This window comes from Streptomyces sp. SX-6 (assembly GCF_059089585.1).
The window spans coordinates 1-42,190 of record NZ_JBTHHU010000050.1; the positions used below are offsets into that span (position 1 = coordinate 1).

Consider the following 42,190-nt stretch of genomic DNA (forward strand, 5'->3'; position numbering starts at 1 on the left):
CACAGCCTGCCGCGCAGCCTCCGCGTCGTCTGCGGCCTGACGCTTGCTCGCGGCCTCCGCCTCGGCCGCTTCCCGCACACGCTCCGCCTCGGTGACCACCTGCGCCGCACACTCCCGCGCGGCCTCCGCCTCCGCCTCGGCCGCTTCCCGCACACGCTCCGCCTCGGTGACCACCTGCGCCGCACACTCCCGCGCGGCCTCCAACTCGGCTTCTGCTTCCTCCCGCACAAGGCGTGCAGCCTCCTGCGCGGCCTCCGCCTCCGTCTCGGCCGCTTCCCGCACAAGGCGCGCGACCTCCCGCACCTCTGCGGCCTCCGCCCGCATCTCCTCCGGCGTCCCGGATTCCTGCCACGGCGACGTCAGAGCCTTCTCGCGCAGCTCGGCGGGAGACTGGAGGAGCGCCAGGCGACGACGGAACTCCTCGCGCCGGGCCGGGTTGGTGGCGCAGCCGGCCTTGTCCAGCTCCTTGGCCTGCTTCGCGTCCAGCTTGGGGCCCTTCTTCTGCCGGTGCTTCTCCGGAAGTTGCTCGTACTTAATGGCGAGATCGAGGGCATGGGACAGCGCGCGGTCTTGGGCGATTTCCAGAGCCGACCGGCTCGGGGTAGTCAGTCCCCATCGAGCCATCAGCCGCTCGCGTACCTCCCGGATCACCTGGGCCATCGCCGATTGCGATTCGGAGCCGTCGCGGTGCCGGAGCTCGAGCCCGAGGGCGGAGTGTGCGGAGATCGCGCTGCCGAACGAGCCGATGATGATCCGGACTATCGTTCCGGGCGTGAGTCCGCCGCCCTCGTGCCACGCGGGGACAGCGGAGAGGGCTGCCAGGATCCACACGGCGGATCCGTACCAACCGGTTGAGCGCTCTTTCCCGGCGAGACGTTCGCGAGCGCCTAGGACGCACATCGCAATCAAAGTTTCAAAAGCCGCACACGCCAACGCACGCTCGGTCGCCCCGGTCATGTTGAGACCGTCCAGGGTAAATCGGTAGCTCGTGTTCAAGCTGACAGAGGTGCAGACAATGAAGGCGGCGACGGCAGAAAGGGTGCCGGCGCTGAACTTGCGCCGTTCCTTGGTCGGGGCTGACACGGTCGTAGCCGCGGTTCTGCGGCCGATGATGTACGGCAGGACCACGGCCGCGACGACCAGCAGGCACGAGACGGCAACAAGGTGCCACATGGGCACCGGGCTGGTGAGATCCGGGGTGAGGTTCACTGGCCACCGCCCGACGCCATCAAGACATCGCGCAACCGGAGTGCACACGTCCGCTCCACGGCGGCCTTACTGTTGTCGTGCATAGGGGGAGTTCGCTCCTCGAATGGTGGTGGCCCCGGGTCTCTGTGGAAGGCGGTCCGGGGCCGCTTTTTCAAGAGATCAAGACTCTTGAACTTCCACTGTTTCGCTCTCTTGGATTCCGAGCGTCTTGAGGTAGTGGGCGCGGATCTGGTCCTCGTCATCACCGGTGAGGGTGTCCCGGCTGGCCAGCAGAGCATCGATGGCCACACGGATAAGACTGTTGGCCGTGATCCGTCGCCCCTTGACAGCGCGCCCGTCCATGAGGTCACGCGCTAGCTCGTCCAAGTCGGTCCACTGATCCGCCCGGATCTGGGCGTACTTCGGCCGTACCTTCTCGGGCTTCCTTGCCTGCCCCTTGGCTGCGGCAAGCTTTGCTGCACTCTCGTTGAAAAGGTCGCTGAAGTTGGCGGGTGGCTTGGTCATTCGGCGGCCCTTATCTGCGGCACGGTGAACGGCTCGCCGAGCACTGACAGGATCTCGTTGCCGAACAGGTACGCGTCTTCGGCTGCCTTCTCGGCCTGCTCGTCGTCTGCGGCGTTGAGGAAGACTGGCAACCCGTTCAGGTTCTCGTGGGCGTTGTAGACGCGCATCCATCCGCCGAAGACAGGGATGCCGAGGTCTCCCATAGCGTTCTTCATCGCTCGGGCACGCGACTTGTCGGTGTGCTTGACCATCGTCACGTGGATGCGGAAGTTGGTCCCCGCAAGGTATTGCCTGGTGCTCGCCATGACGGCCTTGGAGTCCAGTCGCCTCGGCGGTGCCGGCACGATGGTCAGATCAGCCTTTGCAGCCTCCTTCAGCTTCTTCTCGTCGCGGTGAGGGGCGTTGTCGGTGACGACGTATCGGTACTGCCTGAGCTGCCGGATGCTCGCGAGCTCCGCCACGCTGTCAGTCTCGACAAGCTCGTACGGCGCTGGCACCTTGAGGGACTGCGTCAGCTCCGTGACCCCGCCGTCATCCTGCTTCATGTCGGCGTTGATCAGCAGCGTGGGGCCAATCTGACCGAGCATGTACGCAGCCAGGAACGCGTCCGTTGACTTCCCGATGCCGCCCTTGCCTCCCCAGACCGAGACGGCTAGGGGCCCTTCGTCTCGTGGTGGCGCAAGCCAATCCCGCACCTCCGCTTGTTGTCCCATCCCGCCCAACCTTCCTGTTGCTGCTCAAGAGTCTTGACATACAAGCCTCCCGGACTCCGGGACTCCGGGACTCCGGGACTCCACAAGTCTCGTGTACCAAGACATCAGTTGTTCCAGAGTCTGACAGACCGAAACTTCATGACACACCAACAACACTACTTTGTGACTCTTGAAGTTCAAGAATCTTGAAGTTAGATTCGGCGCAACGAAAGGGGGCCGGACACCCGACCCCCTCATAGTTCGGCCCCACGGCGGCGTTGCAGCGCCATGCCTTCGGGGCCTCGATCCTGGTTGGAGGATCTGGGCATGAGCGTACGACAGCAGACGTTGGGTGACGTGATCGCGGCTGCCGCGGCGGTCTCGCGTGAGCGCCTGGCGGCGGGGGAGGAACTGGCACGGCGGCGGGTGTTCGAGATGCCCCCGGCTGATGTGGTGCGGGCGGTCGGTGCAGGGGCACCCGATCCGTTGGTGGCGTTGGCGTCCTCACTGAATGTGCCGGGGGATGTGGTGTTCGTTGACCGGGCGGCGGCGGTGCGGTCGCTGAGGGCTGATCAGGTCGCCTGAGCGGGCGCATAGCGAAGGGGGCGGGGCGAGAGGAAGTCTTCTCGCCCCGCCCCCCTTTCGTCACGGTGCTGGTCAGTCGGCGACGGGGGAGAGTTCGGGGGACTCCTGGAGCACCAGCCATCGGCCGTCGCTCTGGCGCTGACACACCACGTAGGTGGTGACCTCGGGGGCGGGTCTGCTGCTGGTGTCGGGTTTGCCGTCGCGGGCGATCTCGGGGGTGTAGGTGACCTTGTAGACGATGCGGTCGGACTTGCGTCCGGTCGCCTCTGTCTTGATCTTGGCAGGCTGGCGGGTGGTGCCGGCGGGGGGCGGGTCCCATACGTGCTGGCCGTGGCCGCGTTCGGGGTTGTCGGGGGCCATGTACGCCTCGGCGCGACGGGGCGGGGCGGTGGCGTCGACGGCGGTGACGGTCTGACTGGCCGTCACGTAGGCGACGGCGACGGCTGCGGGGTCGGTGATCCGGGCGGTGGCCGTGGGGGCCGGGCCGGGCGTGTGGGCCGAGGGGTCGGCCTGGTGGACAGGCGGGGCATGGGACTCGGCCGCCGGCTTCGGGTCGTGGTGCTTGCTGCCGCACCCGGCGAGCAAGACGGCCACCGCCGCGGCGGTCACAGCGGCCAGGGCGCGACCGCGAGCGCGGGGGGAAGGGGTTCGCACGGGAGCGCTCCTATTCCAGGAAGCTGACGTGGACATGATCATAGTGGCCGCCGGTGATCGTTGACGGGTCGTTCAGGCCGTTCGCGTACGCTTTGCCCCACCCGCCGTCGACGTCTTCGGGGTGGCGGACGGACCAGATGCGACCCTGCCAGATCACGTACCACACGTGGAGCTCCTGGGCGTGGGCGCGCAACCAGCCGGCGAGTGCCCATCCCTGGCTGAGCTGGGGCGGGTTGGGGCGTACGCCGAGCTCGCCGGGGCCGATGTCGCACGCGCGCCCGAGGGGGTGTTCGCCGCCTTCGTCGCGGTCGGCCTGGCATCCCAGGTAGGCCCAGTGGGGCCACTTTTTCATGATCTCTTCGTAGCCGTGGGCGGTAGGTGCGGTGAGGCAGCGGCCTCCGGTGGGGTCGCTCGAGGAGCAACCGCTGGGACCTCCGCTGTAGGGGATCGGCGGGCCGGGGATGTTGACGGCTACGGGGATCGGCCCGGCCTTGCCTGCGGTGGCGGTGTCACCTCCGCCGAACTCGGCGACGTATTTATGGATGTTGTCCACGTAAGCGTGGATCGTTCTCACGCAGGTTCCACCGCATCCGGCCTCGCCCGGGGTGGGGAATCCAGAGGTGGAGTCGGTGACGCGCGAGCATCCGGCGACGTGGCAGACGGCCATGGCATCCAGGGGGCCGATTTTCTTCTCCGGGTGGCCAGCGAGATAGCGGCTGATCTCCCGGAGGTTGGCGCAGACGAAGGTGATGCCGGCCTCGAGGTTGATCTCGGGCTTCCACAGGGGGTGATCCGCGGGGGGTTTGACGCCTGGCTGCCATCCGCTGGCGCTGCCTTCTGCACTGATCCAGGCGTCCCTGCCCATCTGGTACAAGCCGCCGGCGCCGCCGTTGTCGTCGTAGGTCCAGACCGTCGGGTTCCATGAGCTCTCGGCCATGACCTCGGCGTACACCCACACCGCCGGGAGCTCCGGGCATATCTTCGACTGGAGGCGGTCCACGGTGGGGGCCATCTGGCGGGCGAGGCTGGGAAGGGCTGCGAGGTCGACCGCGCCGCCGGGGCCGGCGCCGTACGTGCAGCGCGACCCGGGATTTCCGTAAACCTCCGTTTTGTCCTTGTTTTTACGGCCGTTGACCGCAGAGGCGTTGGACAGGTAGGGCTCGGGGTCCACGGGCAGATGGTGACCCTTGATCATGGGTCTGACTTCGAAGTGGAGGTGGGCGCCGGTGACGTTGCCGGTGTCGCCGACCTTGGCAACCAGGTCGCCGGCCTTGACCCGCTGGCCCTCTTCGATGCTCCCGAACGCGGACAAGTGCGCGTACAGGGTCACCGTGTTGTCGGCGTGCAGCAGCAGGAGGAAGTTGCCGTAGGCTCCGCCGTTGCCGTACCCCCACTTGACCATCTTCAGAACCACGCCGTCGGCAGCGGCGAACACGTCGGTCCCGTAGGCCTTGGGGAAGTCGATGCCGCTGTGGCCCTTGACCCAGTGGCTGCCGGTCTCGCCGAACCGGGTGCCGATGTTGAACGGCGGAGGCACCGGATAGACCCACGGAGAAGCGGTGAGCACTCCCGGGTCGAACTGGGACTTCTCGTCGGCTTCCTGGATCGGCAGGTCGATGAACTTGCTGTGCTTGCCGTTGGAGTCGGGCCCTTTGTTCACCTGGTCTGAGGTGTTGCGGAAGGCGCTGTTGCAGCCGTATGCGATGTCCTGCCCGTTGGAGCCTCCGCCGGCCGCGATGAACAGCAGGGGCATCAGGATCACCAGTGAGACCGTGATGCCGCCCCATATATGTACTTTTTTTGATCCACCCACGTGACCACTGCTCCCTCCCTCGTCCCGCGCTGCCGACGGCGGCGCGGGAATATCAGGTCAGTGATCTTTGCGGCGTCATCGTGAGGCGGTCCGGGCCCGGCCCTTCTCCCATGCGGCCTCGAACTCGGCGACACTGACCCCGTAGGCCGCCGCCCATGCGGTGACATCACGGGGGTGGGTCACCCCGCGCTCGGTCGCCGAGACGGTGGCCTGGTGCACGCCGAGCGTGCGCGCGAGCTCGGTTCCGAGCAGTCCGGACCGTTCCCGCAGCTGACGCAGCGTCGGCCGCGGGGGCAGAGGGGCGAGATAGCCCGGCTCCACCTCCAGCGCGGCCGCAAGCTTCTTCAGCAGCGGCGGCGGGGGCAGCTGTGTTCCCTGCTCAAGGCGCGATAGCGAGTTGGGGTTGGTGTCCGCCGCGGTCGCCAGCCGCGCGAGCGACCACCGGCGGCGCTTGCGCAGCGCGCGCAAACGGTCGGCGTGGAATCCCTCCACCCCTCCTCGGCTCACGTGCCACTCCTGATAACACCGTGACAAAGATCGATAGCCGACAGTACAGTAAGACACGAATAAGCGACACGAATAAGCGACACAACAGGGCTCCCAGGGTCCGTCGTCTCTGCCAAGATCAACAATCCAACCAGGTTGGGAAGAGGGGGCGTTCGTGGACATCTTCAAGCGCCGGTCCACCGGCGGCGAACTCGCGCCGCTGCTGGTCCCCCACGTGGCCGTCGTGGGCTGCCACGGCGGCTCCGGGGCCACCACTACCGCTCGCCTCCTCGCCCCCGCGGCGCAGGAACTACGACTTGACCAGCTCCACGTGGGCGCGGTCCCGCTGGTGCTGGTGTGCCGCGGAACCGCCTACGGGACACGACAGGCCACCGAAGCCGTACGCGGCGCCACTTACAACCGCCGGATCGGGGTCCTCGCGGCCCCTCCGGTGCTCGTGGTCGTCGCGGACTCGCCGCTGCCGGATCCTCCTACGGCCCGGGCCCGGCTCAAGCTGCTCGAAGACCAGGTACGCGGCATCGTCCGGATGCCATTCGCCCCGGCCTGGCGGGACGTCGACGATCCCACATCCATACCGGTGCCGAGCGATGTCCTTCGGGCCGCTTCCGCTCTACGGACCCTGCTTTCGGCCGCAGCTTCAATCACCGTTCAGGGAGTACAACGATGATCAACCTGATCCAGCACGCGCAGGACGTGCACCAGCTCATACCGCTCGCTGATGACCTTCCCAACCCTGGCCCGGTGGCGCCGAAGGGGATGACCGGCACCCGGGACATGCTGCTCGGCATGCTCAAGTGGGTGGGCTACGGGGTCGCGGCCGGCGCGGGCATCCTGATCGGCATCAAGATGCTGCGGGGCAACAGCGGCGGCCGCGGCGCGACCACGGCCGCGGATGCCGCCGGGGACTTCCCGTGGGTGGTGGCCGGTATCTGCATCATCGGCGGGGCCAGTGGCCTACTGGGCCAGTTCCTGGGGGGCTGAGCCATGACGGACTCCGGCTCAACTGTCGCCCCCGACTGGAACCAGGCGCCCAAGCCGCCCCGCCGCCGGGGGCGGACCGCACTCATCGGCCTCGGCGCCCTGGTCGCCATCTGTGTCACGGCGGCGGCCATCGGCTATTCGCAGGGCTGGGGGAAAGACACCAAGGCCTCCCCGGCAACGCCCGGCACCTCCTCCGGCGCCGGCCCGGGCGGACAGGTCGTCACCCCCGGCTCCAAGCCGACGGGGGAGAACTCCGCCGCCGACTGGAAGGGCCTTGCCTTCGAGGACTTCCACGGAACCCGAATGCCCCTCTCCGCGAAGTACGGGCCACGGCAGCACACCGCCACCCGCGCGTCCGGCTTCACCCACGATGAGGGCGGCGCCGTCATGGCCGCCGTGCACCTCGCCACCCGGGTCTCGGTACAGGCAGGTCCCGACGCATACGGGCCGACTGCGCGCGAGCAGATGACCGGAGACACCACCACGTTCATCTCGAAGCTGGATGCCGACTACGCAAAGGCCCGGTCCTCCTCCGGCCTGCCGCAGGGCGAGCCGCTGCGGATTTACTCGCAGGCCCTCGGCTACGCGCCGCTGTCCGGCCCGGCCACCGACCAGGAAGTGACCGTTCACCTGCTCTCGCGCGGGCCCGACAACAACGGCGGCTCCATCACCGTCGATTTCCCGATGACCCTTCAATGGGTGGCCGGTGACTGGAAGCTGAGTGCACCGTCCGGGGGTGACTGGCCGTTCAACCAGGTGACCTCCACCGACGGCTACACCCTCTTTCCCGGGGTGAAGTCCTCATGAGCTGTGGCATAACCGACCCGGGCGGCTGCGTCAAAGAGGGCGCGAAAAGCGCCATCGAGGCGCTCGCGAATGCCTTCAAGGACGCTGTCGCGTGGATCGTCAAACAGTCGTTCACGTGGTGGGTCGATACGGACGTGAAGACCGTCAACGGCGACGTGGCTAAAGCCATTCAGGACGTCATGTTCCCGCTGACGATCGGGGTCGCGCTCGCCGGAATCATGCTCATCGGCATGAAGATGACCATCTCCGGCAAGCCGGACCCTTTGATCAGCCTCGGCGAGGGCCTGTTCAAGCTTTGCTTTTGGACGTCGGCCGGAACAGCGACCGTGAACGCATTCATGGAGCTGTCCAGTCAGTTCTCCGGCTGGGTCCTGGGAAAGGCCGCGGGCCGGGAATTCGGCGACAAACTGGCTAAGGCCATGAGTATGTCGCCTGTCGAAGTGGTCGGCGGCATCATCGTCCTGGGCCTGCTGGGCTTCCTTGCCGGCGTCGTCCAGTGGGTCATCGGTCTGATGCGTGAGGGCAGCATTGTTATTTTGACCGGTTGCCTTCCCTTCGCGGCCGCGGGAAGTCTCGCCCCCTTCGGGCGGCAGTGGCTCCCGAAAGTCATCGGCTGGTGCCTCGCGCTGATTTTCTGGCAACCGACCGCGAGTTTGGTGTACTTCGCTGCTTTCAAGCTCATCGAGAAGGCGCGGGGAGGCCAAGAGGCCCTCCTCGGTCTCGCCATGATGGTTCTCGCGATCCTGGCCCTTCCCGTCCTGATGAAGCTTTTCTCGTGGGCCACGGCGTCCGTTATGGACAGCGGCGGCGGGGGCGGCCTGTCCGGCGCCGCCAACCTCGCGGCGTCGGGGCTGCGGCTGAAGGCGGGTCGGGGCGGCGGGGCCACGCCCATGAGCGCGGCTCAACAGGCCGATCTCCTCAACCGCTCGTTGCCGTCCCCCGGCGGCAAGTCCGGCGCCCCCGGTGGCAAGACACCGCCGCCCGGGGCCACGCCGGAGCCCTCCTCTCAGCCCGGCTCCAACGCTCCTCAGTCGACACCCGCCCCCACACCACAGGGCGCCCCCGGCTCCGGGAACGCTCCCCGGACCACCGCCGCACCGGCCCCCGGCACGCCAACCCCCGCAGCTGCGGGGCAGGTATCCGCGGCAGCCCCGGGCGTCGCCGCACCGGCCGGCGCCGCGGCACCCGCGGCGGCAGGGACATCCGCGGCCGCCGGTGCCGCGGGCGGCCCTGTCGGAATCGCCATCGTCGGCGGCACCCAAGCGGTCAAGGGCGCCGCGCAGAGCGGGGCCACCAAGATGACCAACCCGCCCGGAGGGGACAAGTGACTGACAACCAAGACCAGGTACGGCTGTACGGCGGCTGGCGCCGCTCACGCGGCATCGGCCTGGGCAGCCTGACCCCCGTTCAAACCGCGATCGTCTTGGTGACGCTCGTCGCGGTGATCATCTGCTCAGCGGTTGACTTTCACCTCCTGCTGATCTCCGTCCCGGCCGGGATAGTCGTCACCGGGCTGACGGTCGCCCGCTGGCAGGGTGCTCCGCTGCTGGACGTCCTCACGCAGAACACCAGGTGGAACAGCGGGCAGAAAGCCGGGCACAACCAATTCGTCAGCGGCGTGGTCACCCTGCACGAGCAGGACAACGACCTGCCCGGCGTCCTGGCCCCGGTCGTCCCGCTGTCCGTCGAAGACGGTGAGGGCGGCTATTACGGCCTGTCGTGGAACCGGCAGACCGGCCACCTGACAGCGACCGTGCACGTCGCCCCCATCTCCACGGCACTGGCCAACCGGGCCTCGGTGGACACCTGGGTGAGCCAGTGGGGCGCCTGGCTGGCCCGGCTCGGCCACACCCCCATCGTGTCCTGGGTACAGGTGACCGTCGATACCGCACCCGACCCCGGCAGCACCCTCGAGGACTACGTCGCGGAACGTCTTGCCCCCGGGGCGCCCGCTCCGGCCCGGGAGTTGATGCGGGACCTGGTGGCCATCTCCCCGGCCGCTTCCGCCACGGTGGACACCCGCGTGTCCATTACGTTCGATCCGGCGCGAGCCCCCGAGAAAGCCGAGTCGTTCGCTGAGGCGGTCGCCGAAGTGGGCCGAGTGCTTCGAGGCCTGCAAGCAGCCCTTGGGGCCTGCGGGGTCAGCGTCCTCGGCCGTGCGTCCGCCGCCCGGATCGCGGGTATCACCCGCGCAGCGTTCGACCCTGGCGCACGCGGCGAAGTGGCCCGCGCCCTGGCCATCCACCCCGAGACTCGGCAGGAGTCCAACCCGGGCGCGCTGCTGGCTCCCGGTGCCACGACCCCTATATCGGCGCATGAGTACAAGGACCGCTACGACCACGACAGCGGCGTCTCGGTCTCCTGGATCTGGGACACCCCGCCCCGCCAGTACGTCACCAGCGACGTTCTCGCCCCGCTCATGGGCCCCAGCCGCTACCCCAAGAGAGTCGCGCTCGCCTATGAAGCATTCCCCGCGGAAGCGGCCGCAGCCAAGCTCGAAAGTGAGGTCAACGCGGCCGCCTACCGGGCAGCAGTGCGGGCCCGCACGCAGCGCAGCGAGACCGCGCAGGACGCAGCTGACCGCGAGCGAGCCGAACAAGCTGCCCGCGAGGAGGCCATGGGCGCTGGTCTCGGTCTGAGCTCCATGATCGTGACCGTCACGGTCACGGACGAGAAGGAGCTGCCGCGCGCGATCTCCGATATCGAGCAGCGCGCCGGATCCTCAAAGATCAAGCTCCGCCGCGCGGTCCGCTCTCAGGCCGCGGCCTGGGCAGCGACGCTCCCGCACGGCATCTACCTGCCGGATATCGCCCGCCGCCGCCGACGCTGACCCAACATCCCGGCCTCCGGCGCCCGTCCACCCCTGCGGCCCCCTTCCGCCCGCCCACTGCGGCGGGCCGGGGGCCGCTGGTGACGGGGCCGACCAATAGGAAGGCTCGATCATGCCGAAGCTGAAATCGTCGGCCCCGCCCGCTCGTCGCGTTCCTCCCCGAGACGAGACGATGCCGGACCTGGGCCCCACCCCGCCGTCGTGGGGCTGGCCTGGCAACGGGCGAGGGCGGGTCTCACATGTCGCCAAACCGCCCCTGTACCAGGCGACTTCGGTGCAGACGTGCGGCCTGTATCCGTTCACGGCTGGCTCGGGCGCCCCCGCCGTGGGGGTGCCGATCGGCCGTCACATGATCTGGGGTGAGGTGGTCGCCCTGGACCCGATCGACTGGGTCCGGCGCAACATCATCACCAACCCCGGTGTGTTCATCCTGGGTGAGCCTGGCATCGGCAAGTCCGCCATCTCCAAGCGGATCGCGGCCGGGCTGATCAGCTTCGGCACGGGCGTGCTGTCCCTGGGCGACCTCAAGGGCGAATACGGGCCCTTGGTGAGCGCGATGGACGGGCAGGTCGTCCGCATCGGCCGCGGCCTGTCCACCCTCAACCCCCTCGACAGCGGCCCTTTGGGGCAGGCTGTACCGATGCTCGAGCGCACGGACCCCGCCAAGGCCTCGAGCCTGCGCGAGGAGATTCGCGGCCGCCGCCTCGATCTGCTGCTGGCCCTGTGCACCATCGCCCGCGGCGCCCGGGGCAGCATCATCACCGACTCCGAGGAACTCGCCCTCGGCGCCGCCCTCGACATCCTCGACCTCCGGACCGGCGTCCAGCCCATCATTCCCGAGGTCGTGCACACCATTCAGTCCGGCGGGCCGGAGATGCACGCGGCCGTTCTGGCCCGGAGCCAGCACGAATACGAGGACCTGACCAACAGCATCGTCCGCACCCTGGAACGCATTTGCCGTGGTGTCCTGCGCGGGCTTTTCGACGGGCACACCACCACACCCGTGGATATGGGCGCCCCGGCCGTCAGCATCGATATCTCCGCCCTCGACAAGGCAAGCGACGACGTCGTGGCCGCTTCCTTGCAATGCACCTGGGCGTATGGTTTCGGGCTCATTGATGCCTCCCGGGCGGTGGGGGACTCCCGCCCGTACCTGACGATCCAAGATGAAATGTGGCGGTCGTTGAGGGCGGCCCCCGGCCTGGTTGACCGTACCGACCGCCTCACCCGCCTCAACAGACATCAGGGCGTCGGCTCAATCATCACGACGCACAGCCTCGCCGACCTGGACGCGCTGCCCACCGAGGACGACCGCGCCAAAGCAAGGGGCTTCATCGAGCGGTCCGCGGTCACCATCCTCGGCGCACTGCCCGACATGGAACTCGGCCGCGTGCACCAGGTGCGCGCACTGACCTCTCAAGAACGGGAATTCGTGGCCTCCTGGAGCGCGCCGGAGTCCTGGGCAACCGACCGGCCGCACCCCGGCCGCGGCAAATACCTCATCAAGTGCGGCGGCCGGCTCGGCATCCCCGTCGAGATGCACCTGACCCCTAAGGAACTCGACCTGTACAACACCGATGCAGCGATCCGCGGCATTCGCCAGACCGCGACGGCCGCAGGAATCGGGGCGGCCTGATGAGCACCCCCTCGCCGCGCGGCGGCCCCAATGACCCCTGGCTGCCGTACACCATCATCGCGGTGGTGGCCGGCGCTGTCCTGCTGATCGTCTGCCTCGGCGTCGGCGGCGCCGTCGCCTCGACGGTCACCGGCCACGGCTGGCATGCCCCCATCGGATGGGGGCTGCTGAGCGACATCGCCCACGGCCACCCGGCCGCCGCCTGGCCCGGCGTGCCGGCCTGGCTGGTCGTCCTGTGCGCGCTGCTGATCCTGGTCGCCCTCCTGGCGCCGCTCGTCCTGGCCGTCCGCCGGGTCCGGGCCCGCCGCCCGGACCCCGACGACCCTGCCCAATACCTCGCCACCGCACAGGACGTTGCCCACCTGACGGTGCCCCACCTCGCCGCACAGGCGCAAAGGCTGCGGCCGGGCCTCGCCGACACTCCAGTGGAGGAGATCGCCCCAGCCGACGCGGGGGCCCTGCTCGGCACCCTCCGCCCGGACGGCCCCGAACTACGGTCCTCCGTCGAAGACGTCGAGTTGGCCATCATGGCGCCCCGGTCCTACAAGACATCCGCCCTGGCCATTCAGCGCACGTTGGAGGCGACCGGGTGCGTGATCGTCACCAGCCGCCGGGCAGACGTGTGGCAGGCCACCGCCACCTATCGCGCCAAGCATTTTCGGGGCCCCATCCACGTCTTCGACCCACAGCGCATCGGCCACCACCCACAGGAATTCTGGTGGGATCCGCTGGAAAGCGTCCAGAGCGTGGAGGACGCCGGGCGACTGGGCGCGCACTTCGTGGCCGCCGTCAGCGACGACAACGCCCGGGAAATCTGGGGCCCGGCCGCCCGCGGCCTGATGTCGGAACTGCTCCTCGCCGCTGCCCTCGACGGCCGCAGCCTCGATGACGTCTACGGGTGGCTGGTCGATTCCGGCACCGGCGTACCCGCGCAGATCCTCGACCAGCACAAGTATCGGAACATGGCCCGCAGCTACCGGGCCCGCCAGGGCGGTGCCGCCGACACGCGCGAGGGCATTTACGAGACAGCGCGAGCGGGCGCCGGCTGCCTGCGTGACCCGGAAATCATGGCGTGGGTCACCAAACCCACCCGCCCCACAGCACGCTTGGACCTGCGGCGCTTCGCGCAGTCCACCGGCACGTTCTACATGATGAGCCGTAAGGGCTCAGGGTCCGCGGCGCCGCTGGTAGCCGCTCTGGCTGACGCGCTGTTCACCGAGGCAACCCGGGTAGCCGAAGCGGCTGGCGGCGTCCTGCCCCAAGGCATGAGCGCCATCCTGGATGAGGCGGCCAACGTGTGCCCGATCTCCGATCTCCCCGACCGGTACAGCTTCCTCGGCGGCATGGGCATCAACGTCCTCACTATTCTGCAGAGCTTCCGGCAGGGGGCGAGCGTGTGGGGCGAAACCGGCATGGACACCCTTTGGGGCGCCGCCACGGTCAAGATCATCGGCTCCGGCATCGATGACCCCAAGTTGACGGAGGATCTGGCCCGGCTCGTCGGACAGCACGAGGTGATGGTGCGCAGTACCACCCACACCCGTGACGGCATCTCGGTCTCCCACGCACCGCGCCGTGAGCAGATCATGACGGGCGCACAGATCCGCGCCATGAAAAAGGGCACGGCGCTCATCCTCGCCAACGGCACCCGGGTCGCACAGGTCCAGCTGCTGCCGTACTTCATGCACCACCCGGACCGCGAGCTGATCGCCGCCCTCGAGCGCAGTGCAAAAGCCCAGATTCAGGAGTGGGCACGCGCCACCTACGCCAGGCAGGGCCGATGACCGACGACACTCCCCGGCCAGACGACGGCCCCCGGCTGGAAGACCTCGCAGCCCAGCTACGAGCGGCACAACGACGCATCGTGGAACTGGAGGAATGGGTCGACTGGTCGCAGCCGCTCGTAGAGCAGATCGAGCAGCCGGATACAGCGACCGAAGCCGCCAGGGATGCGCAGTCCAAACAGAAGGACAAGCCGAAGCCGAAGCCCTATTTCTCCAATGTCGTGGAATGGGTGGAAGGTTGGTTCATTCCCACCCTCCCTCGGAAAGCTGGCGGCAGCATGTCCCGGTGGTGTGCCCTGTGGTGGGCCCACGCGGAAGCCGTCGTACGGTTCCAAGCCCTGTGGACGTCATGGGAGGTTCTGCGGCTGAACCCCGGCACGGGAATGGGGGTGTGGTTCCGCGACTACCTCGACGCGCAGCTCGGTCTCCTCATGGGCCCGGACGGCCCCTTTGCACAGTGCAGCCCCGACCATCACGAACCCCTGCCCACGTTGCCCGTCACCCCGGTGCCCTCGGCGGTTCTCGAAGCGCTCAGCGCACCTCCCGCACCCACAACGGAGGAAGGCAGATAGCAGCAACAGGCAAGCGTGTGAATGGGCTGTGGGCGAGACCAACAAGGTCTCGCCCACAGCCCATTCACGATGCGGCACCAAGGTTACGGAATCACCGACCCGGGCGAGGCCCTGAAGAGCGGTTCCCCAGATCCTGCCCCTGGCGCCGGATCGCTTTTCCCGACAACACCGGCCCCTCCAACACCCGCCCCTCCTTCGCTGGCTTCGCCAAAGCCTCGGATACGGGCCGCGGCGCCGCCATACGCGCCATGCGCGCCGCGGTCTCGGCCTCCGCGGCCACTCCCTCGGCACGGGGCACCGGAGGTGCCGGTGACGCAACCACGGCTGGCACGGACGCATCGGCAGTCTCGACGGCCTGGGTCGTCTGCTGCTGTGGCGGAATCGGATGAGCAACGCTGTCAGGGGAAGCGGCCAGTGCTGCGGCCTCGAGCTGCGGCGGGAAATTCTGTGCGGCCGCAGACCAGTCCATCAACACCGCACGTGCACGCGCCCCCTTCCCTGGGCCGACAATCCCGTGCCGCTCCAGCTCGGCCATCATGGCCTCGGCCTTGCCGAATCCTGTCTTCATTTTCCGCTGAAGCATGCTCACGCTGCCGAACTGCGTTTCCGTGACAAGCTGGGCAGCAGTGCGCAGCTCCTCGGGGGAGTAGCTGGGAGCGTCAGCCGGCTCGGCTCCGGCTGCGGGCCCGGCACTCAGCTCGGGCAGGTCGGCACCGGTCGCGGCTCCACTCACAGACGCGCTCCCGGTCTGCTTCGCACTGAGGCCGTGGCGCCGGGCGTAGTCGGCGAATGCGCTTGCCTGTGCCGCTCGTTCCTGGTTCCGCTCGTCAGGGGTCAGTTCCTCGCCGTCCGGCTTCGGCGCCGGGGCGAGCTGCCGGTACAGCGCCTGGGCCTCGGGGTCCATCTGCACCAACTCGCGCTCGTACGCGCGGGCGGCCCGCCGCGCACCCGGCAACCCTTCCTCGGCCGCATGGACTATCCGCCACCGTTCGGTGATGAATGCAACGCGCTCGGACTCCTGACCGGGGAATTTCAGAGATCGGCTGCGGCCCACATCCCGGATGGCCCGGCGTAGTTCGTCCTCCGCCGATGAGGTGGGCGGCGGAGAACCTCCGGTCGTACTCTCCGTCGCCCCTGCTCCGGGCGCCGCCGTCTCTCCTGTGGTGGTCATGGGGGCATTGGCAGGGGGATTTTCCATGTACCGCTGCAAGCGCCATTCCAGCACCGCCGCAAATCCCCGGGCGCTCTCCAGCTCGCGCTCAGCGGCCACAGTCGCCAGCACCGCCGACAGATCAAACCCTGCCTTCTCAGCAACGGCCAGAGCATCGGCCAGCACAGGCCATGCCTCCTCGGCGGTGATCTCCTCGGTCAGATCGGGGAGTGCAACACCGACAGCTGCCCGCAAGTCCTCCCGCTGGTGGACAGGGACGGCGGCCGGGACAGCCTCCAGCTCGTACCGTGCGCGCTGGGTTGCACGCTCGGCCGGGCTCTTCTTCTCCTCAGCGGCCGCGTCCCGGCTGCGGGTGAACCAGGCGGCGGCCTGCTTCATCGCCTCCTCGGGGGAGTAGGGGGCGCCCATGAGTCGCTGGAAAAGGTCCATCGCTTCTGGCTCACGCTGCGTCAGCTCCGTGACCAACCGCTGAGTTGCGTCATGCGCCATCGCGTCCTCGTGGACATACAAGCGCGAAGCGACCCAAGCGATCACCAGCTCGTCGATGGTCGCAGAATCCAACCACTCGTCATCCAGCGCGCCCTCCCATCGGACGCGGTCGGTCTGCCTCCGCATCTCCTCGGCAGCAGCGCGCGCCCGCTCCTCCTGGGCCTCCTCCACAGCACGGCGGGCCCGGCGCATTTCTCTGATGACTTCGGTCAGTACAGCGGCCTCGGCGGCCTGCGCCAACAGGGCCATGGCCCGGGCGCTGGCGTGCCGGGCTGCATCGGTGATCGGATCGGGGTAGCTCTCGGGAGTAGAGGCGGGCCTTTCACTCATCATCCGTTCCTCCATCAGCTGCGCGGCCCTAGGCCGCGGTTCTGTCCAGGTGTCGGTGGCGTACGACGCGGTGCGGCTTGCGTGGGGGCAGGAGTCGCAGCGGACGTGCTCGCGTCCTGCTGCCATTTCTCCAACCGATTGTCGAGCCTCCACACCAGCACTTGCGCGACGCTCTCGGCGGTCGCAACCTCCCGCTCGGCGAACGCACTGTGCAGTGTCCGCCGCGCGTCATGTCCCGCGCGCTCGACCTTCACCAGGGTGGTAGCTAGAGCAGGCCATGCCTCGTCGGCGAGCACATCAGCCGCATGGTCACCCAGCACGCTCTCCGCCGCTGCGATCAGGTCGGCGCGTACTGCGGCCTCGGCCCATACTTCGATGTCGCGGCCGCGAATTCGGGTGGTGGTGTGCGTGCTCGCCTGGAGTTCGGGCGGGAGGGGAATTCCGGGATGCTGGCGCATGAACCGCGCGGCCTTCAACGCTGCCTCGGCCTGGTGCCGGGATTGCTGTGCCTCGCGCAGCAGCGCGACGGCCTCGACCAACAGCACCAGCTGTGCGGCCAACTGACGGCCGGCGTCCTTCTCCGCCAGAGCGAGCAAGCGGGATCCGCTGGCAATGGAGTGGGCAAGCGAGCGCATCGCGTCCGCTTCCGGGGACCGTACCGCCGGGATCCGGTTCGCTTCGCGCGCGGCCGTCCGGAAAGCCTCCGCGGCCTGAGTGAGCGCACCGCCCTTACGACCCTCCAGCGCACGGGCATTGGCCGTCAGCAAATCGGCCGCTGCCGACACCACCGCAGGAGTTCGCTCCGGGGTTTCCCGTGCTGCCAGGGCCACCATGTCCCGGGCCTGTACCGCCACGGCGGCCGCCTGGTTCAGGGTCTCGACTCGGCTCCTAGGCGCCACGGGTACAACCTCCCCCGTCCAGCGCCGCATGATCTGGGGAAGCGATAGATCCGGGGCGAGACGGCCACCGCTGTACCAAATCAGATCCCCCTCCTTCGTCCGCCACTCCGGCCTCCCAACCTTGTACCCGGTCGGCTCGCCGGAACGGCCGGTGCGTTCCTCAACAATCACCCCAGCATCGCGCAGAGCTGCGAAAAAATCCGCCGGATTCGATGACTTCGCCACGGCCTCATAGACCTCCCTGCGCAGGACATCGCGCGGTGCACCGAGCATCCCTTTACGGCTTGCCTTCTCGGTCTCTCCACGTGCTGGACGACGCGCCGCCGTACGGTCCGCAGGGGCTGTTCGTTGCAACCCCCATCGCTCCTCGTACGCCCGGCACACATCACGCATCCGAAACCCGTCGTTGTGGATGCTGGGCTTACTCCCGTCCTGCTGTGCGAGCGTGGCCAGGATGTGGATGTGGTCATCAGCGTGCCGCACGGCAATCCACCGACACTCCGAGACTCCGGCTGCCTTCACGATGTCCCGTGCTACCTCTGCCCATTGCTCGTCAGTCAACCGTGGCCCGTCCTCGATACTGACCGGCACGTGGTAGACGTGCTTCGGCAGAGCCTTGCCCTCCAGGGCATGCACGGGCTGTTCCAAAATCGCGGCGAGCTTCGACAGAGTCATGTTCTGCGAGCGGCCGGGATCGGGCACAAAATCTGACCATGCCGCGACCATGTGCGGGTCCTGGTGCTCGTTGGCGCGGCCTGGTCCGTACAGATAGGCCAGTAGTCCGCGGGTACGGCTACCGCGTTTCGCAGCCTTCGCGATCACCGGCTTCGCCTCGCTTCGGCGAGTGCCAATCCTGCTTCCATCAGCTTCCACGCAGCCTCGGCAACCCGTGCACCCACAGCATTGAAAATCCCCTCTGGCACGTCGACACCGGAATTCCGCTCACGGGCAATCTGGTTCCAGTTCGTGCCGATGCGGTTCAACGACACGTCGGCGTCCTGGAACGCTCGCAGCAACTCGGCTTCACCAGTCGGCATGGGGTAGAGCTCGCCGCGCGCGACGGCAACAGCCATGCGTGCGGCGTAGCTCGCTGGCGTGAGGCCGGCACGGTTCGCGGCTTCTGTGAGGTCGTCAAGCTCTTCTTGATTCAGTCTCAGATTCACGCGGTGGTTGCGTCGCTTGTCGGCGGGCTGTCGCTCACGACGGCGCACGGGCGGCGTCTCAGACGGTGGCTTCGGCATGTCCCAACCCTCCCAAAAATGGGTCCGGTTCGCCCTCGAACCGGACCCAAAAATCTTGGTGTTTGCCGACCGCGCCCGGTCGGCAAACACCAAGATCAAGTCGTTATGGGAACCATAACGTATAACTTGCTCCGTCGGAACGAGGGCCGCGCTCGTGCGCGGAGGGGGTGGGGTGCCGCGGCGAAGGGGCGGCGGCCGGTGGTCCCGCTCGCCTGGTGGCCGCCGCAACGGCCATACGTCACGCGGCGGCTGGGCGGCCGTCCGCCGCTACCATGGCGCGCATGACCACACACGATGAGTCGGAGTTCATCCGCCGGGCCGAAGAACGCAACGCACAGCGCATGGCCGCCGTCGCGCCGCTGGCCGCAATCCTTGCGAAGCGCGCGGCACTCCAGAAGCAGATCGACAGCATCCAGGATCAGATCGACGCGCTGGACCCTGAGTACGGCCGTGTCTACGTCGACGCGGAGAAAGCGGGGTGGGATGCGGCGGAACTCGCGGCGCTCGACGCCCCGGCACCGACGCGCCGGCCACGTGGTCGCCCTGCCAAGAAGTCCGCGGCAAAGGCTGCCCCCGTGACGGCCCCTGACCCGTCGGCACGTGACAAGGTGCCCGCGCAGAATCCGGCAGGTTCTCCCGCCGGTGTGCGCTAAGAGGGACGAGACAACCCCCGGCCGGACGGCCGGGGGTCTCCGCTTACGCTCTAACCAGGTGGTTAAAACGCATGCCCAATGTGACACCGGTCTGGGTCTGGCTAACGAAAGCTGAGTACAGCTGGCTGGCAGACCAAGCCGCCGCCAGTGTCAAGGCCGAAGAGGAATGGGCCGCCCTCCAGCGTGCCCGGTACAGGCTCACCGAGCCTGACCCGCTCCCCGAAGAGGTCCGCCTGGAGCTGCTCGAACTCCGGCCCTCCAACTGGCCGCGGCAAGTACACCTTGTCGACACCGCGCTCCGGCGTCGTATGCGCCTTCCTGATCTCGCCGGCCCTTGGGAGCCCTGGACCGAGGCTGAGCGCGCACGGCAGCATCTGGCCGGCCGCCGTACCGGCACCCCACACCAGGGGTTCGACATCAAGGTCAGCTACGACCTCGACGCGATGCAAGTCGATGCCGCGCGGCTCGCGGCGCATCGGGTCAGCGAGCCGCATGTGGCTGCACTCCAAGCCGAAGCGCTCGTCGGACGCTCGGCCCGGCGGGGGAGGGCTGCCCGGGAACGGCGCGAGGAACTACAGGGCCAGATTTACACCATTGGCCGGATCATCAGGCAAGGCATCGACCTGCTGCGAAAGGTCTGAAACCGATGTGGCTTAGCGTCAACATGCGAGCATTTTTGCGTGGACACGCTAAGCCTGTCTTACGTTCTAACCAGGTGGTTAGAACGTTGCCCAATGTAGTGCCGGTTAATTGCCTGCTGTCAGTGGGGTGGTCCACCATGCTGCCTGTACGTGATGCGTCGCGTACAGGGGCAACCTGTCGTCGCTCTATTGAGGTGGTGTCATGACGGAGAAGACCGAGGCGGCCGCGCCGCCACACGAGATCCTGCGGGTGCATGAGTCCGGGGTGCCGGTGTATCGGCTCGGGGACCGCCCTGCACACCTGCTGACGAGACGTGAGCTCAGCCAAGCGGGCCTCACCCGCGCGTACCGTCAGCCGGCCCTTGCGTACGCACGCTGGTTCTACTACAAGCAGCAGGGGGAGACCCCGCTGTACGACCGTGCCGCGGCGCGGGAGAAAAAGGAGTGCTCGCCCGCACAGCTCGCGGCACTCGAACGTGGTCGGAGAGAACAGGAGCGTAAAGCCTTCCTCGCACGGGCCTGGCGGTGTTTCGACTGCTCGGAGCTCACCGACGAACCCACGTACTTGCCCCAGCAAATCGCCTGCGGCCCGTGTGAGACCACCCGGCATCAGGTCCGCGAGTTGGTGAACTCACTCGACCTGGCCCCCGTGCTTCCGCCCGACTCCTCCGGCAAGCCGCCGACGGATCCCCGGCAGTGGGCGGCCGCGCTGCGCGACTCGACAACGCTCATCGCCCTCGATACGGAAACGTCCGCGCTTCACGGCTGGGCCGTCGACGTGGCCGTGTGCGGCCTCGACGGGCGCCCGATCCTCGACACCCTGGTGACGCCGCAAGGCCCTATTTCCCGGCAGGCCAAAGCCATTCACGGCATCGGTGCGGACATACTGCGTGAGGCGAAAGCACCGACATTTTCCGGCATCATCGGCGAGCTTGGGGACGCGATCAACGGCCGTTGTGTCGCCGTCTATAACCTCTGGTATGACCTGCACGTCATCGCCCGCGAGGTCGACCGGCACGCACGACTGACGGTGGGTCTCGACCGCGCCGAGGCACTGGCCTACACGGCGGCCTGGCTGCAACGGGCCCACTGGGTAGATCTGATGCTCCCGTACGCCGAGTGGTACGGCGAATGGAACTCCTACCACCACGACTACCGGTGGCAGCAACTGCCGTACGGCGACCACCGTGCGGCGAGCGATGCGGCTGGGGCTGCGCGCCTTTTCGGCGAGCTCGCCGACGGAACGGCGCCCCGGCTGCCTGCTGACGAACGCGGTCCGCAGCCGTACGACTATGACGACTTCGGTGTCTACCAGTAGCACGACCAGAAAGGCACAGGCACGCCTCCGGCGGGGGCCTCTCTCCCAGAGGGGCAGGGGGCCTGTGGGGACGCACCGGCTCGTGGGTGGTTGCGGTAGGGGAGCGGGGGGGGGGTCCCTCCGGCCGACCGTCCCTCCGCACCATGCCACACGGCGGCGGGGGCGACTCCGCAAGCTCCGCACCCCCACCACCGCGCGGCCCACCGTGAGTGCCGACCGACCGGAGGGACCCCCACCCCGCAGGGCCGTCGTGTCCTCTCGGGCATCCTTTCGGCACCCCGTCGACGGCGTCACGAACCGTCAATTCCTACGCATCAACAGGAGACCCACCATGAGCGCAACAGCGGCAACTCCGCCCCCGGCTTCCGCCCGGAGGGCAACCCTGCCATGCCCTCGCTGTACGGGGGATTTCAACGACCCTGGGTGGTCGCGGGCGGAACGGCCTCGCGGCCTCCTGGTACGAGCCGTTGTCTGCGCACGCTGCCGGACGGATGAGGAGGTACGCGCGGCATTCGGCATGCCCGTGCCCCCGGAGCGGGAATGGCCGGTGACCGAACTCCACAACTGGCCCACCGCGACCGACGCGCCCGTGAACCTGAGGTTCGCCGATGGGGTAGTGGTACAGCTGCGCGGCTGGTCGCTCGCGTCACGGCCCTGGGGGCGGACTGATGATCTGCGGTTCGAGCTCTCCGGCATGGTGCAGCCCGATTCCGATCCCCTCCCGGAAGGGGGAACACATCTGATTTCGGCGGACGTGCCGGGGCCTGAGCCGCTGCCCTGCCCGCTCCGCGTCACCACGGATGTGCAACGGTGCGGCTACACGTACAGCGCCGTTTTGATCGTGTCGTGGTTCGCTCAACCTCGGCTCGGCCCCGGTCGGCCGGGGCACGATCCGCGCTGCCTGTACTGCGCGCACGGGCCTGACTGCCTGCGCTGCCCGCGGCCGGCTGATGTCGCCACCATCAGCCGGTCGTACGTGTGCACGTCTTGCTCATTGGAGATCACGCGCGCGGAGATTGCGGCCGATCCGTACTACGCGGGACCGCGAGCCGCCAACCTCGCCGCATGGGGCGGCGACGAATAGCGGCACCCCCGCCGGACGGCCTTCGTCCCTCTCGCCAGTGGTGAGTTGTCTTCAGCCGTTGATAGCTCAGCCACCGAAAGCCAGCCACGACGAGAGGGCTAGCCGACTGATCACCCGCCACGTGTGCTTCCATCAGCCATGTTCCGGTAGCAACCACGCCATCGGTCTTTTTCTTTCGTCACGGCGCATGGGCCTACTCACCGCCGGCGCATGTCAGCCTTGGTCTTCCAACGCGGCCTCGAACAAGTCGCACATGACCAGCGCATTGGCCATGTCCGCCTCGTCAAGCGATTCGCCCGCGGCGATCCGGCGGAACGTGCTGACCGCCGACTTCGCCAACCCGGCCGGGATGTGCACCGTGCGAAGAGCGGCCAGCAGTGCCGCGGTCTGCTCGGCGGCTGATGCATCAGAGGACTGCGAGATGATCGCGCTCACTCCGCGCCCAAGGGGGCCGCGTTGAGGGGAAGGTGTGGTGGTCACGGCTCAGTCTCTCGCGGTGGTGGTTGGTCTCGTGCGTCGGGGCCTACAGGCCGATGCCGTACAGCGGGTTGCTCTCGTCCCATCTCCCGGCCTCGTCGAAGTATTTGGCGAGGGACTTGGAGCCGTCGACCCATCCGCCGTGCCGGGCGGTCTCGATCATGTCTTTTCCTGCCTTGCGGGCGGCGGTGGCGAACCCTCGGCGGAGGCTGTGGCCGGTCCACCGAACGGGGAGATCCGGCAAGAGGTCGTCAGGCGCCTTGGTGAGTCCGGCGCGGGTGGCGGTGCGGGTGACGATGTCGCCGATGGCTTCGCCGGTCATGCGGCCGTCGGGGTCGCCAATGGGCTCGCCGCCGCGGGTCATGGGGTGGGCGATGCCGCCGTGGCGGTCGATGCGGACGAACAGCGGCCCGGTGGGGATGCGGCCGTGGTCGATAAGGCAGTTCCGCCACGCCCGGATCGCGCGTACGGGGCAGGTGGCGGGGTTGCTGCCGTACGGGATGCCGGGCGGCTGTTCCTTGTTCACCTTGGGCCGGTAGACCTCGACTTCCAACCCCTCCTCCACCTCCGTGAGGTCTGACCAGTCCAACAGTGCGGCTTCACCGCGGCGGGCAGCGAGGGAGAACCCCACGAGCAGTACGGCGGCGTCGCGGCATCCAATGGGGGTGGTGCGGTCGAGGGCGGCGGTCATTTTCCGCAGCACGGCGGGGGTGGCGGCGGCGGCTTTTTTCCGGCGGCCCTGGGGGTCCTTGGTCTCTTTCAACTGGCGTTCGTAGCCGCGCAGGACGAGGCGGGCGCCGGTGGCGTCGGGCGGGCGGTGGCCGGCGGCTTTGTGGGCGACGGCGATGGAGGCCATGGCGCGGTCGATGCTGCTCGGTTTGTACGGGCGGCCGGTCCGCGGCCGCGGGGTGAGGGTCAGCCAGGTGACGTACTCGGTCAGGGTGGTGTCGTCGGCGGGCAGCGGGCAGCGCACGGTCTGGGTGCACCACTGCGTGAACCGGCTCCAGTCGCCGGCGTATCCGCGGCGGGTCTCGGCGGGGATGCCGCGCGCGACGGCCTCTTGGGCGGCGGGGGAGAGGCCGTGGCGGGCGGCGGGCACCGCCGGGGCGCCGGGGGCGGCGTCCAGGACGGCGCCGGCCGCGGGGGTGCCCGGGGGCGGCGCCGTGGTGTCCGGTGTGCTCATCGGTGGGTCAGTTCTGCGGCGGTACGGCGTCGACGTACGCGTCCGTCCACCTGAAATAGCCGTCGTCGTGGTACCAGTTCCCCGGGCTGAGACGGCGGGGTGAGAACGTCGACGGCGCCGAGCGCGGCAGTGACGACCTTGGCCGTTTCGGGTGCGGGAAGGCTGATGCCGGACCGGCGGGCCGCGTCGCGGACGCGGTCGCACGCCTCCTGGTAGTCGTCCTCGGTGATGACGCGGCGTGCGGTGGTGGTGTCGGTCATCGGCGTCTCCTGGAGGGTGTGCGGGCCCGGTGTCCCGTCCTGACGGGTGGTCATCGGGTGGTGTTCTGGGCCCTGATGCGCCGGGCGAGGCGCCGGTACTGCACCCGCTGGGGGAGAAAGGCCTCGCGCAGGGTCGCGGCCCGTTCCCGCTGGAAGAGGGCCAGCGCGCGCAGGGCCCACGCCCACATGCCGACCGCGACCACTGCGCCGATCACCAGGTACAGGGGCATGGCAGGGTGCTCCTCGTCGTCCGGGGAAGGTGCGTCGGGCCCCGACGGTATCGCACAACCTGGTTCCTGGTAAGGAGTCTTAACAAGAGCCAGCGACAGCCAGGCCGCGCAGGGCACCCGCGACCACAACGCGGACGACTGTGCAGTCCACGTGTACCTGGTGGCGGGCCTGACCGCTGCGGCGGCGTCATCGCTCTGGGCTGCCGGGCAACCGGAACGGGAGCCACCCTCAGCGCCGGATCTTCCCCGACGCGCGGTCACGAACGGAGCCGCAGCTCAGGCCGGCATCTCGGGCACGGCCGCACGCCGTCCTCGTCCAGTTTCGTCCGGGCCTCTGTCTGTCCGAGCAGGTCGCCCGCGGCCTCCGGGCAGTCCCCGCGGTGAAACGTCCCGCCGTCCTGGCCATCGCGCGCCGGACGGTATGCCAAGCCCAATACACGCCGTGATCCACCCAGGGCTCCGTCAAAGTCGCGAGATGCACCAGTTTGTCCGTCCGGCGTTGGAGCCAGCCTGGCGGCGTGAGCTGCAGGTTCGCCGCAACGAGGGCGCTCCGATCGAGCCACGAAGCGGACAAAACGCGACTTTGACGGGGCCCTGGTGATCCACCATCAGGTGCTCTTTGAAGATGGGCTTTAGATGAAACGCTCCTCCGCTGCGGCGTTGTCAGCCTGGGCTTGAGCGCGGACATCCGGGGTTACGCATACGTGATCGTCCGGCGACGCCTCACGCCACACGTACCCCTGTTGGCAACTGTCCGGCCCGTATGCGCCGGCCGGATCCACCCGTCCGGCCGCTGCGGCGTTGTCGGCCGCGGCTTGGTCACGAACGTCCGGGGTTACGGGTACGTGGTCATCCGGAAATGCTTCCCGCCATACGTAACCCTCTGCACAGGTGTCCGGCCCGTACGCCCCGGAAACCACCCATGCGATTTGTGCATCGTTACCGGAGCCGTCACCGTTCTGATTGGCGACAAGTGGCGGTGGCGCAGAGGCCTGATACGAGTTGGAACCAACCAGGGGGTTGTCCCAGTAGACACGAACGGTCTCGTCATCAGGCGGCGACACCGGAACGGCAGTGTTGTCGTCTTCATACAGTGTCGGGAAGTACCGCACCCAGCCCTCGGTGCCTGACGTATCGGACTCGGCTTCCCAGGTCACTGTGCTCTGCGGGGCAATTTCACTGGGCGGATCAGTTCCGAAGACTCCTTCCAGGCTGTCGTCAACCTTGTTGAGCAGCTGATGATGGGTTGCGTTCGTGAGGCTCATGGTGACACTTCGTGCGGCCATTTTCTCTCCTCCATTTCTCACTTGCCTCCCACTTCAGTGTGTCCCCGTTCGGCCAGCAACACCATGCCCACCACAGCTGGTTACCAGCACCGCGCTCACCGAATTTGACCTCATTAAAGGTGTCAGGTTCATCCAGTTCAGGCGGAGCAGAAGATTATTTAATTCCAGACCGGCGGGCGCCGACTAGTGAGTTCGCGTATTCAATGGTCGAGTGTTTTCCGTGGGGTCCAGCCTGATGGTGACCGTAGGCATTCCCCCACTGCGTAGCGGCTCCAGGTTCTCCGGATTCGCCGGCGACTCTGCCCCAAGTGGGGCGTAGCGCGGGCCCTGAGGGCGCCGTACAGGGAGGACATCTACGGGCCCGTCACCCCTCTTGTGGAGAGACTGCAGCCCATGGAGTTCATCGGCGGGGCCGTCGGCACCCAGATCAACAGCGACGTCCAGGGGCAGCAGCAGTGAGCGTCAGCCTGCCCCTCTTCCGCTACGCGCACGAGGCCACGGGGAACCGGCCAGGCCTGGGGCAATCACGTGACACCCACGACGATGACACCAACTACCCCCAGCACGCAGGCGATGCCGAAGACGTATCGGCTGACGTTCTTCACGCGAGCGCGATCCTTGAGCTGGTTGTCCCCGTAAGCGTCGGCGAGGGACTCCACGTAGATCTGTGCCATGAACATCATCAGGACACCTACGATGACCACTCCCGGGAAACCGGCGAACCACCTGATCCAGAACGGCGCGTTCGCTCCCCTCGCGGTGAGGAGCGCGGCCACTTCCAGGAAGGTCATGGTCGTCAAGGTCCCGATCTGGGTGTACAGCGTGAAGTCGTTACCGCCGCTCTTTTCCCCGCCGCCCTGGACGATCCGCAGGTTGTGGTGGTGGCGGGCCTCCACCACAATGCCCAGCACTACCACCGGAAGCACCTGGGCCAGCAACTGGGCGAACTGCTGTTCCTCCGTCATGCGCCGATGCTCCCAAGCCGCCGGAGCAGGAAGGCGGAGGCAGGAAGGACAGCGTTCCTTCGTCCCTCCGAGACCACCCGGTTGGCACCCGCCGGCGCCTCACGCATACGGCCATGCCTGCCACAGAGGCAGGGCCGATCGTGAGTACGTGTACGGAGACGTTTTGAGTAGCCGCGCCGAGGCGGGCCGCCCGGGGCCGCCGGTTCACTGGCCTCGTGAACAAGCGAGAGAAGATCAGGGACGAGTCCTGGTGGTGCGTGCCGGCCTGGGCCACGCTGCTGGCGCTACTGCTCGGCCCGCTGGCCGTGGGCGTGGGCGGGTTGTCCGGCATGGCCACGGACGGCTGCGCGCCCGACTGCCCGCGGGCCCTGACGGACGGTCTGGCAGCGGTCGGCGCCGGCCTGATGACGACCCTGGTCGCCACGCCGGTGCTCCTGCTGGCGGCCTGGGTGCTGCCGTGGCGGATGCGGTACCGCCCGGCCCGCACGATCGCCGCGGGATGCGCGCTGCTGCCGCCCCTGGCCGTGCTCGCCATGGTGCTCGGCCTGCCGTCGCCCGGGTGACGCGATGTCACCCGGGCCCGCTGTCCAACGCGGCCGGCGGGACGTGACTCAGCGCGCGGACACGCCGGGGAACCGCACCGCCCGCCCGAGGGCCCCCACCAGCCCCCACACTGGGGGCTACGCGCCCATCTCGCGCAGCCGGGCGGGAAGGCGGCGCCGCCTTCCCGCCCGGCTCTTTGCCGCCGACGCGGCTACGGGCCTCCGACCACAAAATCAACGTGGCATCGAGATCCGGAGCGGTCGCCCCTGGGGGCGGTCGTTCCGGGCCCGGTTCAGCTCAGAGCCATGTGCAGGGCGGTGTCGAGAGCGGCGAGCGTGCCCGCCGAGAGGTTCCCAGCCGTCTGGTCTTCCAGTTCGTCCCGGTGCAGGACGGTCGGGAAGTCGGCCATCAGCACGCCCACGAGGGGGTCCGTGTCGGCGAGCGGCACGGCGGTCGGCATGACCAGTGCGCCGGTGGCCGGGTGCAGGGGGACACCGACGAGGGTCGGGGTCAGCTCGTTGCGGTGGTCGTTGCTCACCACCGCGAAGTGGGTGGCGCCCTTGTCGGGCCTTACGACGCGCACCAGGTCACCCCGGCGGTAGGGGCTCACGCGGCGTCGCCCAGGGCGGCCGCGGTGTTCGCGCGGCCGCGCGCCGCGGTGGCGCGCGCCCACTCGGGGTCAAGGGTGCGGGTCATCTGCTGGTAGCCCGCCCTCAGCAGGTGGTCACCGGCCGTGGCGGCGCCGATCCGCAGCAGCTCGCGCAGCACGGAGGCCTGGCTGTCGAGCGGGGCGCCGGCCCTGGCCTTGAGGTAGTCGTGCTCACGGGTGCCGGGCTGGAGAAACGCGGTGATCTCGGCGTCCTCGGCCTCGTCAAGGATCACACTGGTACGCACAGTCATGCGCACAATTCTACGCAGCTACCTGCGCATGGGGGCTGCCTGCTGTCAGTCCGGAAGCCGGGCGATTTGGTCGAGCAGCTGGGCGCGCTCGCGCTCGGAGCGCTGCCGGACGGCCGTCAGGGCGCGCTCGTCGACGGCGGCCGCGAGCCCGGCACGGACGATGCCGGTGAGCTCGGCGGGGGAGAGGGCTTCGGCCTGGACGGTGGCGGGCATGTGGGCGCCTCGGCGGTCGGTGCGCTTTTGCGGTGCGGTCTCCAGCCCGTACGCGGTCACCTGCTCGTCGGTCACGGCCAGCCGTGACACGGCGGGCGGCTCGGCGCCCATCTCCTCCACGAACGTGGCCACGTCGTCGGCGGCCGCGTCCACGATCGACCAGCCCGACGGATCGAGGTCGCCGAGGCTCAGCACGAGGGTGGGCACCTGGCGGGCGGCGATCCGCCGCGCCGCCTCATGCTTCGCGCCGACCGACTCGAACCCCCCGGAGCCGTAGACGACCGTCCCGAACTCGCCGGCCACGTTCGCCACCATGTTCAGCATGCCCACGCTCTCGATCCACAGCTCGACCGCGCGTGGCTGCCCCTCGGTGAGCGGGCGGTGGTAGTCGGCGGCGTCCGCCGCCACGGACTGCCAGAAGTCGGCCGGGCCGTCGTAGCCGGCGGCGGGGCCCATCGACACGGCGCGGTCGTCCCGGATCGCCTCCATCGGGATTATGCGGGCCCGCCGGGCCCGGTTCAGGTGCTCCGTCAGCTTGCCGTAGGCCGCTTCCGTCTTGGGATAGCCGTACGCGCCGATCATGCGGTAAAAGATCTGCCGGCCGCTCATGGGCAGATGCTCGCGGTACTCGTGCAGGATCGCCTGTACCTGCTCGATCAGCCGCAGCGTGGCCGGTCGCGGTGACCACGGGGCGAACCCCCGCGGCCGGATGCGGGTGTAGGTGCGGCCGGAGACGGTGTCACGGCCAGCCGTGTTCATCCGCCCATCCTGGCACCGCGGCGGCTGTCGGGAACCCGTATGCCCTGCCAGCCGTGCCCCAGACCCCGGCGCTCCCGGCGGCTGCGGCGCGGCCGCGTCGGCGCCGCAGGCTCCTCGGCGCTGATGCCCGGCCCGGCCGGCGGAAGGCCCAGCCGCTCGCGCAGCTGGGCCATGGCCGCGTGCACCGGCGCGAGGGTCGCCGCGGCGTCCGGGTGGACGGTCGCCAGGGCCTCGGCGAGCGTTTCGACGCTCTCGACGGCGTCCTCGGCCGCCGCCCGGCTCCAGCTCCCCGGACCGGCCGCGGCGTCATGCAGATGACAGGCGGCGTCGGCCACGGCCTCGGCCCGCTCCCCTACACCGGGCGCCGCCACACTGCCCAGCACGGCCAGGACATCCATGCCCGGCCCAACGACGAACGTCCCGGGGAAGGAACGCCGTAGTGGGCACGGCCCGGACCGGTACCGGCTATCGCTCCTCGGCCATCGGGTGGGTGCTGGCGTAGGCGTCCAGGGCGGCGCGCAGCCGCTCGCCCTCGCGGCCCTCCGGGATCCGCAGCCGCCGCTGGTGCGCGAGTTTGAGCACCGCGGCCCGCCGTCCGGACAGGTCGGCAAGGCCCGTGGGGTTCTGCACGGCCTTCTGGAGATCGGACAGCACCTGATGGGCAGTCTGGGAGAGTCCGCCACCGCCCCGGTTGGTGAACGGGCTGGCTGCCTCGATCAGTTCGGCCTCGGCAGCGTCGGTGTCGTCCACGCCCGGCATCGGTACGCGGGTCTGCCCCGGGATCGGCTCGGACCCGTCCGCTGTGGAGGCCTTCCGCTCTTTCACGCCGCCGGCCTGCGGTTCTTCCCCGCGCTGCTGGATGCGGCTCAGCAGCTCCGCGGCCTGGGCCTTGTAGCTCTCGGCGAGCTGCTGCGCGCCGCTGAGCTGGGTCCGCGCGAGCTCGAGCGCGTGCCGGGCCTCGCCCAGCTGGGTCTGCAGCGTCGTGGCGTCGGCGGCGAGCCGGTCGCGGTCGCGTACGGCCTGGTCCCGGTCCTTCTCGGCGGCGGTGCGCTCCCTGGCCGCCTGCATCACGCCCTCGCGGGCGGTCTGGGCGTCGCTGCGGGCCTGGTCCCGCTCGGCGTAGGCGCTCTGGGCCACCTCCACGGCGGCCTGCCGCTCCTCGACGGCCCGGTCCCGCTCGCCCTCGGCGGCCGTCCGCAGCGCATCGGCGGCACTCGCCCGCTCCCGGGCCTGGTCCCGGTCCTTCTCCATCGCCTGCGCACGCTGGTGCGCGCTCTCGGCCTCGGCCTGGGCGGTCTCCTTCTCCCTCAGGGCGGTGTCGCGCACGTCCCGCGCGTGGGTGAGATCCCGTGCCAACTCCTCGGCCTGGCGCCGCAGATCGTCCCGCTCCGCCTCGGCGGCCCGCTGGGCGGCGGCTGCCTCGTCGGCGTCGGCCTGGGCCTGCCGGATCCGGTCGGCTGCCGCCGCCGCGTCCTCGTCCGCTTTCGCCTCGGCCTCGGCCCGGGCCTCCTCGGCGGACTCGGCGGACTCCACCGCCGCGTCAAGCGAGGCCTTGAGGGACTGCTGGGCGGCGCGGGCCTCGACGGACTCGGCCTCCGCCTTGGCGACCCGGGCCCTGACCGACATCGGGTCGAGCTCCTGGCGCTCGCGGTGCAGCATGCCCACCAACTGTGAGGCGCCCGCGATCAGCCGCACCAGCTCCTCGACGGTGTCCGCGGTCGCCGCGGGGGCGCCGCCACCGGGGCCGTCCTTCTTCACGGCCTCGGTGGCGTCGTACATCTTCTTCCGGCAGGCCTGCGAGCAGTACAGGCGGGGCCGGCCGGTCGCGGCCGGCACGAAATGCCGGTCGCATCCGTCCCGCGCGCACTTGCGCATCTCCCGGCGCGGCTCGTCGAACGTCCCGGCGGTCGTCTCGTCGGATGTCGTCTCCGTCATGCGCGACAGCCTACCGGGTTTCGTCCACCATTTCAGCGTTTCGTTCAAACAGAACGGAACAAAACAAAAGACTTTAGTTCTGTTCCGTTTCATTTGAATGGAACAGAACTAAAGGGGATCCGACGCTCGGCGGCGCGTTCCGTCACGCGTTACCGCAACGCGTGACGGTGAGGTAGGTTCGGCCGTCACGCGTTGCGGTAACGCGTGACAGGGCAGGGAAAGGTAGGTCCCGATGGCCACTGCAGCGCGAGAGCGCCGCGTCTGTGAGGCGTGCTCAAAGCGGTTCATCGCCCGCAGCCCGCGGGCCCTGTACTGCTCGCCGGCCTGCCGCACGCGGGCCTACCGGACGGCCAACGGCCTCTACAGCCAGGACGCGGGGACGGTGTCCTACAGCCGGTGCCAGCAGTGCGCTACCGACTTCCGGTGGGTGCGCTCGCGCTCGGGCGACCAGCGGATGTACTGCTCCTCCGCCTGCAAGCAGAGGGCCTACCGCGACCGCCAGCGCGGCGAGCACGACCGCCAGGAACGCATCCGGCGCGAGTGGGAACGCGCCCAGCAGCGGATGCGCGACGAGCGCGAGCGTGCTGACCGGCAGCAACGGGAGGAACAGCAGCGGCAACAGCGTGAGCGCCAACAGCGCGCCTCGTCCGGCGGGTACGGGGGCCGCAGCCGGCGCAACTCCATGACGTCGTCTCAGGCCAGGACGATGCTCTTCGAGATGGCGGGCCTGACGGACGACGGCACGACGACGCTGAAAAAGGCCTACCGCGTCGCGGCCCGGCGTCACCACCCTGATCTCAACGGCGGCGACGGCGAGGCCTTCAAGCGGCTCGAGGAAGCGGCCAACCTGCTGCGCTCGCTTGGCCTGCTCTAGCCCCGGCCGCCGGCCTCCTGCCGCCGTTGCGCCTCGTTGGTTTCACGGGCGCGGCGACGCTCACGCGGTCTTCAACTCCTCGGCGACACGGGCGCGTGCGGCGGCGTGGTCGGCCCGGCCGTCCGCGCCGCGGGGGTAGCGCCGCCGCACCTGGCGCCCGAGCCCGGCGAACGTGAACGTGCCCTGGTCACGGTGGACTCTCCGGCCGGTGCGGACTCCCGTCTTGGGGCTGCGCATCCACGCCTCTTCGTCCTGCCACCACCGGTACAGCCGGATCTCCTCGGCGTACGCGCGGGCCCGGCGGGCACGGGTGCCGTGGGCGCCCAGTGCCCGTGCAGCGGCCGTCAGAGCCCCTTCCCGCACCCGCCAGCGCACCACGCCCTTACGGGCCTCGTGCGCCCTTCTGCGGGCCTGGTGAGGCTCCTGGAGCCACCGCCCGCCCGTCGTCCGGCACGGGTCTCCCGGCACCGCCCCGCACTCGGTACAGCCGTGGTGCACAACCCTGGTGGCCTGGGTGAGCATCAGCAGGGCCCGCATCCGGCGCACGTGCACCAGGACCGTACGGACCCCGTAGCCGGTGAGCTCGCACAACTCCCTGACACCCAACGGCCCGTTCTCGGCGTGCTCCTGCAGTACCTGATGAACACGGGCAGCGTGGTGCCCCAGACCGCCGGGAAACGGGCGGGCCCTGAACCGGTAAGTGAACACGTCCGAGGCTGCCGCTGCGAGGCGTTCCTGAAGACGGGAGATCCAGTGTTCCCGCTGAGCAGGAGGGGAGGCTGCGGGGGGCGGGGTTCCTTGTGTCCCACCCTGTGATGAGGGGGACTCAGGTGTGGCGGGGGGGGGCATGAGCTCCCATGTGGCGGCCGGGCCGGTGCTCTCACGGGGCGTCACGTAACCGTCCGCGGTGAGCCGCTTGCCCAGGGCGCGGCTCATGGTGCTGCGGCCGTGACCGGTCGCCAGCGCGGCACGGCGGGCGTCCAGGGCGAGCACCAGCGATCCGGACCGCAGCGCCAGCAGACACAGCAGATCCAGCGCGTACCGGTCGGCGGGGCCCGACTTGCCCGCCCACCGCTCCGGGGTGGCGTCGGCGGCCGCCTGCACCGCGATGACGCGCTCCAGCACGGGCACCAGCCGCTCCGACCACTGCACGGAGTCGTCCGGAGCGGGCAGACGCGCGGCGTAGGACACGGCCCGCTCCCACTGGCGGCGCAGACGGCGCACCGCGTGCTCCTCGTCCAGGACCACCCGCAGCGTGCCGCGCCGCTTGCTGTACGCGTGCAGCAACCCGCCGGTGCGGTAACGGGCCTCGGCTGCCGCCAGATTGCGCACCATGGGCCACGTCCAGCGGCGCACCGCCAGGCGCACCAGCACCGAGGCCAGATGCGCGCTCGCGTCGTCGGGCACCTGGCTCAGCATCGCCATCGTGGCCTCGTCGAGCGCGCTTTGGGGGGTGCCGGCCAGCCGCGGGCCATGCTCGTCGTCCAGCACCACGGTGCGGCGCGGCGCGGCGGGCTGCCGCGCGGCCGCCGGGTCGGCACCCACGAGCACCGCCAACCGCTCGAACGCCTCGGCGGTATTGCCGCACGTGTGCGGGCTCAGGCGGCGCAGGGCCTCGGCCTCGTCCGCCGGGGCGTCGAGCTCGCTACGGCCGCCCGCACGGTGCGGGGCACCCACCGGACGCACCGCACCCGACCGCGGGTTGCACAGCATGCCGTAGTCGAGCGTCGGCAGCACCCTGCCCGCAGACCTGCCCAGCGCGGCGACGAACCCCGCCGGAAGCGGCTCGGCACTCATCACCCACACGTGCCGCCCGCCCCCCGGACCGGACCGGGCGACCACGTACGACAGCCCCGCCTCGTCCAGCCACCCCAGCAGCACCACGAGATCAGGGCCGACGTCACCGCGGCTGACGTCCAAGTCGAAGACCAGGACGCGGAACCGCTGCTGACGATCCGCAAGGTAGACGGCGTACGGCGCGGCCGGCTCGACCGCGGGCATGGGCGCATCGCGGTACGCGTGCAGCCACCGGCCGTACGCATCGCAGGTGTCAATCCGCACACGCTCACGCGGAGAAAAAACCTGCCAAAAACGGAAAAAAATACCTGATTTGGCGGTGACGGTGTCGACATATTGGCCCGGCAATGACACACCAGGACAGGGCATGGGGGTGCCGTCACCGCAGCTCGCTGATACGATGACAGCGCTCCTCGGTGCTATGAGGACGCACGTAGCCCCCGCCCGGCGGCCTAGGAAACCGTCACCGCGGGCGTGTTCGTGCTGATCGTGGGATCGGGACTCAGCCGTGTTGAAAAGGTCGCCACCTTGGTGGGCTGAGATCCCGGGCGCCTGGAGCTATGCGAGCCAGCCGGTTAGGAAGTGCCGGCAAGAAGGCATCGCTCCCTCAACTCATCCGGCCTCCTTCAGAGCGCCGTTCTTAAGCTGCACGTTCTCCGGCCAGCCCACGGGCATGCCCGTCACCGGGTCAATCTCCAGCGTCTCGACAAGGTTGTTGAGGAACCCGGAAATCGAGAGATTCAGCCGTTCGCAGACGTCGATCAGCTTCATTGCTGTCTCCGGCGTGAAGCTGGTGCCTGGACGGTAAGACTCGCCACTGGCCGGGTTGTACTTCGGGGCGGTATACCGCGTCCCACGCGGCAACCCGCGCCCCCGGCGTTGCTGACGATCCTTCATGGCAGCGATCATGCCACATTTCTGCTGCACTGTGGGCGCAAGTGCAGCACTTTTGTTGCGCGTGTCGCACTGCCGCAGCGATCAATGCCAAGGTCGAACTGCCGTGCTTGTGCTGGTGGTGTCGCGGCTGTCATGTCCGGGTGAGCCGCAGGTGCCATCCGGCGCCGGGCTCGGGTTCGAGGTGCGGGGCGAGCTGTGCCGTCCTGCTGTGCTGCCACTGCTCCAGCCACGTGCGGAGCACCGTGAGCGACGGGGAGTTGGGGGCGTCCGCGATGATGTGCCGTCGCTCCTTGTGGAGCACGGCGGCGGTGCCGTGGGGGGTGCTGTGGCCGATGGCGAGGCCTCCGCCGATGTGTGCCATGGTCAAATGCGGGTCGGCGGCCGCGGCGAGGTGAGCCGCGATGCTGTACCAGTCAGCTCCGGTGGGAGTGTCCTCGTAGGGCTCGCTGTGGCTGCCCTCGGCGGTCAGAGCGTGGAGGGCTTCGTACGCGCCGGTGCTGCGGTAGTCGTCGGCCTCGCGCCATGCGGTGGAGATCCACCGTGTTTCGGGGTGGTAGTCGAGCCAGTCGACCCACCGGCCGGGCACGTCCTCGTCCGGCTTGGACTGGGGCACCATCTCGGTGTATCCGCCGGGCACCACGTCGACGGCGGTCGGCGAGGCGCCGGTACGGCGGATGCGGGCGACGGCGGTGGTGTGGGGAACGGGGGCGAGCGGGAGCGGGGCGACGATCAGCCCGTCCTCGGCGAGCTGGTCGAGCCATGCCGCTGGCAGGAGGGGCGGGGTTGCCCACGCAATGATGCGGTCGTACGGGGCCGCGGTGGCCCAACCGTGCTGCCCGTCTGCGGCCCGGCACTCGACGTTGTTCGCGTCGCGTTCGGCGTGGATGCGGTTGGCCCATCGGGCGAGAAACGGGCTGATGTCGAGACTCACCACCTGGCCGTCGTCGCCGACGAGGTGGGAGAGCAGGGCGCTGGAGTAGCCGGATCCGGTGCCGATCTCCAGTACGCGCATGCCCGGTTGTACGTCCAGGGCCCTCAACTCGCGGTGGACGGCAACGGGGTTCGAGCGGTGGATGGTCTCGCCGCGCTCGTGGTGGTGGGTGTAGTGACGCTCAGGGACGACGGCGGCAGCCTCGGTGACGGCGTCGCGCTCGCCAGTGGCGGTGTCGGTCACGGTCATGACGGGTGGGGTCCTCCTGGTGCGGGCGGTCAACGGGTGCAACGAGCGGCAAAACGATGGGGCTCGAGCGGGTTAGATCGTGAAGGCGGGCCGGTGGTGCCATCCGGCCGTCGTGTCTTCGCCGATGGGGGTGCCGTCGTCGAGCGCAACCCACGCGTGGAACTCGACGGGTGGCGGTGTGAAGCGCACGCCGACCGACCACGCGAGGCGGCGGCCGCACAGTGCGGCGGCAAGGGTGGCGGCCAACGACGATTCGAGGCAGGCAAGTCGGCGGGGCAGGTGGCGGCCGGTCCATCGGACGGCGGCCACCAGGTCCTCGGCGAGCTCCGCGCTTATGGGCTGGCGGCCGACGATGCACGCCGTCGTGGCGACGCGTATGGCGACGGAGAGCGGCAGCGCGAGGACGACCACGGCAGCGGTGAGCCCGGCCGTGGCGGCGAGGCGGTGCCGCAGAGCGACGGCGGGCCTGGCCTCGGTGGTGGCGACGGGCATGCTCATCGCCACCACCCCCGGCGCCACCGTGGGGCCATGGCCTGGCGGATGAGGCCTCGGTGCCGGAGTTCGGTGATCAGGCGGGCCATGTCGGCGTCGACCTGTTCGGCGGGCGCCTGACAGCTGACGGCAACGGTGTCAGCGGCAGCGTGGTGCCCGAGGCCTTCCCGGGTACGGAGGTGGAGGTATTGCCCTGCGGGTGCCCCGATCACCAGGCAGCCGGCCCGGTCGGCTCGGGCCCGGGTGTCGATGAGGGCGCCGCCGTCGGCGGCTGCCACCAGGTACACCCCTCTACTCAGCGTCAGCTCGGGCATGGGACTCGTCCTCCTCCCACCAGGTATGCACGTTGGCGCGCTCGAGGGTCCGCAGCCACACCTCAGCGGTGACGGCGAGGTGGATGGCGCCAAGTGGAGCCGGAAGACCCAGCCGCGCCCGGTTGAGGGCCTCAACGGGCTGGGCGGGGTCGAGCAGACCGGCCCGTGCGAGCCGCGAGCCGGGGCCGAGGAGATCGCAAAGCACCCGCTCGTGACGGCGGATACCGTCGTAGACGATCGCATTCATCAGGCCTTTGGTGGTCCGGCCGAGCACGTACTCGGGCACGATCCCCCGCATGGCGGCGAGCAGCGGCTTGTAGCGGCCGGGGTGGGCACGCTCGGCGGCGGGGACCGCCAGACAGACCCGCATCACCTCGTTGTCCAGGTACGGGGCGGCGATCTGGATGTTGCGCTCGGCATGCACAGCATCGGCGAACGACGCCACGTCGCGGGCGATCTGCTCGATCTCCTGACGGTCGACGAAGGCGGCCACCGTCGTGCGGCTACGCGGGTCGGCTTCCCACTGCCCGGCGGTCTCCTCGAGCTGCGCGGCGAGCAGGTGCCGGGCACCGGGGGTGAGCCAGTCGGCTCCGGCAACGGTGGTCGCCCACCGCCACGGACGAGTTGCGGCCGGGACCCAGGGACCGGGCGGGCGCCGCAGCATCACGGCAGTACGGCGCAGGTCCGCCGTCAAAGACCTGGTCGCTGCCGGGCGGGCCCGGTTGAGCACGTCGACAGGGGACGTGCGCAGGGTCCGGGCGTGAAGGCGCGCGTGGCTGTAGGCGGTTGGCCAGCGGTTGTCTCTGATCAGGTCGGAGAGGTAGACGATCGAGGACCCTATGACGGTGTCGCCGGCTGCCCCGGTCAGATGCAGCGTGCTGCCGCGCTCGGCGACGACGTCCAGCGCGGCGGCCTTCATGGCGGCGGTGACGGCGTAGGCGTTGGGGGCGTCGGTGACCGGCTGGCGGTCGAGCCGGTCCATGCCGGTGTAGTAGTCGGTATGCGGGCCTCCGGTGACCAGCCGGTGCGCGAGTTTCGGCGTCATGGCGGCGGTGCGGGCGGCGTAGTGGGGGTCGTCGCTGCGTAACCGGGAGTCGACGAAGGTCACGGCAATCGTCTCGCGCCGCTGGGCCGCGATGCACGCGAGGGTCGTCGAGTCGAGCCCGGCGAGGTCGGCTGAGACGGCGCCATGGTCGGTCATCCGCGCCGTGACGGCCCGGTTCAGGACCTCGTGCAGCTGTTCGCCTGCGTCGACGAGCGGCAGCGGCGCCGGTTCGAGCTCGAACCGGGCCACAACGGCGCCGCGTTCGTCGTCGAGCAGCAGGACATGCCCCGGTGGTACTCGGCGCACGCTGGGGAACAGTGACCGGCCGCGGAAAAGATAGGGAGAGGGGATCGCCACGGCGGCGGCCACCATCGCCACGTCGGGCCGCTCGCCGTCGAGCGCGGCGAGCGGGACGGCTGCCGTTGACCAGCGCACCCCCTCGGCCTCGCGGCGGTAGTAGACGGTATGGAGCCCGGCGAGGTCGCCGAGTACCGCTGTGGTGCTGCCGGTTCGTGCCACGACGAGGTAGGAGCCCGACCAGCGGGTGAGCTCGCACCAGCGTCCAGCTGCCGCATGGTGCGGTGCGGCCTTCATTTGCGTCTCGGTGGCGTGGCAGTCGCCGACCGTCGCGACGATGGCGCCGGCGCCCCGGCGGATGCGGATCTGATAGGGCGCCGCATCGGACACCCACGCGTCAAGCCCGGCAAGTTCGGTCGCTCGTCGCGGGCGCCTCGGCCGCACTCGGCCCCGGTAGCCCGTGGTCCAGCGCATGAGTCCTCCTGCATCACAAAGAAGGGGAGAGAATGCGGACGGGCCCGGGGCGCGTTCATCGCCCCGGGCCCGCGCTGACCAACGCAGAGGTAGTCACGGCGCGGTTTCACTTTCACCGCGCCGCCTGCGTCAGGTCTTGTACTGGGTGTCGTCGGCGGAGTCGTTGTACTGGGTACCGCGCACGGTCTCCTTGACCGGACCGGCCTCGACGACCACCGGCGCGGTGTAGCTCGCGAGCAGCTCGGCCGTGGTGATGGTCTCGTCCATGGTCTTCACCTCCTCCCTGTTCGCCGCGCCGTCCGCTTCCTGGTGGAGCGGATCGGCGGCTGTGCAGCCCGGCGGGCACGGCTGGCGACCGTGTCGTGCCGGGGGCTTGGGCCGTCCAGCGCGCTACGCGCTGCCGGACGGGAGTTCGTGGACCCTGCGGCCTCGTGTGCCGGGGATGGCGGGATGGTCACCGTCGCCGACGACCCTCAGGAGGTGCGCGCACATCCGGGCGAGCTGCTGCACCGTCGGGGCGTCGTACCGGAGCACGTACCGGGCGACTTCAAGAGAAAGCCGGAAGTAGCTCGTGCAACCGGCGGCGGCCGCCTTCTCCGCGATCGGCAAGAGAAGTTGGAGGTGGCCGCGGAGGCGATGGGCTACCTCCGGGGACGGCTCCGTGTTGGGCGCGAGCGCGGCCGCGATGGTGCTGCCGATGGTCTCGACGTCGACCGGGAGGTCCTCAACATCCTCGTCGACGGGTACGACGCGGGAGCGGGGAAGGAAGAGGACGGCCCACACCAGCGTGCCGCCCCACTGCGGCCGACACCCCCACCGACCCGCCAACCGGTCAACGAGAAGCAAGCCACGGCCACGCACCTCGTCGTCACCAGCCACTCGCGGGGCGAGCTGCCGGAACGGGCCACCGTCGAGCACGGACACCGTAGCCGTGCCCCCGCCGTACGACACCACAACCCGGAAGTCACAACCGGTGGCGTGCTGTACGGCGTTCGCCGCGAGCTCGGACACGACGGTCTCGGCGTCCTCGATGACCGTCCGGGGCAGTCTCCACGCCGTCATCGCTGCGCGTACACGGCGGCGAGCACTGCCGGGCGCCTCAGGCGTCCGGTCGAATCGCCAACTCTGCCGGTTCGCGGCGGATCCGGCGAGAACCGCCAGTGTGCTCAGCGCGCGGTGCGTCGAGCCACCACGTAACTGACTGATGCCGCCTGGCGGAACGTACTGCAGAGCTGCGCGGCCCGGGGGCCTCTCGATGGGCTGCGGCGTGAGTGCCATATCGGGCTCCACTCGTCAGAGTCGATGATCGACAACGCGCCACCGGCTCGCTACACGACGTGTCGGCGTGCCCCTAGAGTGGACCTGAATTCCCACCCATGCAATCCCACTGACGGGATTTCACTCTCGTTGGCTGTCTGGAGAGGGGCCCTGGACCTTGCCTGACCTCGGAATCAGCGATACGGCAGAATCGCGGGCAGCAATCACACGCACACGGCGACGGCGGCGAGGAGCACGGCACATGCAGGGACCCACCGTGCGACGGAAGCGCCTGGGCAGCGAGCTCCGGCGCCTCCGCGAGCTGAAAGGCGAGGACCAAGCTGCGGTCGCCAGCCTGTTGGAGTGCTCCAAATCCAAGATCTCCCGCCTGGAGAAGGGGCAGCAGGGCGGCCGGATCAAGCACGCTGAACTGCTGCTTCTCCTCGACCACTTCGGGGTCAAAGATCCCGCTGGCCGTGATGCTCTCATCCTGATTCACCGGGAGGCGTCCAGGATCGGTTGGTGGGAGGAACCGAGCCTGGAGGCAGTGCTACCGAGCGGCCTTGGCGTGTACGTCGGGCTCGAGGCGGATGCCCACCGACTCGGCAGTTTTGAGCTGGGGTACATCCCGGGACTGCTCCAGACCGAGGAGTACGCCCGCGCCGTCCTCTCGGACAACGGCCGTCGCAGCGCGAGCGATGCCGCCGAACTGGTAAAGGTCCGCATGCGACGGCAGGAGCGGATCACCACCGACGCTGATCCGCTCGAGCTGTGGGCGGTGGTCGATGAAGCCGCGCTCCGACGGCCCGTCGGCGGCCCTTCGGTGATGCGCGACCAGCTACACGCACTGATCGCGGCAGCCGACCGGCCCCACATCACGATCCAGGTCTATCCCCTGCGCAAGGGGGAGTACGCGGGGCAGCGCGGCCCATTCACGATCATGGAATTCGCCCCCGAGGACCCGCGCATTGCCTATGTGGACAGCCCGGGAGGGAACCTCTTCCTTGAGAAGCCCGACCAAGTACAAGCCCTCGTCGACGTGTTCAACCATCTCCGCGCGGGCGCCCTCGACGAGGCGGAATCCACAGCGCTCATCTCTGCGCTGGCAGCAAAGGAGTACCCGCAGTGAAACCGCATCAGCCCGCCCAAACACCCCTGCCTCAGTCGCCCCAGTGGTTCAAATCCAGCTACAGCAGCAACAACGGTGCGTGCGTGGAAGCCGCACACCTGCACGGAGCGGCCATAGCCTCCATGGCCTTCCGCGACTCCAAGCGCACGGACGGCCCGTCACTCCTGGTCCCCGCTCCGGCCGCCCACGACTTCATCGACGCAGTCAAAACCGGACTGTTCAGGTAACCGCCCGCACTCAGGGGCCGGGCACGGATGGCCCCGGCCCCCTCGTCGTTGTGCGGGTTGCGCAACTGCTACGGCTACGCGGCAGCAAGCTCCCGGGCGTCCGTGTGGGTGTGTGCGTCATCGGTGGCGGCGTCGAACAACACTGCGTCGGAGGTAGAGCCGTTGACGCGGCTCGCCTTGTCGGCCGTGCGACTTTGCGCGGCGGCCTGTGCAGGCAGTGTGACGGCGGTAAGCCGCGCAAGCTCGCGACGGAAGTCCTTGATCCAGTGGCGGGCAGTGCTCGGATCCCGCCCGCCGGCCTCGGCCAGTTCCTCGTCACTCGGCTCTCGGCCCTCGGTGTGGGCGAGCTGGTAATACAGTCCCCACCCGGCCCGCTTGGCCTCGGACCGCCACTCGGGCGGCTGCTGGCCTTCCGGGCTCGTGAGCGCGTCCAAAACCTCCTCGCGGGCCTGCTGTAGGGCCAGCAGCGCGGCGCGGCGCGCTGCTTCGGCCGCACGGGCTTCGTCGCGGGCGGCCGCGGCCACCGCGGTCTCTTTGCTGGCTGCCTCCTCGGCCCGCTCGCGCTCCGCCTGGAGAAGGGCCGTGGCCTCCGCCTGACGGCGGCGCTCGTCCTGGTCCTTCACGATCTCCTGCCGCAGTTGCTCGGCTTCGGCCGTGAGCTGGCGCACGAGCTCCTGTGCTTGCTGGACGCCGTCGGCCGCAGCTTCCCGGGCGGCCTGGGCCTCCCGGGCTTGGCGTCCGGCATCCTCAGCTGCGGCCCTGCGGCGCGTCACCTCGTCCTCGGCCTCAGCGAGTTCCGTCCGCAGCCGCTGCACGTCGTCGGCCACGGCTGCCTTCTCTTCCGCGGTCGCGGTTGCACTCTGCCGCACTCGCTCCGCGCGGTCCCGCAGCTCCTCAACCTCAGCAGCCAGGGTCTCCCGCACAGACTCCACAGCCTGCCGCGCAGCCTCCGCGTCGTCTGCGGCCTGACGCTTGCTCGCGGCCTCCGCCTCGGCCGCTTCCCGCACACGCTCCGCCTCGGTGACCACCTGCGCCGCACACTCCCGCGCGGCCTCC

The 42,190-nt window shown here is 69.3% G+C and carries 45 protein-coding genes and 2 pseudogenes; 17 read left to right on the forward strand and 30 right to left on the reverse strand.

Translation table 11 applies throughout. The annotated features are described in order from the left end of the window. From ACV530_RS34505 to ACV530_RS34515, 3 genes and pseudogenes are all read right to left on the reverse strand, one after another. Positions 1-1,209 (reverse strand): annotated as a pseudogene (locus ACV530_RS34505) (hypothetical protein); the annotation flags it as partial. A 159-nt stretch (positions 1,210-1,368) separates the two neighbouring features. Continuing rightward, a complete protein-coding gene (locus ACV530_RS34510; protein ID WP_494336660.1) occupies positions 1,369-1,713 on the reverse strand; it encodes a hypothetical protein in 345 nt (114 codons plus the stop codon). Then, positions 1,710-2,426 carry a P-loop NTPase family protein gene (locus ACV530_RS34515; protein WP_494336661.1) on the reverse strand — a complete coding sequence of 239 codons (717 nt, stop codon included), beginning with the start codon at positions 2,424-2,426 and terminating at the stop codon, positions 1,710-1,712. Before ACV530_RS34515 ends, ACV530_RS34510 begins: the two co-directional genes overlap by 4 nt. A gap of 306 nt (positions 2,427-2,732) precedes the next feature. Between ACV530_RS34515 and ACV530_RS34520 the strand changes: the two genes are divergently transcribed. Beyond that, complete coding sequence (locus ACV530_RS34520; RefSeq protein ID WP_494336662.1) at positions 2,733-2,990, forward strand: hypothetical protein; 258 nt, start codon at positions 2,733-2,735, stop codon at positions 2,988-2,990. 72 nt (positions 2,991-3,062) lie between these two features. On the opposite strand, the gene ACV530_RS34525 is transcribed toward ACV530_RS34520, so the two are convergent. From ACV530_RS34525 to ACV530_RS34535, 3 genes are all read right to left on the reverse strand, one after another. Next, positions 3,063-3,644 carry a hypothetical protein gene (locus tag ACV530_RS34525; protein ID WP_494336663.1) on the reverse strand — a complete coding sequence of 194 codons (582 nt, stop codon included), beginning with the start codon at positions 3,642-3,644 and terminating at the stop codon, positions 3,063-3,065. Positions 3,645-3,654: 10 nt separating this feature from the next. Next, positions 3,655-5,397, reverse strand: coding sequence for a M23 family metallopeptidase (locus tag ACV530_RS34530; RefSeq protein ID WP_494336704.1), 1,743 nt, complete (start codon positions 5,395-5,397; stop codon positions 3,655-3,657). Positions 5,398-5,532: 135 nt separating this feature from the next. Further along, positions 5,533-5,964, reverse strand: coding sequence for a helix-turn-helix domain-containing protein (locus ACV530_RS34535; RefSeq protein ID WP_494336664.1), 432 nt, complete (start codon positions 5,962-5,964; stop codon positions 5,533-5,535). A gap of 154 nt (positions 5,965-6,118) precedes the next feature. Here ACV530_RS34535 and ACV530_RS34540 point away from each other — a divergent pair, with 154 nt between their 5' ends. The 8 genes from ACV530_RS34540 (at position 6,119) to ACV530_RS34575 (ending at position 14,574) form a co-directional block, all read left to right on the forward strand. Next, positions 6,119-6,631, forward strand: a complete 513-nt coding sequence (locus tag ACV530_RS34540; RefSeq protein ID WP_494336665.1) for a hypothetical protein — start codon at positions 6,119-6,121, stop codon at positions 6,629-6,631. Next, positions 6,628-6,945: a hypothetical protein gene (locus ACV530_RS34545; RefSeq protein ID WP_494336666.1), complete on the forward strand. Its 318-nt coding sequence runs from the start codon at positions 6,628-6,630 to the stop codon at positions 6,943-6,945. The genes ACV530_RS34540 and ACV530_RS34545 overlap by 4 nt, the downstream gene beginning before the upstream one ends. Before the next feature lie 3 nt (positions 6,946-6,948). Continuing rightward, a complete protein-coding gene (locus ACV530_RS34550; protein WP_494336667.1) occupies positions 6,949-7,752 on the forward strand; it encodes a DUF8175 domain-containg protein in 804 nt (267 codons plus the stop codon). After that, positions 7,749-9,080: a hypothetical protein gene (locus ACV530_RS34555; RefSeq protein WP_494336668.1), complete on the forward strand. Its 1,332-nt coding sequence runs from the start codon at positions 7,749-7,751 to the stop codon at positions 9,078-9,080. The genes ACV530_RS34550 and ACV530_RS34555 overlap by 4 nt, the downstream gene beginning before the upstream one ends. Further along, entirely contained in the window at positions 9,077-10,582 is a 1,506-nt protein-coding gene (locus tag ACV530_RS34560; protein WP_494336669.1) for an SCO6880 family protein, read from the forward strand. The genes ACV530_RS34555 and ACV530_RS34560 overlap by 4 nt, the downstream gene beginning before the upstream one ends. A gap of 349 nt (positions 10,583-10,931) precedes the next feature. Continuing rightward, the gene (locus ACV530_RS34565) at positions 10,932-12,218 is read left to right on the forward strand and encodes a putative type IV secretion/conjugal transfer ATPase (RefSeq protein ID WP_494336670.1); all 1,287 of its coding nucleotides are present in this window, start codon (positions 10,932-10,934) and stop codon (positions 12,216-12,218) included. Further along, positions 12,218-14,002, forward strand: coding sequence for a type IV secretory system conjugative DNA transfer family protein (locus ACV530_RS34570; RefSeq protein WP_494336671.1), 1,785 nt, complete (start codon positions 12,218-12,220; stop codon positions 14,000-14,002). Before ACV530_RS34565 ends, ACV530_RS34570 begins: the two co-directional genes overlap by 1 nt. Then, a complete protein-coding gene (locus ACV530_RS34575; protein WP_494336672.1) occupies positions 13,999-14,574 on the forward strand; it encodes a DUF4913 domain-containing protein in 576 nt (191 codons plus the stop codon). Before ACV530_RS34570 ends, ACV530_RS34575 begins: the two co-directional genes overlap by 4 nt. Before the next feature lie 91 nt (positions 14,575-14,665). On the opposite strand, the gene ACV530_RS34580 is transcribed toward ACV530_RS34575, so the two are convergent. From ACV530_RS34580 to ACV530_RS34590, 3 genes are read right to left on the reverse strand one after another with little or no spacing between them, the layout of a single operon-like run. After that, positions 14,666-16,579 (reverse strand): DNA translocase FtsK, encoded by a 1,914-nt coding sequence (locus tag ACV530_RS34580; protein WP_494336673.1) that lies wholly within the window; start codon positions 16,577-16,579, stop codon positions 14,666-14,668. Continuing rightward, complete coding sequence (locus ACV530_RS34585) at positions 16,579-18,285, reverse strand: relaxase/mobilization nuclease domain-containing protein (protein WP_494336674.1); 1,707 nt, start codon at positions 18,283-18,285, stop codon at positions 16,579-16,581. The genes ACV530_RS34580 and ACV530_RS34585 overlap by 1 nt, the downstream gene beginning before the upstream one ends. Further along, positions 18,282-18,704: a plasmid mobilization protein gene (locus ACV530_RS34590; protein ID WP_494336675.1), complete on the reverse strand. Its 423-nt coding sequence runs from the start codon at positions 18,702-18,704 to the stop codon at positions 18,282-18,284. Before ACV530_RS34590 ends, ACV530_RS34585 begins: the two co-directional genes overlap by 4 nt. Positions 18,705-18,985: 281 nt before the next feature. On the opposite strand from ACV530_RS34590, the gene ACV530_RS34595 reads away from it, so the two are divergent. The 4 genes from ACV530_RS34595 (at position 18,986) to ACV530_RS34610 (ending at position 22,400) form a co-directional block, all read left to right on the forward strand. After that, positions 18,986-19,357, forward strand: a complete 372-nt coding sequence (locus ACV530_RS34595) for a hypothetical protein (RefSeq protein WP_494336676.1) — start codon at positions 18,986-18,988, stop codon at positions 19,355-19,357. Positions 19,358-19,428: 71 nt separating this feature from the next. Further along, on the forward strand, positions 19,429-19,998 hold the full coding sequence (locus ACV530_RS34600) for a hypothetical protein (protein ID WP_494336677.1): 570 nt from the start codon (positions 19,429-19,431) through the stop codon (positions 19,996-19,998). A 202-nt stretch (positions 19,999-20,200) separates the two neighbouring features. Next, positions 20,201-21,316: a hypothetical protein gene (locus ACV530_RS34605; RefSeq protein WP_494336678.1), complete on the forward strand. Its 1,116-nt coding sequence runs from the start codon at positions 20,201-20,203 to the stop codon at positions 21,314-21,316. Positions 21,317-21,863: 547 nt separating this feature from the next. Then, positions 21,864-22,400 (forward strand): hypothetical protein, encoded by a 537-nt coding sequence (locus tag ACV530_RS34610; RefSeq protein ID WP_494336679.1) that lies wholly within the window; start codon positions 21,864-21,866, stop codon positions 22,398-22,400. Positions 22,401-22,613: 213 nt separating this feature from the next. Here the strand turns inward: ACV530_RS34610 and ACV530_RS34615 are convergent, their stop codons facing one another. The 7 genes from ACV530_RS34615 to ACV530_RS34645 form a co-directional block, all read right to left on the reverse strand. Continuing rightward, the gene (locus tag ACV530_RS34615; RefSeq protein ID WP_494336680.1) at positions 22,614-22,835 is read right to left on the reverse strand and encodes a hypothetical protein; all 222 of its coding nucleotides are present in this window, start codon (positions 22,833-22,835) and stop codon (positions 22,614-22,616) included. Between the two features lie 88 nt (positions 22,836-22,923). Next, a complete protein-coding gene (locus ACV530_RS34620) occupies positions 22,924-24,060 on the reverse strand; it encodes a site-specific integrase (RefSeq protein WP_494336681.1) in 1,137 nt (378 codons plus the stop codon). After that, positions 24,057-24,374: a hypothetical protein gene (locus ACV530_RS34625; protein WP_494336682.1), complete on the reverse strand. Its 318-nt coding sequence runs from the start codon at positions 24,372-24,374 to the stop codon at positions 24,057-24,059. Before ACV530_RS34625 ends, ACV530_RS34620 begins: the two co-directional genes overlap by 4 nt. Next, entirely contained in the window at positions 24,371-24,550 is a 180-nt protein-coding gene (locus ACV530_RS34630; protein WP_494336683.1) for a hypothetical protein, read from the reverse strand. Before ACV530_RS34630 ends, ACV530_RS34625 begins: the two co-directional genes overlap by 4 nt. Positions 24,551-24,807: 257 nt before the next feature. Then, a complete protein-coding gene (locus ACV530_RS34635; RefSeq protein WP_494336684.1) occupies positions 24,808-25,113 on the reverse strand; it encodes a DUF6233 domain-containing protein in 306 nt (101 codons plus the stop codon). Positions 25,114-25,182: 69 nt separating this feature from the next. Further along, positions 25,183-25,815 (reverse strand): hypothetical protein, encoded by a 633-nt coding sequence (locus tag ACV530_RS34640; RefSeq protein WP_494336685.1) that lies wholly within the window; start codon positions 25,813-25,815, stop codon positions 25,183-25,185. A 545-nt stretch (positions 25,816-26,360) separates the two neighbouring features. Further along, positions 26,361-26,801 (reverse strand): hypothetical protein, encoded by a 441-nt coding sequence (locus ACV530_RS34645; protein WP_494336686.1) that lies wholly within the window; start codon positions 26,799-26,801, stop codon positions 26,361-26,363. A gap of 215 nt (positions 26,802-27,016) precedes the next feature. On the opposite strand from ACV530_RS34645, the gene ACV530_RS34650 reads away from it, so the two are divergent. Further along, on the forward strand, positions 27,017-27,364 hold the full coding sequence (locus ACV530_RS34650) for a hypothetical protein (protein WP_494336687.1): 348 nt from the start codon (positions 27,017-27,019) through the stop codon (positions 27,362-27,364). A gap of 272 nt (positions 27,365-27,636) precedes the next feature. On the opposite strand, the gene ACV530_RS34655 is transcribed toward ACV530_RS34650, so the two are convergent. The 5 genes from ACV530_RS34655 to ACV530_RS34675 form a co-directional block, all read right to left on the reverse strand. Continuing rightward, the gene (locus tag ACV530_RS34655) at positions 27,637-27,954 is read right to left on the reverse strand and encodes a hypothetical protein (protein WP_494336688.1); all 318 of its coding nucleotides are present in this window, start codon (positions 27,952-27,954) and stop codon (positions 27,637-27,639) included. Continuing rightward, on the reverse strand, positions 27,951-28,244 hold the full coding sequence (locus ACV530_RS34660) for a hypothetical protein (RefSeq protein ID WP_494336689.1): 294 nt from the start codon (positions 28,242-28,244) through the stop codon (positions 27,951-27,953). The genes ACV530_RS34655 and ACV530_RS34660 overlap by 4 nt, the downstream gene beginning before the upstream one ends. A gap of 45 nt (positions 28,245-28,289) precedes the next feature. Further along, positions 28,290-29,216 (reverse strand): hypothetical protein, encoded by a 927-nt coding sequence (locus ACV530_RS34665; protein ID WP_494336690.1) that lies wholly within the window; start codon positions 29,214-29,216, stop codon positions 28,290-28,292. Further along, positions 29,213-29,614: a hypothetical protein gene (locus tag ACV530_RS34670; RefSeq protein ID WP_494336691.1), complete on the reverse strand. Its 402-nt coding sequence runs from the start codon at positions 29,612-29,614 to the stop codon at positions 29,213-29,215. The genes ACV530_RS34665 and ACV530_RS34670 overlap by 4 nt, the downstream gene beginning before the upstream one ends. Positions 29,615-29,681: 67 nt before the next feature. Continuing rightward, positions 29,682-31,151, reverse strand: a complete 1,470-nt coding sequence (locus ACV530_RS34675) for a hypothetical protein (RefSeq protein ID WP_494336692.1) — start codon at positions 31,149-31,151, stop codon at positions 29,682-29,684. 232 nt (positions 31,152-31,383) lie between these two features. On the opposite strand from ACV530_RS34675, the gene ACV530_RS34680 reads away from it, so the two are divergent. Then, the gene (locus ACV530_RS34680; protein WP_494336693.1) at positions 31,384-32,025 is read left to right on the forward strand and encodes a J domain-containing protein; all 642 of its coding nucleotides are present in this window, start codon (positions 31,384-31,386) and stop codon (positions 32,023-32,025) included. 60 nt (positions 32,026-32,085) lie between these two features. Here the strand turns inward: ACV530_RS34680 and ACV530_RS34685 are convergent, their stop codons facing one another. The 8 genes from ACV530_RS34685 to ACV530_RS34720 form a co-directional block, all read right to left on the reverse strand. Then, the gene (locus ACV530_RS34685) at positions 32,086-34,086 is read right to left on the reverse strand and encodes a hypothetical protein (protein ID WP_494336694.1); all 2,001 of its coding nucleotides are present in this window, start codon (positions 34,084-34,086) and stop codon (positions 32,086-32,088) included. Between the two features lie 348 nt (positions 34,087-34,434). Beyond that, a complete protein-coding gene (locus tag ACV530_RS34690; RefSeq protein WP_494336695.1) occupies positions 34,435-34,731 on the reverse strand; it encodes a hypothetical protein in 297 nt (98 codons plus the stop codon). Between the two features lie 118 nt (positions 34,732-34,849). Next, entirely contained in the window at positions 34,850-35,899 is a 1,050-nt protein-coding gene (locus tag ACV530_RS34695; RefSeq protein ID WP_494336696.1) for a protein-L-isoaspartate O-methyltransferase family protein, read from the reverse strand. 72 nt (positions 35,900-35,971) lie between these two features. Next, positions 35,972-36,397, reverse strand: a complete 426-nt coding sequence (locus ACV530_RS34700) for a lasso peptide biosynthesis B2 protein (protein WP_494336697.1) — start codon at positions 36,395-36,397, stop codon at positions 35,972-35,974. Continuing rightward, entirely contained in the window at positions 36,394-36,705 is a 312-nt protein-coding gene (locus tag ACV530_RS34705) for a hypothetical protein (RefSeq protein ID WP_494336698.1), read from the reverse strand. The genes ACV530_RS34700 and ACV530_RS34705 overlap by 4 nt, the downstream gene beginning before the upstream one ends. Then, complete coding sequence (locus ACV530_RS34710; protein WP_494336699.1) at positions 36,683-38,521, reverse strand: albusnodin/ikarugamycin family macrolactam cyclase; 1,839 nt, start codon at positions 38,519-38,521, stop codon at positions 36,683-36,685. The genes ACV530_RS34705 and ACV530_RS34710 overlap by 23 nt, the downstream gene beginning before the upstream one ends. Before the next feature lie 129 nt (positions 38,522-38,650). Beyond that, complete coding sequence (locus tag ACV530_RS34715; RefSeq protein WP_494336700.1) at positions 38,651-38,788, reverse strand: hypothetical protein; 138 nt, start codon at positions 38,786-38,788, stop codon at positions 38,651-38,653. A gap of 123 nt (positions 38,789-38,911) precedes the next feature. Next, a complete protein-coding gene (locus tag ACV530_RS34720) occupies positions 38,912-39,799 on the reverse strand; it encodes a DUF6415 family natural product biosynthesis protein (protein ID WP_494336701.1) in 888 nt (295 codons plus the stop codon). A 241-nt stretch (positions 39,800-40,040) separates the two neighbouring features. Here ACV530_RS34720 and ACV530_RS34725 point away from each other — a divergent pair, with 241 nt between their 5' ends. Beyond that, on the forward strand, positions 40,041-40,907 hold the full coding sequence (locus ACV530_RS34725; protein ID WP_494336702.1) for a helix-turn-helix domain-containing protein: 867 nt from the start codon (positions 40,041-40,043) through the stop codon (positions 40,905-40,907). Further along, complete coding sequence (locus ACV530_RS34730) at positions 40,904-41,134, forward strand: DUF397 domain-containing protein (RefSeq protein WP_494336703.1); 231 nt, start codon at positions 40,904-40,906, stop codon at positions 41,132-41,134. The genes ACV530_RS34725 and ACV530_RS34730 overlap by 4 nt, the downstream gene beginning before the upstream one ends. A 74-nt stretch (positions 41,135-41,208) precedes the next feature. On the opposite strand, the pseudogene ACV530_RS34735 reads toward ACV530_RS34730, so the two are convergent. Further along, positions 41,209-42,190, reverse strand: a pseudogene (locus ACV530_RS34735) (hypothetical protein); the annotation flags it as partial.

Bases quoted from the DNA above. Each gene is read 5' to 3' on its own strand.
- ACV530_RS34510 (WP_494336660.1), bottom strand. From the start codon at position 1,713: ATGACCAAGCCACCCGCCAACTTCAGCGACCTTTTCAACGAGAGTGCA.
- ACV530_RS34515 (WP_494336661.1), bottom strand. From the start codon at position 2,426: ATGGGACAACAAGCGGAGGTGCGGGATTGGCTTGCGCCACCACGAGAC.
- ACV530_RS34520 (WP_494336662.1), top strand. From the start codon at position 2,733: ATGAGCGTACGACAGCAGACGTTGGGTGACGTGATCGCGGCTGCCGCG.
- ACV530_RS34530 (WP_494336704.1), bottom strand. From the start codon at position 5,397: ATGCCCCTGCTGTTCATCGCGGCCGGCGGAGGCTCCAACGGGCAGGAC.
- ACV530_RS34545 (WP_494336666.1), top strand. From the start codon at position 6,628: ATGATCAACCTGATCCAGCACGCGCAGGACGTGCACCAGCTCATACCG.
- ACV530_RS34550 (WP_494336667.1), top strand. From the start codon at position 6,949: ATGACGGACTCCGGCTCAACTGTCGCCCCCGACTGGAACCAGGCGCCC.
- ACV530_RS34555 (WP_494336668.1), top strand. From the start codon at position 7,749: ATGAGCTGTGGCATAACCGACCCGGGCGGCTGCGTCAAAGAGGGCGCG.
- ACV530_RS34565 (WP_494336670.1), top strand. From the start codon at position 10,932: ATGATCTGGGGTGAGGTGGTCGCCCTGGACCCGATCGACTGGGTCCGG.
- ACV530_RS34570 (WP_494336671.1), top strand. From the start codon at position 12,218: ATGAGCACCCCCTCGCCGCGCGGCGGCCCCAATGACCCCTGGCTGCCG.
- ACV530_RS34575 (WP_494336672.1), top strand. From the start codon at position 13,999: ATGACCGACGACACTCCCCGGCCAGACGACGGCCCCCGGCTGGAAGAC.
- ACV530_RS34580 (WP_494336673.1), bottom strand. From the start codon at position 16,579: ATGGAGGAACGGATGATGAGTGAAAGGCCCGCCTCTACTCCCGAGAGC.
- ACV530_RS34590 (WP_494336675.1), bottom strand. From the start codon at position 18,704: ATGCCGAAGCCACCGTCTGAGACGCCGCCCGTGCGCCGTCGTGAGCGA.
- ACV530_RS34595 (WP_494336676.1), top strand. From the start codon at position 18,986: ATGACCACACACGATGAGTCGGAGTTCATCCGCCGGGCCGAAGAACGC.
- ACV530_RS34600 (WP_494336677.1), top strand. From the start codon at position 19,429: ATGCCCAATGTGACACCGGTCTGGGTCTGGCTAACGAAAGCTGAGTAC.
- ACV530_RS34605 (WP_494336678.1), top strand. From the start codon at position 20,201: ATGACGGAGAAGACCGAGGCGGCCGCGCCGCCACACGAGATCCTGCGG.
- ACV530_RS34620 (WP_494336681.1), bottom strand. From the start codon at position 24,060: ATGAGCACACCGGACACCACGGCGCCGCCCCCGGGCACCCCCGCGGCC.
- ACV530_RS34625 (WP_494336682.1), bottom strand. From the start codon at position 24,374: ATGACCACCCGTCAGGACGGGACACCGGGCCCGCACACCCTCCAGGAG.
- ACV530_RS34630 (WP_494336683.1), bottom strand. From the start codon at position 24,550: ATGCCCCTGTACCTGGTGATCGGCGCAGTGGTCGCGGTCGGCATGTGG.
- ACV530_RS34640 (WP_494336685.1), bottom strand. From the start codon at position 25,815: ATGAGCCTCACGAACGCAACCCATCATCAGCTGCTCAACAAGGTTGAC.
- ACV530_RS34645 (WP_494336686.1), bottom strand. From the start codon at position 26,801: ATGACGGAGGAACAGCAGTTCGCCCAGTTGCTGGCCCAGGTGCTTCCG.
- ACV530_RS34660 (WP_494336689.1), bottom strand. From the start codon at position 28,244: ATGACTGTGCGTACCAGTGTGATCCTTGACGAGGCCGAGGACGCCGAG.
- ACV530_RS34665 (WP_494336690.1), bottom strand. From the start codon at position 29,216: ATGAACACGGCTGGCCGTGACACCGTCTCCGGCCGCACCTACACCCGC.
- ACV530_RS34670 (WP_494336691.1), bottom strand. From the start codon at position 29,614: ATGGATGTCCTGGCCGTGCTGGGCAGTGTGGCGGCGCCCGGTGTAGGG.
- ACV530_RS34675 (WP_494336692.1), bottom strand. From the start codon at position 31,151: ATGACGGAGACGACATCCGACGAGACGACCGCCGGGACGTTCGACGAG.
- ACV530_RS34680 (WP_494336693.1), top strand. From the start codon at position 31,384: ATGGCCACTGCAGCGCGAGAGCGCCGCGTCTGTGAGGCGTGCTCAAAG.
- ACV530_RS34690 (WP_494336695.1), bottom strand. From the start codon at position 34,731: ATGATCGCTGCCATGAAGGATCGTCAGCAACGCCGGGGGCGCGGGTTG.
- ACV530_RS34695 (WP_494336696.1), bottom strand. From the start codon at position 35,899: ATGACCGTGACCGACACCGCCACTGGCGAGCGCGACGCCGTCACCGAG.
- ACV530_RS34700 (WP_494336697.1), bottom strand. From the start codon at position 36,397: ATGAGCATGCCCGTCGCCACCACCGAGGCCAGGCCCGCCGTCGCTCTG.
- ACV530_RS34705 (WP_494336698.1), bottom strand. From the start codon at position 36,705: ATGCCCGAGCTGACGCTGAGTAGAGGGGTGTACCTGGTGGCAGCCGCC.
- ACV530_RS34710 (WP_494336699.1), bottom strand. From the start codon at position 38,521: ATGCGCTGGACCACGGGCTACCGGGGCCGAGTGCGGCCGAGGCGCCCG.
- ACV530_RS34715 (WP_494336700.1), bottom strand. From the start codon at position 38,788: ATGGACGAGACCATCACCACGGCCGAGCTGCTCGCGAGCTACACCGCG.
- ACV530_RS34720 (WP_494336701.1), bottom strand. From the start codon at position 39,799: ATGGCACTCACGCCGCAGCCCATCGAGAGGCCCCCGGGCCGCGCAGCT.
- ACV530_RS34725 (WP_494336702.1), top strand. From the start codon at position 40,041: ATGCAGGGACCCACCGTGCGACGGAAGCGCCTGGGCAGCGAGCTCCGG.